The organism is uncultured Paraglaciecola sp. (assembly GCF_937123705.1).
GTDB lineage: Bacteria > Pseudomonadota > Gammaproteobacteria > Enterobacterales > Alteromonadaceae > Paraglaciecola.
The window spans coordinates 1-57,671 of the sequence record NZ_CAKZKO010000204.1 but is presented as its reverse complement, the minus strand read 5'-3'; the positions used below and the strand labels follow the sequence as shown (position 1 = coordinate 57,671).

General features: G+C 41.1%; 50 protein-coding genes, 1 tRNA gene and 2 rRNA genes (1 of these 53 running past the window's edge). 27 read left to right on the top strand and 26 right to left on the bottom strand.

The window, feature by feature from the left end; all coding sequences use genetic code 11:
• The 3 genes from Q0688_RS25195 to pckA form a co-directional block, all read left to right on the top strand.
• Positions 1-1,387 carry the 3' portion of a hypothetical protein gene (locus Q0688_RS25195; RefSeq protein ID WP_299083979.1) on the top strand. The gene continues 158 nt to the left of window position 1, outside the view, so only the last 1,387 of its 1,545 coding nucleotides appear in the window; its start codon lies beyond the left edge, outside the window; the stop codon is at positions 1,385-1,387.
• 172 nt (positions 1,388-1,559) lie between these two features.
• Entirely contained in the window at positions 1,560-1,952 is a 393-nt protein-coding gene (locus Q0688_RS25190; protein WP_299083976.1) for a phasin family protein, read from the top strand.
• A 284-nt stretch (positions 1,953-2,236) separates the two neighbouring features.
• Positions 2,237-3,886: a phosphoenolpyruvate carboxykinase (ATP) gene (gene pckA / locus Q0688_RS25185; protein WP_299083973.1), complete on the top strand. Its 1,650-nt coding sequence runs from the start codon at positions 2,237-2,239 to the stop codon at positions 3,884-3,886.
• Between the two features lie 47 nt (positions 3,887-3,933).
• Here pckA and Q0688_RS25180 read toward each other — a convergent pair whose 3' ends face one another.
• Positions 3,934-6,216, bottom strand: a complete 2,283-nt coding sequence (locus Q0688_RS25180; RefSeq protein ID WP_299083970.1) for a YgiQ family radical SAM protein — start codon at positions 6,214-6,216, stop codon at positions 3,934-3,936.
• Positions 6,217-6,560: 344 nt separating this feature from the next.
• On the opposite strand from Q0688_RS25180, the gene Q0688_RS25175 reads away from it, so the two are divergent.
• Positions 6,561-7,292 (top strand): ABC transporter substrate-binding protein, encoded by a 732-nt coding sequence (locus tag Q0688_RS25175; RefSeq protein ID WP_299083967.1) that lies wholly within the window; start codon positions 6,561-6,563, stop codon positions 7,290-7,292.
• A 96-nt stretch (positions 7,293-7,388) separates the two neighbouring features.
• Here the strand turns inward: Q0688_RS25175 and Q0688_RS25170 are convergent, their stop codons facing one another.
• Positions 7,389-7,826, bottom strand: a complete 438-nt coding sequence (locus Q0688_RS25170) for an Rrf2 family transcriptional regulator (protein WP_299083964.1) — start codon at positions 7,824-7,826, stop codon at positions 7,389-7,391.
• 129 nt (positions 7,827-7,955) lie between these two features.
• Here Q0688_RS25170 and Q0688_RS25165 point away from each other — a divergent pair, with 129 nt between their 5' ends.
• The 3 genes from Q0688_RS25165 to Q0688_RS25155 all read left to right on the top strand — a co-directional run bounded on the left by Q0688_RS25165 (position 7,956) and on the right by Q0688_RS25155 (position 12,110).
• On the top strand, positions 7,956-8,177 hold the full coding sequence (locus Q0688_RS25165; protein WP_299083961.1) for a hypothetical protein: 222 nt from the start codon (positions 7,956-7,958) through the stop codon (positions 8,175-8,177).
• A 42-nt stretch (positions 8,178-8,219) separates the two neighbouring features.
• Positions 8,220-9,419 (top strand): NnrS family protein, encoded by a 1,200-nt coding sequence (locus Q0688_RS25160; protein ID WP_299083958.1) that lies wholly within the window; start codon positions 8,220-8,222, stop codon positions 9,417-9,419.
• A gap of 222 nt (positions 9,420-9,641) precedes the next feature.
• Positions 9,642-12,110, top strand: a complete 2,469-nt coding sequence (locus Q0688_RS25155) for a penicillin acylase family protein (protein ID WP_299083955.1) — start codon at positions 9,642-9,644, stop codon at positions 12,108-12,110.
• Positions 12,111-12,323: 213 nt separating this feature from the next.
• Here the strand turns inward: Q0688_RS25155 and Q0688_RS25150 are convergent, their stop codons facing one another.
• The 4 genes from Q0688_RS25150 to Q0688_RS25135 form a co-directional block, all read right to left on the bottom strand.
• Positions 12,324-14,687, bottom strand: a complete 2,364-nt coding sequence (locus Q0688_RS25150; RefSeq protein ID WP_299083952.1) for an MFS transporter — start codon at positions 14,685-14,687, stop codon at positions 12,324-12,326.
• An 88-nt stretch (positions 14,688-14,775) separates the two neighbouring features.
• Positions 14,776-15,606, bottom strand: coding sequence for a LysR family transcriptional regulator (locus Q0688_RS25145; protein WP_299083949.1), 831 nt, complete (start codon positions 15,604-15,606; stop codon positions 14,776-14,778).
• 86 nt (positions 15,607-15,692) lie between these two features.
• The gene (locus Q0688_RS25140) at positions 15,693-15,977 is read right to left on the bottom strand and encodes a hypothetical protein (RefSeq protein WP_299083946.1); all 285 of its coding nucleotides are present in this window, start codon (positions 15,975-15,977) and stop codon (positions 15,693-15,695) included.
• Positions 15,978-16,003: 26 nt separating this feature from the next.
• A complete protein-coding gene (locus Q0688_RS25135; RefSeq protein WP_299083942.1) occupies positions 16,004-16,195 on the bottom strand; it encodes a hypothetical protein in 192 nt (63 codons plus the stop codon).
• A 178-nt stretch (positions 16,196-16,373) separates the two neighbouring features.
• Here Q0688_RS25135 and maoP (Q0688_RS25130) point away from each other — a divergent pair, with 178 nt between their 5' ends.
• From maoP (Q0688_RS25130) to Q0688_RS25105, 6 genes are all read left to right on the top strand, one after another.
• Positions 16,374-16,742 carry a DUF413 domain-containing protein gene (maoP, locus tag Q0688_RS25130; RefSeq protein WP_299083940.1) on the top strand — a complete coding sequence of 123 codons (369 nt, stop codon included), beginning with the start codon at positions 16,374-16,376 and terminating at the stop codon, positions 16,740-16,742.
• A 563-nt stretch (positions 16,743-17,305) separates the two neighbouring features.
• Positions 17,306-18,502, top strand: coding sequence for an ABC-three component system protein (locus tag Q0688_RS25125; RefSeq protein WP_299083938.1), 1,197 nt, complete (start codon positions 17,306-17,308; stop codon positions 18,500-18,502).
• A complete protein-coding gene (locus tag Q0688_RS25120; protein ID WP_299083935.1) occupies positions 18,503-18,997 on the top strand; it encodes a three component ABC system middle component in 495 nt (164 codons plus the stop codon).
• Positions 18,997-20,898, top strand: coding sequence for a DUF3732 domain-containing protein (locus tag Q0688_RS25115; protein WP_299083932.1), 1,902 nt, complete (start codon positions 18,997-18,999; stop codon positions 20,896-20,898). The genes Q0688_RS25120 and Q0688_RS25115 overlap by 1 nt, the downstream gene beginning before the upstream one ends.
• Before the next feature lie 80 nt (positions 20,899-20,978).
• Complete coding sequence (locus Q0688_RS25110) at positions 20,979-22,328, top strand: DUF4041 domain-containing protein (protein ID WP_299083928.1); 1,350 nt, start codon at positions 20,979-20,981, stop codon at positions 22,326-22,328.
• 11 nt (positions 22,329-22,339) lie between these two features.
• Positions 22,340-24,466 carry a GIY-YIG nuclease family protein gene (locus Q0688_RS25105; RefSeq protein WP_299083925.1) on the top strand — a complete coding sequence of 709 codons (2,127 nt, stop codon included), beginning with the start codon at positions 22,340-22,342 and terminating at the stop codon, positions 24,464-24,466.
• 196 nt (positions 24,467-24,662) lie between these two features.
• Here the strand turns inward: Q0688_RS25105 and gcvP are convergent, their stop codons facing one another.
• From gcvP to gcvT, 3 genes are all read right to left on the bottom strand, one after another.
• Positions 24,663-27,575 carry an aminomethyl-transferring glycine dehydrogenase gene (gene gcvP, locus Q0688_RS25100; RefSeq protein ID WP_299083922.1) on the bottom strand — a complete coding sequence of 971 codons (2,913 nt, stop codon included), beginning with the start codon at positions 27,573-27,575 and terminating at the stop codon, positions 24,663-24,665.
• A 121-nt stretch (positions 27,576-27,696) separates the two neighbouring features.
• The gene (gcvH, locus tag Q0688_RS25095; RefSeq protein ID WP_299083919.1) at positions 27,697-28,086 is read right to left on the bottom strand and encodes a glycine cleavage system protein GcvH; all 390 of its coding nucleotides are present in this window, start codon (positions 28,084-28,086) and stop codon (positions 27,697-27,699) included.
• Positions 28,087-28,114: 28 nt separating this feature from the next.
• The gene (gene gcvT / locus Q0688_RS25090; protein WP_299083916.1) at positions 28,115-29,194 is read right to left on the bottom strand and encodes a glycine cleavage system aminomethyltransferase GcvT; all 1,080 of its coding nucleotides are present in this window, start codon (positions 29,192-29,194) and stop codon (positions 28,115-28,117) included.
• A 146-nt stretch (positions 29,195-29,340) separates the two neighbouring features.
• Between gcvT and Q0688_RS25085 the strand changes: the two genes are divergently transcribed.
• Positions 29,341-30,195 carry a LysR substrate-binding domain-containing protein gene (locus Q0688_RS25085; protein WP_299083912.1) on the top strand — a complete coding sequence of 285 codons (855 nt, stop codon included), beginning with the start codon at positions 29,341-29,343 and terminating at the stop codon, positions 30,193-30,195.
• A 389-nt stretch (positions 30,196-30,584) separates the two neighbouring features.
• Here Q0688_RS25085 and Q0688_RS25080 read toward each other — a convergent pair whose 3' ends face one another.
• Positions 30,585-31,619, bottom strand: coding sequence for an XrtA/PEP-CTERM system-associated ATPase (locus Q0688_RS25080; protein ID WP_299083909.1), 1,035 nt, complete (start codon positions 31,617-31,619; stop codon positions 30,585-30,587).
• A 101-nt stretch (positions 31,620-31,720) separates the two neighbouring features.
• Entirely contained in the window at positions 31,721-32,362 is a 642-nt protein-coding gene (locus tag Q0688_RS25075) for a hemolysin III family protein (RefSeq protein WP_299083906.1), read from the bottom strand.
• 168 nt (positions 32,363-32,530) lie between these two features.
• Here Q0688_RS25075 and Q0688_RS25070 point away from each other — a divergent pair, with 168 nt between their 5' ends.
• Together Q0688_RS25070 and glnE are read left to right on the top strand one after the other, a co-directional pair.
• A complete protein-coding gene (locus Q0688_RS25070; RefSeq protein WP_299083902.1) occupies positions 32,531-32,827 on the top strand; it encodes a GIY-YIG nuclease family protein in 297 nt (98 codons plus the stop codon).
• Positions 32,817-35,759 carry a bifunctional [glutamate--ammonia ligase]-adenylyl-L-tyrosine phosphorylase/[glutamate--ammonia-ligase] adenylyltransferase gene (gene glnE, locus Q0688_RS25065; protein WP_299083899.1) on the top strand — a complete coding sequence of 981 codons (2,943 nt, stop codon included), beginning with the start codon at positions 32,817-32,819 and terminating at the stop codon, positions 35,757-35,759. The genes Q0688_RS25070 and glnE overlap by 11 nt, the downstream gene beginning before the upstream one ends.
• Here the strand turns inward: glnE and Q0688_RS25060 are convergent.
• Both Q0688_RS25060 and lpxL read right to left on the bottom strand, forming a co-directional pair.
• Positions 35,756-36,376, bottom strand: a complete 621-nt coding sequence (locus Q0688_RS25060; protein ID WP_299083896.1) for a toxin co-regulated pilus biosynthesis Q family protein — start codon at positions 36,374-36,376, stop codon at positions 35,756-35,758. The two genes, glnE and Q0688_RS25060, sit on opposite strands and share 4 nt — an antisense overlap.
• Positions 36,377-36,409: 33 nt before the next feature.
• Entirely contained in the window at positions 36,410-37,342 is a 933-nt protein-coding gene (lpxL, locus tag Q0688_RS25055) for an LpxL/LpxP family Kdo(2)-lipid IV(A) lauroyl/palmitoleoyl acyltransferase (protein ID WP_299083892.1), read from the bottom strand.
• Positions 37,343-37,665: 323 nt separating this feature from the next.
• On the opposite strand from lpxL, the gene Q0688_RS25050 reads away from it, so the two are divergent.
• Together Q0688_RS25050 and Q0688_RS25045 are read left to right on the top strand one after the other, a co-directional pair.
• The gene (locus tag Q0688_RS25050) at positions 37,666-39,720 is read left to right on the top strand and encodes a putative bifunctional diguanylate cyclase/phosphodiesterase (RefSeq protein ID WP_367179839.1); all 2,055 of its coding nucleotides are present in this window, start codon (positions 37,666-37,668) and stop codon (positions 39,718-39,720) included.
• 93 nt (positions 39,721-39,813) lie between these two features.
• Complete coding sequence (locus Q0688_RS25045) at positions 39,814-40,389, top strand: thymidine kinase (RefSeq protein ID WP_299083889.1); 576 nt, start codon at positions 39,814-39,816, stop codon at positions 40,387-40,389.
• Between the two features lie 73 nt (positions 40,390-40,462).
• On the opposite strand, the gene ilvN is transcribed toward Q0688_RS25045, so the two are convergent.
• From ilvN to orn, 6 genes are all read right to left on the bottom strand, one after another.
• Positions 40,463-40,960: an acetolactate synthase small subunit gene (ilvN, locus tag Q0688_RS25040; RefSeq protein ID WP_299083886.1), complete on the bottom strand. Its 498-nt coding sequence runs from the start codon at positions 40,958-40,960 to the stop codon at positions 40,463-40,465.
• Positions 40,960-42,678 (bottom strand): acetolactate synthase 3 large subunit, encoded by a 1,719-nt coding sequence (locus Q0688_RS25035; RefSeq protein WP_299083883.1) that lies wholly within the window; start codon positions 42,676-42,678, stop codon positions 40,960-40,962. The genes ilvN and Q0688_RS25035 overlap by 1 nt, the downstream gene beginning before the upstream one ends.
• Before the next feature lie 205 nt (positions 42,679-42,883).
• Positions 42,884-43,258, bottom strand: a complete 375-nt coding sequence (gene maoP / locus Q0688_RS25030; protein ID WP_299083880.1) for a DUF413 domain-containing protein — start codon at positions 43,256-43,258, stop codon at positions 42,884-42,886.
• A gap of 206 nt (positions 43,259-43,464) precedes the next feature.
• Positions 43,465-43,956, bottom strand: a complete 492-nt coding sequence (locus Q0688_RS25025) for a DUF4442 domain-containing protein (protein WP_299083877.1) — start codon at positions 43,954-43,956, stop codon at positions 43,465-43,467.
• 86 nt (positions 43,957-44,042) lie between these two features.
• A tRNA-Gly gene (locus tag Q0688_RS25020) sits at positions 44,043-44,117 on the bottom strand.
• A gap of 157 nt (positions 44,118-44,274) precedes the next feature.
• Positions 44,275-44,820, bottom strand: a complete 546-nt coding sequence (orn, locus tag Q0688_RS25015; RefSeq protein ID WP_299083873.1) for an oligoribonuclease — start codon at positions 44,818-44,820, stop codon at positions 44,275-44,277.
• A 115-nt stretch (positions 44,821-44,935) separates the two neighbouring features.
• On the opposite strand from orn, the gene rsgA reads away from it, so the two are divergent.
• The 4 genes from rsgA to Q0688_RS24995 all read left to right on the top strand — a co-directional run bounded on the left by rsgA (position 44,936) and on the right by Q0688_RS24995 (position 48,553).
• On the top strand, positions 44,936-45,970 hold the full coding sequence (gene rsgA / locus Q0688_RS25010; protein ID WP_299083870.1) for a small ribosomal subunit biogenesis GTPase RsgA: 1,035 nt from the start codon (positions 44,936-44,938) through the stop codon (positions 45,968-45,970).
• Positions 45,971-46,096: 126 nt separating this feature from the next.
• A complete protein-coding gene (asd, locus tag Q0688_RS25005; RefSeq protein ID WP_299083867.1) occupies positions 46,097-46,957 on the top strand; it encodes an archaetidylserine decarboxylase in 861 nt (286 codons plus the stop codon).
• Between the two features lie 3 nt (positions 46,958-46,960).
• Entirely contained in the window at positions 46,961-47,833 is an 873-nt protein-coding gene (locus tag Q0688_RS25000) for a DMT family transporter (protein ID WP_299083865.1), read from the top strand.
• 12 nt (positions 47,834-47,845) lie between these two features.
• A complete protein-coding gene (locus tag Q0688_RS24995; protein WP_299083862.1) occupies positions 47,846-48,553 on the top strand; it encodes a glycerophosphodiester phosphodiesterase family protein in 708 nt (235 codons plus the stop codon).
• Here the strand turns inward: Q0688_RS24995 and Q0688_RS24990 are convergent.
• The 5 genes from Q0688_RS24990 to gpmI all read right to left on the bottom strand — a co-directional run bounded on the left by Q0688_RS24990 (position 48,543) and on the right by gpmI (position 53,551).
• The gene (locus tag Q0688_RS24990) at positions 48,543-48,947 is read right to left on the bottom strand and encodes a MerC domain-containing protein (RefSeq protein WP_299083859.1); all 405 of its coding nucleotides are present in this window, start codon (positions 48,945-48,947) and stop codon (positions 48,543-48,545) included. The two genes, Q0688_RS24995 and Q0688_RS24990, sit on opposite strands and share 11 nt — an antisense overlap.
• A 114-nt stretch (positions 48,948-49,061) precedes the next feature.
• Complete coding sequence (locus Q0688_RS24985; protein WP_299083856.1) at positions 49,062-49,994, bottom strand: DUF808 domain-containing protein; 933 nt, start codon at positions 49,992-49,994, stop codon at positions 49,062-49,064.
• Positions 49,995-50,003: 9 nt separating this feature from the next.
• Complete coding sequence (locus Q0688_RS24980; protein ID WP_299083853.1) at positions 50,004-50,768, bottom strand: divergent polysaccharide deacetylase family protein; 765 nt, start codon at positions 50,766-50,768, stop codon at positions 50,004-50,006.
• A 91-nt stretch (positions 50,769-50,859) separates the two neighbouring features.
• Positions 50,860-51,948 carry a peptidoglycan DD-metalloendopeptidase family protein gene (locus tag Q0688_RS24975; protein ID WP_299083850.1) on the bottom strand — a complete coding sequence of 363 codons (1,089 nt, stop codon included), beginning with the start codon at positions 51,946-51,948 and terminating at the stop codon, positions 50,860-50,862.
• 70 nt (positions 51,949-52,018) lie between these two features.
• The gene (gene gpmI / locus Q0688_RS24970) at positions 52,019-53,551 is read right to left on the bottom strand and encodes a 2,3-bisphosphoglycerate-independent phosphoglycerate mutase (protein ID WP_299083847.1); all 1,533 of its coding nucleotides are present in this window, start codon (positions 53,549-53,551) and stop codon (positions 52,019-52,021) included.
• A 215-nt stretch (positions 53,552-53,766) separates the two neighbouring features.
• Between gpmI and Q0688_RS24965 the strand changes: the two genes are divergently transcribed.
• From Q0688_RS24965 to Q0688_RS24945, 5 genes are read left to right on the top strand one after another with little or no spacing between them, the layout of a single operon-like run.
• On the top strand, positions 53,767-54,192 hold the full coding sequence (locus tag Q0688_RS24965) for a rhodanese-like domain-containing protein (RefSeq protein WP_299083844.1): 426 nt from the start codon (positions 53,767-53,769) through the stop codon (positions 54,190-54,192).
• Positions 54,193-54,207: 15 nt separating this feature from the next.
• Positions 54,208-54,465: a glutaredoxin 3 gene (grxC, locus tag Q0688_RS24960; protein ID WP_299083841.1), complete on the top strand. Its 258-nt coding sequence runs from the start codon at positions 54,208-54,210 to the stop codon at positions 54,463-54,465.
• Between the two features lie 25 nt (positions 54,466-54,490).
• Complete coding sequence (gene secB / locus Q0688_RS24955) at positions 54,491-55,009, top strand: protein-export chaperone SecB (RefSeq protein WP_299083837.1); 519 nt, start codon at positions 54,491-54,493, stop codon at positions 55,007-55,009.
• A 16-nt stretch (positions 55,010-55,025) separates the two neighbouring features.
• Entirely contained in the window at positions 55,026-56,021 is a 996-nt protein-coding gene (gpsA, locus tag Q0688_RS24950) for an NAD(P)H-dependent glycerol-3-phosphate dehydrogenase (RefSeq protein ID WP_299083834.1), read from the top strand.
• Between the two features lie 56 nt (positions 56,022-56,077).
• Complete coding sequence (locus tag Q0688_RS24945; RefSeq protein WP_299083831.1) at positions 56,078-56,215, top strand: hypothetical protein; 138 nt, start codon at positions 56,078-56,080, stop codon at positions 56,213-56,215.
• Positions 56,216-56,893: 678 nt separating this feature from the next.
• Here Q0688_RS24945 and rrf read toward each other — a convergent pair.
• Together rrf and Q0688_RS24935 are read right to left on the bottom strand one after the other, a co-directional pair.
• Positions 56,894-57,009: ribosomal RNA gene (gene rrf, locus Q0688_RS24940) — 5S ribosomal RNA — on the bottom strand.
• Between the two features lie 320 nt (positions 57,010-57,329).
• Positions 57,330-57,671, bottom strand: a 23S ribosomal RNA gene (locus tag Q0688_RS24935); the annotation flags it as partial.

Genomic DNA, 57,671 nt, shown 5'->3' with positions numbered 1-57,671 from the left:
AGACCAACAAGTGGCCATCAACTCAGGCGTAGCCCTGTTACATCATATGATGTACGCCCAAGCCGAAGTGTTTTTTCAAGAATGGATAAATAAATCACCCCAGTGTGCCATGTTTTATTGGGGTTATGCCATGAGTCTTTTTCATCCGCTATGGCCTGATAAGATTACACCCGAAGCCTTAGAACGAGGTGTGAATGCCCTCAATATCGCCGCTACATTACCCCGTTCCCCCAGAGAAAAAGGCTATATCGAAGCAGCGGCAGCTTATTTTACAAACTGGCAAAATACCACAGATAAAAAGCGTGTAGCCGCATGGGCCAAAGCGCAGCGGCAACTTTATCAACGTTTCCCAAATGATATAGACGCACAGGCATTTTATGCGTTATCTGAATTATCCACCGCTTCCAAAAAAGACAACACTTTTAGTCAGCAGCAACAAGCTGGGGAGGTGTTGCAGCAGATATTTGTTAAACACCCCACTCACCCTGGAGCTGTGCATTACAGTATTCATGCCTACGACAACCCAATTTTGGCGCACCTTGCGGTGGATATTGCCAATGCCTACGGCAAAATAGCACCCGACGTTCCCCATGCCTTGCACATGCCCAGCCATGTGTTTGTGCGCTTAGGTAAATGGGATCAGGTAATAGATTGGAATATTCGTTCCGCTAACGCGGCACTTAAATACCCCACTAAAAACGCAACCTCTATGCATTATTCCCATGCTATCGATTATCTCGTTTATGGCTATTTGCAAACTGATAATGCCCCAGGGGCGCTTAAAGCCATTGCAGAGCTAAACAGCCATCACCCTATACAAGCAACGTTTCCCGCGGCCTATGCGTTATCAACTATCCCCGCTAGATTAGCCCTTGAGAGCCATAACTGGGCGCAAGCCAGCCAACTTAAAATCAGGCAGCCTAATTACTTTGCTTGGGATAAATTTCCACAAGTAGAAGCGATCACTTACTTTGCTCGTGGCTTAGGTGCAGCAAAGATGCAGGACTGGCGCGCCGCCCAAGAAAACATCCATAAATTGGATGAGTTATATAATCAAACCCTCGCCATAAGTCCTCACTATTGGGCCATTTTAGTGGACGCACAAAGACAAACTGTGGCTGCTTGGGTGACTTACGGCCGGGGCAATAAAGAAAAAGCACTAAAACAATTAAGCAAAGCAGCAGATCTTGAAGACTCATTAGATAAAAACCCAGTCACCCCAGGTGCGGTTTTGCCCTCAAGAGAGTTATTAGGCGATATGCTGATGTTGACTGCCGACTACAGCAATGCCCTACTTGCCTACCAAGCCAGTTTAAAAATCAATCCATACAGATTAAACAGCCTTTTAGGCGCTAAAAAAGCTAAACAGCATATGCATACAAACTAAGCCCTATCAGTGGAGGGCTTAGGTTTTCTTTTTTGGGTTTAATCGATATTTTTAAAATATGTTTAATTAACCCGAATTCGGGTTAATTAGTATGCGATTTCTAATTTTCCTCCGTACTATGGGTTCCATCAAAGCAATACACTTAATTTTAAACATCTACGGAGTAAATATTATGAGCAACATCGACATGATTAAAGAAAAAGCCGCTACTGCTGAAGAAATGGCACGTAAAGTATGGTTAGCCGGTCTTGGCGCATACGGTAAAGGCTACGAAGAAGTGAAAGGTCGTTTCGAATCACTTTCTACTGATTCAAACAAATTGTTTGAAGAGCTAGTGGTTAAAGGCGAAAAGCTTGAAACTGAAGGTAAAGGCAAGGTTAAAGAAGTACAAACTAAAGTAGCCGCTAAAACTGAAATCGACGCTCGCATCGAAACAGTTCGCACTAAACTTGGTTTGAACAGTACTGATGCCGACAAAAAAATCGAAGAGTTAAGCGACAAAATTGACGCACTAACTGCCGCTGTTGCAAAATTATCTGCTAAGCCTGCAGTGAAAAAAGCATAACTTCGATTACAACCTAATTGATAATTTAAAGAGAGCCTTAAGGCTCTCTTTTTTTATTGAAAATTTATATCAATCCACAAAGTCTTACCCTTTCATTTTGTAATCTTTTATTCACAGTGTTTATAGCCAAGATAATATCGATATTGAGATTTATCATGTTTTTTTGTGTATAAAACAATGCAATGTCCTCAATAGATTAACCATTTTGGTACAACTAGCGCTTAAGGTTTTGACACTATTATAAAGCCGCAAGAATACCTGAATAATGAGTATTAGATTAAAACATGACAATAACAAAACCGCAGCCACATAGTTCAAGCAATAGCAGACTCGAAAAAGTTCGCACGCATTTAACAAAAATTGGTCTCAATAATATTGCCAATATCGAACATAATCCAAGTTATGATGCTTTGTATGCCGCCGAAACCGATGAGGCATTAACGGGCTTTGAAAAAGGTACTGTGACCCAGTCAGGTGCAGTCAATGTCGACACCGGAATTTATACTGGACGCTCTCCTAAAGATAAATTTATTGTTAAAGATGACACCTCAAAAGACACTGTTTGGTGGCGAACCGCTGACAATAAAAATGACAACAAACCAATCTCATTAGAGACGTGGAATGCCCTCAAAGAAATCAGCCAAAGACAACTTTCCAATAGCGATTTGTATGTTGTTGATGCCATTTGTGGCGCTAACGAAAACACTGCCCTTAAAGTAAGGTTTGTGATGCAAGTGGCTTGGCAAGCTCACTTTGTGAAAAACATGTTTATTCGCCCAACTGAAGCACAACTCGATGATTTTGAGCCTGATTTTGTGGTTATGAATGCCTCAAAAGCCTCAGATGCAAATTTCGAAAAACACCAAACCAACTCAGAAACCTTTGTGGCTTTTAACCTGAGTGAAAAAGTGCAACTCATTGGTGGCACATGGTATGGCGGTGAAATGAAAAAGGGTATGTTCTCCATGATGAACTACTTTTTACCATTACAAGGCATAGCATCTATGCATTGTTCTGCCAATGTTGGTAAAGAGGGAGATACCGCAATATTTTTTGGTTTATCAGGTACAGGCAAAACCACCCTATCGGCCGATCCCGACAGAGCTCTTATAGGTGATGACGAACACGGATGGGATGACGAGGGCATTTTCAATTTCGAAGGTGGCTGTTATGCCAAAACCATAGATTTAGATGCCAATAAAGAGCCTGAAATTTATAAAGCAATTAGGCGTAATGCATTGCTAGAAAACGTAGTAATTAACGGAAGTGAGCCAGATTATTCCAATAATTCAAAAACCGAAAACACCCGTGTTTCTTATCCCATAGAACATATTGAAAACCGAGTGTTAGGTATTAGCAAAGCGGGCCATGCAAAAAAAGTGATATTTTTAACCGCTGATGCCTTTGGCGTGTTTCCACCCGTATCCCGCTTAACCAGCGAGCAAGCTAAGTATCACTATTTGTCTGGTTTTACTGCTAAATTAGCCGGCACCGAACGCGGTGTTACCGAGCCCACCCCCACCTTTTCTTCATGTTTCGGACAGGCTTTTTTGAGCTTACATCCCACTCAATATGCTGAAGTGCTCGAACAACGTATGGCAGATTCAGGAGCCAGTGCTTATTTAGTAAATACCGGATGGAATGGCTCAGGAAAACGAATTAGTTTGGCCGATACTCGTGCCATCATTAATGCCATTTTAAGTAGCGAAGTGGAAGAGGCAGAATGTGAATTACTGCCTTACTTTGATCTTGCTTACCCTAAAGTGCTGACAGGTGTGAATAGCGATATTTTAGATCCGCGCAAAACATATTCAGACGCTAATGAATGGGATAGCAAAGCCCAAAATCTTGCCAAATTATTTATCGAAAACTTTACTAAGTTTACCGATAACCAAGATGGCAAAGCGTTAGAAAAAGCGGGCCCGCACTTATAATTTCGAGCTTTAAGCACCAAAAGCGTAAACACTCACAAGGTTAAATTCTAATGAGGTTTGCGCTTTTTAGGTTTTGTTTGCTCTGACTTACCCGTTTTGTTGTGAGGTTGATTGTCACTAAAACGGGTTAGCCCTTTTTTGCCTCTTTCAGCACTGGCTGACTTTCCTTTAGCATAAGCTTTGTTGCCTGAACGTTTCGCAAATTCTTTTTGATCTCTCCCCTTTAGTTCATTGCGACTTTCCGCTGGCACCAAACATTTAGGGCTATTGCCAATTAAATGCGCTTTGCCCATTTCCTTGAGGGTTTTTCGCAATAATGGCCAATTAGCTGGATCGTGATAACGCAAAAATGCACGATGCAAACGTCGATGAATTTCACCTTTAGGTACTTCAACTACTTCACTTTTATGGCTGACTTTATGTATCGGGTTTTTATTGGTGTGATACATAGTGGTGGCGTTGGCCATAGGTGACGGATAAAAGTTTTGCACTTGGTCTAATTTAAAGTTGCGCTCTTTGAGCCACAAGGCCAAATTCAACATATCTTCATTTTCAGTACCGGGGTGAGCCGAGATAAAGTAAGGAATTAGATACTGATCTTTGCCCGCTTCTTTGGTGTATTTGTCGAATAACTCTTTAAATTTATCGTAAGTGCCCATGCCCGGCTTCATCATTTTGTCCAGCGGGGCTTTTTCAGTGTGCTCTGGGGCAATTTTTAAATAGCCACCCACATGATGCGTCACTAACTCTCTAACGTAATTCGGATCTTCAATGGCTAAGTCATAACGCACACCCGAGGCAATCAGAACTTTTTTGACCCCTTCTACATCTCGAGCTTTGCGATACAGCTCAACCGTTGGTGTTTGGTCGGTATCTAAATGACCACAAATTTCAGGCCACACACAAGATAAACGGCGGCAAGCTTGTTCGGCCTTGGGGCTTTTACAACGTAACTTGTACATATTGGCGGTTGGGCCACCAAGATCTGAGATAACACCGGTAAAACCGGGCACTTTGTCGCGAATTTCTTCTATCTCTCGAATAATGGAATCTTCTGAACGACTTTGGATCACCCTACCTTCATGTTCGGTAATCGAACAAAACGTACAGCCACCAAAACAGCCACGCATGATATTCACCGAGGTTTTAATCATGTCGTAGGCAGGAATTTTGGCTTTGCCATAACTAGGGTGCGGCACGCGCGCATAAGGTAAATCAAACACCGCATCCATTTCTTCGGTTTCAAGGGGATACGCAGGTGGGTTGATCCAAATAATACGATCGCCGTGGCGCTGCACTAAAGCACGAGCACAACCGGGATTGGTTTCTTTATGTAAAATACGTGACGTATGGGCGTAGTGAGTTTTCTCGGCCCGAACCACATCATAAGCAGGCAGCATCACATAGGTTTTATCCCAAGGTTTGCGCCTTTCTGTTTTTGAAGTAAACGGCTGCACGACTATAGGCTGCGCTTTTTGTTCGGCTATGGCCGCTTGTTTTTCAGCTTCGGAGGATACCGCACATTTATCTTCAATCGTTTCGTAGGGGCTGATAATTGGATCAATTTTGCCAATGCTATCGAGATGGGTGGAATCCACCCCTTGCCAACCGGGTAACGGCTCTTTACGAAGCACAGCCGTACCACGAATATCTTGCATTTGTTCGATGGTTTCACCAGCGGCAAAACGGTGCGCCATTTCAAGTAGTGGACGCTCGGCATTACCAAACATCAACATGTCGGCTTTAGAATCGAACAACACACTGCGGCGTACTTTATCTGACCAATAATCATAGTGAGCGATACGTCGTAAACTGGCTTCGATTCCGCCAATGACCACAGGTTTTTTGTACGCTTCTTTACAGCGCTGTGTGTAAACAGTTACCGCTCGATCGGGGCGTTTTCCGCCTTCGTTGTGAGGTGTGTAGGCATCATCGTGGCGCAGTTTTCGCTCGGCCGTATAGCGGTTGATCATCGAGTCCATATTGCCAGCGGTGACGCCAAAAAACAGATTGGGCTCGCCAAGTTGCATAAAGGCATCTTTGCTGTGCCAATCGGGCTGGGAAATAATGCCCACTCTAAAACCTTGTGCTTCAAGAGTACGCCCAATCACTGCCATGCCAAAACTAGGGTGATCCACATAAGCATCACCTGTGACTAAGATAATATCGCAGCTATCCCAACCTAACTTATCCATCTCTTTACGCGACATGGGCAAAAATGGCGCAGGCTCAAAACATTCCGCCCAATACTTAGGAAAAGAAAACAAACCACGCTCGGCTTTCATACGGGCAACGGGCTTGGATCGGGAGGCTGGTTGGATAGTTGGCATAATGGTCTCGGAAATCTACGTAGCTGTTCAAAAAATCGGCGGGATTATATCATGTGTAGGCTTAATTTCAGCAGCCTATTAGTAGTTATACCAATCTCAATAAATAAGTGCTCACTCAGTGAGAGTTTAAAATAGCTTAATCAAGGCCCTTGAATGAAGTAATAGATATTCTACTGCGAATTCGAGCAACGCAGAGTAAGCCCTTTTAAAACTCGCCCTTTCTGAGTGGTCACTTATTTATGGACAATGGTATTATGTTCATTTCAGCTACGATGAATCACTACCATTAGTGATTATTTTTGATATATTATCAAACAATATTCTAATTGGTTAAATAAGTTAAGATGCACAAATTATTGACGTTAGCACTATTGTTGTATTCAGGCATTGTAAAATCAAACAATGTAATAGATGTAACTTATTTTATTTCCGACAAATCTTCTGCACCCATTCAAATCCCATCTGAAAATAGCGGTATTGTCACAGACGTAATTAGAAAACTAGATATGCCAAATGTTAATCTAGTATATAAAACATTGCCCTTTAAGCGCATGGTCGTAACACTAGAAAAATCAAAAGAACCTTGGTTAACTTACGGCTCTGCTAAATGGCAAGATGCACGAGCCTTCGATTTGTCAGCCACGCCACTAATGACAGTTCGACATGTATTAATGACCACTGCAGGCACACCTTATAAATCAATAGATGATATTCTCGATAAAAGTTTAGTGCTCATTCGAGGCTTTAGTTATCCTGGCTTGATAGATTATATAAACAAGAAACCCGAAAAGGTTTTTTATGTCAATACTCACAAGGCCGCTATAGAAATGGTGCTAAAGGGGCGAGTAACCGCTTTCATAGAAATGAATTCAAGGCTTGGATATCATTTGCATAAATTGGGAATTTCAAGTGAATCAATAAACGTGCATGACTTTTCAGATATCATCCCCAACTACGATGTGAATTTGAGTTTTTCGGATCATTTCCCCAAAACACTCAGAAGTTCAATTGAAAGCCAGCTATATAATTTAAAGAGTACAGGGCAATTAGAGGCAATATTACAAAAATACCAATAACCCACCTGACGGATTAACGGCGCCTCTTAATGCCAAACAATTAACCACCGCCCTTGGCCTACACCTGAAATTTTATTGCACCACTACAAGATCGAGTTAATATGATTCAAGATTCAGAATTTGGATCAAATTATTGCTCTCACTTTCTATTAAGTCAGCCAAAGTGTAAGTCTTTAGGCAATCCAAAAATGCTTGAGTCGCTTGGCCTAATATCCCTTTAAGTTTGCAAGCTGGTAGTATTTTACATTGAGGCGATTGACACTCAACTACCTGCAATGTGTTTTCCAGTAGCAGCACAACTTCGGCGATATTAAGCATCGCCGGATCACGCTTTAAAAGAAACCCTCCACCCTTGCCCCGCTTAGTTTCAATGATCCCAGCCTTGCCCAGTTGATGCACAATTTTATTTACGTTATTTCTAGAAATGTCGTAAATACGGCTAATTTCATCAATGCTGGCGCGTTTGTCTTTAGGCAGTAATGCCAGATAGATAAGGGTGCGCAGTCCATAGTCAGTATAACGGGTCAGTTGCATAAGCGGTCTTCAGTTAGTTTAATTAACCCGAACTCGGGATAATTATTTAAATTTTTAATGTCTGTTTGACACCTTTATATAATACATCTAATATGCACCTTAACAAAAGATACTTTTTAAAGGCATGTTATGAATAACAAGTTACTCCTTAAATTGGCAAACTTTTCAATGCTGACTACATTCAGCATATTTGTTATCTGCGCTGTATTGGCATATGGCTATGAGAGCCACTTCCCGCTTCTAGGTTTAACATTGTTACATGTGGCGCAAATTGTACTGGCTGGTTTTTTTAAAGTGTCTTATGTTTTACGCTTAGTCGCTCAAAAGCAACTTGGCCAAGCTCTTAATTAAACCTATTCTCCCTAACAAATGAAGTAAAGACTGAGTAGTAAAATGTTAAATATTTCAGATCCAGTACAACAGCAAAATATCTCACCGATTTGGCGACAGGCATTTCGGCCATTTTTTCTGTTTGGATGTATCTTTTCAATTTTGTCCATCACTGCTTGGGCAGCGATATTGGCAGGAGAGCTACAGTTTATCCCTTACGGTGGGGTATTTTTTTGGCATGCACACGAAATGTTATTCGGTTTTGTAGCTGCGATTATTGTAGGCTTTTTACTAACAGCGGTACAAAGTTGGACCGGCTTGCGCGCCACTAATGGTAAACCTTTAATATTGCTTTTTGGATTGTGGTTATTGGCTCGTATTTTGATGCTGTTGGATACATCTTTGTGGTTTACCGCCCTAGTTGATATCAGCTTTTTACTGCTTGCCGCGCTATTTTTAGCCCGCTTAGTATTAAAAGTGAAACAATATCGCAACTTGGTTTTTGTCCCCCTATTAATGTTACTGGCAACGGCTAACGGCTTCAGCCATCTTTCGGTTATCACCGGCGAAGCACAGTTTTTTACGCAAGGATTATACAGCACTGTTATGCTAGTCACCCTGATAATGACAGTTATTGCTGGTCGAGTGTTCCCTATGTTTACTGCAAATGGCACACAAACTATAAAGGTTGAGAATTTAACTTGGCTTGAAAAATCGGTAATAGCCCTAACAGCCAGTTTAGTGGTAATTCATTTTGCCAATATCCAGCTTAGGCTGCCTAGTCAACTTATGGTGTTGATATTTTTTAGCGGCGCAATGGCGCACAGCTACAGAGCAATTCGCTGGCGACCCCAAGTCACCTTTAAGACCCCCTTAGTCTGGTCGTTACATCTGGCCTACTGGTTTATCCCCATCAGCTTTATGTTGTTCGCTTTACATTATGCTGGAGTCAATATATCCGCATCCAATGCACTACACGGATTAACAGCAGGTGCCATGAGCTCGTTAATACTAGCCATGATTGCGCGAATTTCGCTGGGACATTCTGGCAGGCCACTTGTTCCAAATTGGACCATGAAATATGCCTTTATTGTCATTATTATTGCCGCCAGCATTCGGCTTATCTCTGCTCACATTCAGAGTTATGTGGGTGTAAATCTTAATGTGATCTCCGCCGTAATCTGGGCATTCGCCTTTGGCATTTATGTTGTGGCTTACGCCAGAATACTCACAAGCCCAAGACCTGATGGTAGAGACGGCTAGCCTTTATTTTTAAGACACTAGGGCCAGTTGAACTTTGCGGTGTTTTGCTGAGGCATTTATACCAGCCCAGTTCCCTAACAACGTTATTTATAGAAAAACATCAATTTAAACAATATTAAAAGTATTGCTTTGCCTATGAAATTATGAAGAAACTAGCCTGTGCGCATTTTTTAAACGCAACACCCTCCTTACAATGTACAAAAACAGAAAATGAGGATCTAAATGCAAAAATTTCACTTTAAAAAACTGAGTATGGCAGTACTTGCAGGTATCACTTTAGCCGCAACATTGAGTCTATCTGGTTGCAATGATGACGATGATGATGATGCCCCTGAAGTAATAGAAAACCCAACCCCTGAGCCGCCACAGCCACCAGAATTTTCAGCAGATATTCAGCGTACTAAATTTGGTATCCCCCATATTACCGCGCAAGATTATAAAGGCTTAGGCTATGGATTAGGTTATGCCTTTGCACAAGACAATATTTGTTCATTGGCCCGTGAAATCGTTGTGTCTAGCGGTACCAGTGCGCTGCATTTAGATCCTAACCAGGGCAATATTAGTCGCGATATTTTTTACACTTGGTATAACCGAGTTGAGCGTAGAAGCGAGTTACTCGATGAAATGGAACCCGAGGTACGGGATGCCATTAAAGGTTATGCTGCTGGATATAGCCGTTTCGTTAGAGATAACGGCATAGACAACATCGATCCTGCCTGTGCAGGTCAGGCTTGGGTGACCGAAATCACTGAATTAGATTTGGCCGCGGTATACAACAAAGGTAACTTACGTGGAGGACTATCTAATTTTATCAGCCCTATAGTTTATGCCACGCCTCCTGCCCCAACAGGAATGAAGGGCCAAGTTGTTGCAGCAAAAGCAGATATTGACCTATCCAAAATCAATGTACTCACAGGGGGCAGTAATGCTTATGCCTTAGGCAGCGACGTAACCGAAAATGGTAGCGGTATGCTTTATGGTAATCCCCATGAACCTTGGCAAGGGGTACAACGATTTTATGAGTTTCATCTAACTATTCCCGGAGAAATCGACGTTATGGGCGCCGGCCAACAAGGCCAACCTTTCGTCAATATTGGTTTTAACAATGATGTAGCTTGGAGCCACACAGTATCTACCGCCAAACGCTTTACTTTATATCAATTGGCCTTGGTTGATGGCGATAGCATGAAATATCATTACCAAAACGCCGAAGGTGAAATGGAACAGCGTGATATTGAAAAACATGAAGTGAGTGTGGCCCTGCCCGATGGTTCAAGCCACCAGGGAGCTATATATACGTCACATTATGGCCCCATGTTAGCTGCGAATTTAGTTAATGGCGCGCTCCCACCATGGGGAACCTTAAATCTAGCATTTTCTATTCGTGATGCTTCTTCAGAAAATCCTCGCGGGTTAAACCAATGGTATTCGATGAATAAGGCCACCAGCACCGAAGACTTGTTAGACAGAATGAAGAGCATAATTGGTCTACCTTTTGTTAACACCATAGCAGCCGACCGCCATGGCAAAGCATTATATGCCGACTTATCAACTGTGCCTCATGTAAGCACCAGTAAGTTTTTAGGCTGTATTGCAACCAGCCCGGCGCTACAAGCTTTAGCCGCTTCCGGTATTCCGGGGCTAGATGGCAGTACCGCAGCCTGTGAATGGGGAGTAGATGACGATTCTCCTCAAGCCGGTATTTTTGGTGCATCAAACTTGCCAGTATTATTGAATACAACCTACTCCACTAACTCTAACGACAGTTACTGGATGAGTAATCCTGACACCCCCCTTGATGAAGAGTTCTCGCCTTTGCTGCGCCGCAACTTACTCGCCAGACCGGGTGTCAATGTAGACGCTGCCGCGCCGCGTTTATTACGTACCCGTATGGGCGTGATCCAAGTGCAAGATAGATTAAGTGGCGAGGATGGATTAGGGGGCAATAAATTCAGCTTACGTAAATTACAAGAGGTAGGTTACAGTAATCGTAATTACGCCGCCGAAATGGTGCTAGATGACGTACTGACCGACTGCGAAGCTAATCCACTTATGCCCATCACAGGCGGTGGTACAGTTGATGCAACAAGCGCATGTGCCATTCTGGATGATTGGGATAGAGCTAACAACGTTGGCAGTCGTGGGGCTCACATATTTAGAGAGTTTTCTCGCCGCGTAAACTACGAAGGCAATATTGATACTGCCTTTAGTGTGCCATTTGATGAAGCCGATCCTGTCAACACTCCTAGAGATTTGATCATTAATCAAACTACCCGTCAAGCGTTAGGTGATGCGATTCAATTTTTTGTTGATCGCAACGTAGCCTTAGACGAACAGTGGGGTAACCTGCAATTTGAAACCGATGCCGGTAATGATGGTGAGCACATCCCAATGCACGGAGGCCGTGGCCAAGAAGGAGTCTTTAATGTTGTGTCTACTCCTGGCGCCAATGAAAACGGAGTATATAGTCCAGTCACACACGGACCAACCTATATGCAAACGGTCACTTGGGATGCCAATGGTCCAATTGCAGAAGCACTATTAGGCTTCTCACAATCGGCCGATAAAACCAGCCCTCATCATCGCGACCAAACTCGTCGCTATTCTGAGAAGAACTGGATACCTATGGCTTTTAGCCCTGAAGAAATTGCGGCTCAAGCTATAGGCGAAAGCATTAGTATCGACGAATAACAAGCATACTATAATCAAAAATTAGCAAGCCAGTCAGTTCATCTGACTGGCTTTTTTGATTGAAGGTATTTATCTCAAACTTAGGAACTATCTAATACCATTAATCCATCCTAACAATTGATCACTCAGCGAGATTTAAACGTCGCTGGTGTTCTCTGAGTGACTAATTGTTAGGATGAATTGGTATAACTGTTCCTTCAAAGTAGCAAAAACTCATTCGAATACTTTTGGTTTATCACTCATCGCGGTCATCCACTCTTCATCAACAGACTCGTCTCCTTCACTCATAGCATCAACGACTTTTGAAGCAGACTCAGGTAGCACCTCTACAACGGCAACAGCCACATCCAATGCATTATCTGGTGAAGCATCGGCTAAACGATTCACCAACTCGACAGCTTGTTGATGTTCCATGTTGTCCTCAGTCTGAGTTTCTGTTTCATTTTGAGTAAACACTTGGATCCCACTGTTAACACTGCCAGTTTCATTAGTAGCTTCAAGGCCGCTCAGTTTAGCCGCCATTGCTGTTGCAACATCTGCTGCACTGTCGGGTAATACATTCACTACCGCCACGGCCATATCCAAAGCCTGCTTAGGCGCTACGTCGGCAATTCGAGAGACCAATTCGACAGTGCTCTCAAACTCACTTTCATCATGTACTTGCTCTGTCTCAACTATATCTGCATTTACCTTTCGGCTAGGTGTATTACTTTCTTGTACAAGATCAGAAGTAACACCAGCATTAGATGCAATATATTCTTGGGCTAGAGTTGCTGCTGATTCTGGTATTGCATCGGCCATTGCAACCGCCACCTCTATGGCTTGCTCTGCCAAGCCCTGCCAAAGCTCGGCACTAATGTTCACTGCATGTTCTTCAGTCCTATCATCATCTCGTTCTGCCGGTCGTATCGCCTCATGCTCCTCAGATAACAAATGGGCATAGTACTCTGCCATTTCTAGCGCAGATTCAGGCATTACCTCCATCACTGCTTTAGTTGTTATTACGCGCAGTTCGGGTAACGCTTGGCCAATTTCTTCGGCTACAGTTACAACATGCTCTGGATAAAATTTCCCAAGCCGCATTATCAGTTCAAATGCAAACTCTGGCCGCGCCGTGACAAGGGCTTTAGTGGACTTAGAGGCTTCATAAGGCAGGCTTTGCATCAATGTATCCATGAGTTGTATTAAGTCAATATTTCTGACTTTAGCAATGGTCGCGGCAACGTCTATGGCAAGAGAAGGTTTTACAATACTGATTGCTTTCACCATATTCACGGCTGCTACCGGGTCAACTTTTGCGATGGCCTTGGCCGTCTTTCCTTCGGCACTTATTGTTTGAACCTGCTCTGCATATTCGGAACGTGGATCAAGCTCTACTGAAGGAGGCGCAGCGGAGTTTTGCATAACAAAATGTTCTTGCTGGTCAATTGGCAAGGCCTGTCGAACTCTCATTCTATAAATAACAAACACGGCCAGTACACATTGCACCAGAGCTAAGAAATAAAATAATCCAGCTGCCCCAAAATAGGTCATAGCGATGGACGCTAAAATTGGGCCTAACACCCCTCCTACAGAGAAGGCAATGATCATAGATCCCATAGCCGCTACCATTTCACTTTGGCGCAATCTGTCGAACGCTTCGGCAATACTCAGAGGGTAAATACAGGCTACTATGCCACAGGATATTGCAGTAGCTACAAACATCGGGAATGAGAATCCCAATTGCGCGAAGATAATATTTATAAGCCCAGCGCTTGCTGAAATGACGAGTAGGACAAGCAACACTTTTCTTCGATCAAAACAATCAGATAAGTACCCTACAGGAAACTGCAACACTAAAGCGCCAAATATACCAGCGCCCAAATACCAAGACATTTGGAGGCCAACAATATTGAAATCATGGGCGAATACAGGAAGTAAATTAAAGAGTGCAGAATATACAACTCCCGCTATCAAACAGCTAAAAACTCCTAAGGGGGAAATATGGTAGAGCCTTGCTAAAGGCATTGGATCGACCAATTCTATCTTCGGGCCTTTTTTAGTGCTCAAGCCAATGGGTATAGTAGCCGCGCATAATAAAATCCCTGCAATAACGAATAAACTGGTATTGATAGGATCTGCAATATTTATTAAAAACTGTCCACCAAATAAGCCAGCAAGTACCACAGCATTATAGGTTGCAAGGATTTTTCCGCGATTATTTTTACTCGAACTATCACTCAACCAACTTTCAATGGCCGTTAACGCACAAGCATTACAGAAGCCAATCACCACGCGCATAGCCCCCCACATAATGGGATTGGAATAGAGACTACATAGCAGAATGCTAACCGCTCCAAGGGCTACACAACTGGAAAACATCCGTATATGACCAGCTCTTTTGATTAGGTTTTTGCCATAGATCGCCCCAATCAGCATACCTGCATAATATAGAGATAATACAATACCAATAGTATCAATATTAACCCCATCTAGCCCCATTCGCACCGGCAGCAGTACATTGATTAACCCATTTCCTAGGAACAGGATGAAACAACTAATAAATAATGAAGTCAGTGAAATAAGTGTTTTTTGCACAGATATTACTCAAAAATGTCAGGGGATTGTTGTGGAATGTCTAAAAAACTTAACAACTATTCATTCCTTCAGTATCGGCATCCAAGTTCTATATACTTAAACGATAGAAGTTTATGAGTTCAGACAAAGCTGTGTTTTTAATATCTTTCAAATACACTAAATATGTTGTCACTGTTAGTTTTTCTCTCGTTTCTTCTAAACCAATAATTTTGGACAAATTAAGTTCCTTGGCCAAGTTTTCGGTCAGCAGTACAGCGCCACCTTTTGCTCGAATGTAATTGCTTACAATACTCAAAGAGCTCGATTTAAACGCCGCCCGTCTGGCCATTGGAAATAGTTGATAAAATGATTCGCTAATTTTTACACCCCAATCAATATGTACATAGTTTTGTAGCGATTCCTCGTGTTGAGTACCATAGGTAGAATACAAACCAAGGGCTGCCAGATTAATGGCAACATTTTCAACATCATCGGATTTCAACGGCTCAGTACTAAAGGCAATATCTATAACCCGTTCATGCAATTGCCGAGATAATTGCTCGGTATTTAGCATTTCTGCTCGTATAGATAGGTCTGGAAAACTCACACTCATTTGAATTAGCGCATCATTTAGAAATAGCTCACAAGCATTGGGCGTTGCCCCGCAAACCAAATAGTTCACATCGACTTCGTTCAAGGCTTTCCTTGCATCTGATAAGGTTGCAGACAAAGACTCGGCATATGGGATCAGCTTTTCACCAGCCGACGTCAACCGAATACTGTTGCGATTACGTATAAAAAGTGAGGTATTAAAATACTCTTCAAGCAATCGAATACGCGCACTTATTGCAGATTGGGTAAGATATAAATTTTCGGCGGCTTTGCCAAAATGCCTGGTTTGAGCCACCTCTAAAAAGGTCGCTAGAAAACGTACGTCCATTGCCATTGCCAATGTGTTTAGATTTCTAGCTTAATACCCGTAAAGTTTTGTTTTGGCAAGTTGAATTGTATTTTCAATAGCACAAATTAATTGAGTTTTGTAATTAAGCGATAACCTTCAATTTCAAGCTCCTTATTTACACACCCCAGTAAAAAAGCATGAAGTGCCGAACCGCTAATTTCCTCGTATTCTGCTACTTCTGAACACATCTGCTTAAATACCGCAATCAATTCGAGATCTGCTTCCGGCAACTCCTCAGACATGACTTCAGGCACTTCTTCCGGTATGACTTCAGGTACTTCTTCCTGGGACCCATAAGCTATTGCGCTAAATGATATCAATACACAAAAAAGGTAACTCATATACTTCATTATAATTCTCATCTAAATCCAAACAGTTAGTTATTCTCAGTTTCATCTTGCACTAATAGGCTGCGCTTTCTCGCTCGGAACCAATGGCCCTCGCGATCTCTGTGCCTAACATCCGTTTCAATATATTTTGGTACTTTTCTTTGGGAGTCCGATAAAACGGCGTCTTCTTCGTCCGAAAAGGAAAAGTCATCTTTGTTAAAACGCAAATCTTTACTCATCAGTAGTACTTACTATTTATGTCCCGACTAGAATATTTTTAAAGGCAAAAAATAGATAACAAAATATTTTTATGGTGTAGAGAAAAAATAATTGCTTTTCATCTATCATTTTTTAATTAAAAGTCATTGCAATAACACTTTAGTCATTTAACCCCTAGCTTTATTGATGGTGCTTTTTATGAATAACACTAACATTCGACCTGGTAAGGTATTGTTTTCTGAGCTTAAACGTTTTCCATATGGATTTAAAAAATCGGGAGATTTCAGTATTGCTGAAGCAGAAGTATTGTCCATCTATGGCCAAACTTTACATCTCTTAGCAATGGACACACTAGAGCCAGAATCTACAGAAGAAGCACACTTTATCCTGGTGGCTAAAGGGCTAACACCACCAGATACAACTGTCGAACGTTCTTGGCTTAAATTTATCCAACTAACCAGCACTAAGAAGAACTTTTTCACACTACATAGCTCTAATTTCAACTTAGCGGCGACAAACGAAGATCATAACGAATTTATCAACGGTGACTTGGAGTTCGAAGCTTAATACAAAGACAATTACTATTTAAAATGAGGGGGTTTCCAGCGCAGTGGCCATTTATTAAGGTGGGTGGAAAATTTCAAGACGTTTCAATTTTACATCAGTTGCATCCGATGATTAACACTTAGAAAAAACAGGCTCGATATGGCAATGTGTAAAACAGTTTTTCAAATTAATGAGAATGATAACGTCGAACAGTTACTTTCTACCATTACTCAAGATAAGTTTGCCAATGACAGAGCTGCATATATATTAAATGACGGAAGCTATTCAATAGGCGCCGGTGAGAATAACATCCGTGCCATTTATGACGATGAAAATAGCGTTATACAATTTAAATGTCGCTACAAAAAGACCTTCCACTTTACGAGAAGAAACTCAAATCATTTGCCAACAAGCGCAGTATAAAAATTAAAACGCATGAACCTATTTAACCTTAACCAATCTGCTGAAGGTGGCAATGGGTTGTTTTTAATAACTCCAAATATGCAGGGTCTATAATGTAACAATTTGAAAGTAAGCGAATTATATGGCACTTTCTATGTAGAAAAACTACATGGAAAGTAAATATGATCATAAATAATTTTGATGCTACTAGCTCACTTCTCGGCTACATATATCAGATTAGGTATGGCTTACTTCTTTCATTGAAAAAAATGAGAGAGGTAGATGACCCCGACGATTATTTCGTCTCGATAGAGACGATCGATGATATTGCTTTTGAAAAAAGTGGTACTCCAGAAGAATTACTTCAAACCAAATATCACTCAAATCCGGGAAACATCACCGATAAAAGTCCTGATATTTGGAAAACAATTAGAGTCTGGATTGAGGCTTACAAAAACAAACACCTCGACTTTGGTAAGGCTAGTCTGTTTCTAGTAACAACAGAACAAATAGTGGCTGACACGCTTGCCGATTTTCTTTCAAATTCAAAGGATAGAGACATTGGAAAAGCTCATAAATTAATGTGTACTATTGTCGAAGATAACCCAAGTCAGAAAAACAAACACGCTTTTAAATTATTCAGTTCTTTATCCGAAACCGAGCAAAAAAATCTATGCGAAGCTATTTTTGTACTTGATAAATCGGAAACGTTGGTTGAAATTGAAAAACACTTAGAAAACAACTTGAGAGGCTACGCTAATTCTGCACAGCTTAAAACGTTTTTGAACAGATTAGAGGGAAAATGGTTTTCAATAGCGATATCAGCTTTGGAAACTGGAGATGGAAGAGTAAACCTTGGTCAAGTAGTAAATATTATCGATGATTTAAGGGAGCAGTTTTTATCAATTAACTTACCTGACGATTATTCTACAGCAGAAGTCGACGTCGCTTCACTCATCCAACAAAGTCATAATTTTATTGAACAAATGAAAATGTTTGGAGCGGGTGAAAGGTTAATAAAGAAAGCCGTCTTAGATTTTTTTAGAGCTTCTGAACAGAAATCAAGATGGGCCAGTGATGGGCTTTTAAATCCCGGTGAGTTAGTTAATTATTTAAGAAAGTTAAAGGAAGAGTGGGAATTCAACATCGGTTTAGTAGAAACTGAAATAACCATAGAAGATGAAATATCTAAGAAGAAGCTTGCTCTAGAGGTCTTTAAAAAATGCCAGAATGAGGGAACTATCCCAATTCGTCCGCACTTCTCTGAGAGCTATTTAGCGCGAGGAAGCTATCACCACTTGGCAGATGAATTGGTAATTGGTTGGCATCCAGATTTTGAACAATTATTAGCGACCAAATCAAAATCAGAGGTAGCGTAGATGGATTTTTCGACCTTAACACAAGATGAGTTCAATCTTCATAATCCTGCTTATTGTGGATTTCTCATTTACAGTATTGTGCGAGAGTACGGAACAGTCGATAAAAATGGTATAAACCCAGCTCTTCTATATTTGTGCTTGCCTTTAATCTTAACAAAGTCGTTATCATCACAACTACCCAGAACGTCAAAGACGTCACTCGTAGCATGGCTTGTTGAGAACGAAGGACATTTATTTAATTTTGCCAACAAAGTTACTAGCTTTTTTGAAATAACTCAGAATTCATTTGATTTTTTGTATGAGAATCACCTCTTAGAGCTTACCGAGAATTATGATGTAGTAGCTATTGAGAGTGGGCTAGCACAATCACCAGTTATTTTTAATAAAAGTGAGGCGATGAAAAAACAGTTAAATGCTTCAAAATTAATGGGAAGATGGTTAGCCGTTAGCCCTAACGCAGCTACAATTTATTCAGTTTTAGGGATAAGACCATAATGCAGATTAAGCAAATTTCACTTTATGGAACAAATAAGAAAAGGCGTGATGTTAAGTTCGAAACTTCTAAGTTAAATATTATTACTGGGGCGTCGAAGAAAGGTAAAACGTCACTTCTAGACATTATTGATTATAGCTTGGGATCTAAAGAATGTGACGTTGCAGCAGGTCATATACGCAATTCGGTTGGTTGGTTCTCAACTTTATTTCAGTTTGATAATTCACAAGTTTTTATAGCTAGAAAAGCACCCGCATTGGGAGCGAAGTCAAGTGTTGAATGCATGCTACTTGTTGGTGATGAAATAAAAATTCCAGAGCCAAATGAAATTAAAAGCAATACGACAATTGATTCCGCTACAAAGTTTCTATCATCTAAGCTTGGAATGCCAGATTACGACACCGAAGTTTCCGATGGTCAATCAAGAAGCTCTATATCATTATCATTTAAACACTCAAAATTCTTTTTGTTCCAAAGCCAAGATGAAATAGCTAATAAAAAAGTATTGTTTCATCGTCAGTCTGAGCAATTCATTCCGCAAACGATTAAGGATGTATTACCTTATTTTTTGGGGGCCGCTGATGATGACCGCTTCTCTAAAATGGAAAAATTGAGAGGTCTAAAGAGAGAACGCACAGTCAAGGTAAAAGAACTCAAAGAAATAGACTCATTGAAAGGGAATGGCTTGAGTAAAGGTTTTTCTCTGCTAGCAGAAGCTGCACAAATTGGGTTATATAATGGTCCGACATTCAATTTATCTGATGAGCAATTAGTTGCGCAGTTTAAAAAGTTGAGTATATGGAGGCCAGAAGATATTTGTGAACAGACTGAAAATGCTCCAGCAATTAGTAGACTTGAGTCAGAGTATAGGGTGTTAAAGGAGCAGAAAAGCATAGTAAACAATATGCTGAAAGAAGCTGAAGATTATGAAAGGGCAATTAGCGGATTTGAAAGTCAAGAGCGCGAGCAAGGATTGAGATTAGAAACTTTAAACCTTTTTCAAAAACTTGAAACGTCTGAGTCACCTGCTAAACGGGCAATTCAAGAGTCTTTGAACAAGCTAAGTGAAAGCTTATTAAAAACAACCAGAGCTAAACCTCGTTTAAATTCGAGAATCGAGGAACTTAAAGGTAAACGAAGTGAAATTGCCAAGTCTATTAAGAAAGCGCAAAACATGTTAACTGAGTACCAGAAAAAGGACGAGGAGCTAGGAAAACTTCAAACGCTGAATTTGCAAAAGGCAAAAGTTGTAGGGAAGGTCTCACTCTACTTAGATGGCATAGACTGGAATAAAGATACTACTTTATTAGAGAAGCAAATAGAGGAACTAAACGAGCGAATTAAAGACTTGGAAACGGCGTTGGACCCAGAGCTGTTGATTGAAAAGCTAGATTCTCAGCTTAATCTGATTGGAAGAGATATGAGCCGTTGGGCCAAAGAGCTGAAGTTAGAGCATAGTGATTGCCCCATAAAGCTTGATTTAAAGCGTCTTACTGTCGTTGCTGAAACCCCAGATGGCAAAGTTCCTTTATATCAAATGGGTAGTGGTGAAAACTGGGTTGGGTATCATTTGGTTACTTATATAGCGTTAGCGAAATGGTTTAACAATATGAATAGACCGGTTCCAAAATTTGTACTTTTTGATCAGCCAACTCAAGTCTACTTTCCAACAGATATTGATGTGACTGGGAATATTGAAGAAATAGAAGTAGATGAAGACAGACAGGCCGTTAAGAAAATGTTTAAGTGGTTGTACGACTTGATTGAAAAGGAATTTGAGGGCAATTTTCAAATAATAGTCACTGATCACGCGGACATAGATGAACCATGGTTCCAAGAATGTGTGAGAGACAAAAAGTGGAGAGGTGAGGAAGCTTTAATTCCGCTAAGTTGGATTGAATAAAGTATGGATCGTAGTTCGTACTAATCTATATGCAGACACAATACTATGACTCGATAGGATTAAGATAATAAGGAAAGTAAATGTTAAAAGAAATTGACTTGCACCAATCACTTTGGATTGCACTAACGGTTTTGACCGCGTTGATAGCTTTCATGATCTATTCAACTTCTCAAAAACGAAAAAATTTAGAAAAAGAGATAAAGCGCAAAAATAATGCTCTTAAAGAAAAGTGTATAGATGAAATTGTTTCAGATTTACAACAATCACTTCAACAAATTGAGCTTAAAGTTAATGACGGCAAACCAATCTATAATAGATTACAAGAAATATTAGAACAAAATACTGCCCAACTAAAATTCATAGACGTTGGTATATTTCCCCCTACTTTTAATTTCGACGACAGAGAATCTTTAAAGCACAAAATTGAAGAGTGTTTGAAAGAACAATTTCAAGTTATAAAACGTGGCCGTGCAACTACAGCGTACTCAAATTGGGAATGGTTTGGAAGTAAAAGCAAAGGTAGGCAGATGGTAAATGCATATCAAAACCTTTTACTTAAAGCTTTTAATGCAGAATTTGACTTTATACGAAAGAAAATGCGTTATTCAAGCTACCACACTGCCGTTGACAAGCTACATAACTTAGAAAGCCAACTTGATAAACTGGGCGAAACAGCGAATGTCACAATAGCTAGCGAATATTTTGACTTAAAATTGCAAGAGTTGGGTATTTGGCATAGTGAGCTTGAGTACAGAGAAAAATTAAAGCAGGAAAAGAAAAAGCAACAAGCTTTACTGCGTGAACAAGCTAAATTGACAGGCGGGGATACCGAAGAATTAGAGGATGATATTTATTATCGTAAATCGGATTTACGAAAAGCTAAAAAGGCTGCTGAGCAGTTACACGGTGCTAGTGCCAATGATATGAAGATTAAGATTGCCAGAATGCAAAAGGAAATTGAAAAGCTAGAGAATAAGTTCGCCCGAGCAATGTCACAAGCCCAGATAACAAAAGCTGGCTATATATATGTTATTTCTAATCTTGGTAGTTTCGGTGATAAAACGGTTAAGATAGGTATGACAAGACGTTTAGAGCCAATGGATCGAGTCAAAGAACTAGGCGATGCTAGTGTGCCATTTAAGTTTGATGTACATACACTTACTTTCGTGGGGGATGCACCAAAAGTTGAAAAAATGCTACATCGAAAGTTTCAAGACAAACGAGTTAATGAAGAGAACTATCGCAAAGAATTCTTTAGAGTTACTCCTCAAGAGGTGGCAGTAGCGATGGATGAATTAGGGGTTGAATGTGATTGGTTTTATGAGACAGAGGCAAAAGAATTCAGGGAGAGTCTTCTTATGCGAAAAGCGTTTAAGCAGTCCGAATCGGCAGCTCAACCTAAGTCTAATCAAATACCTGCATCAATATAAAGGAGCTAGATATGTATACAACTTTTGTCTTAGCAATACTCTTTCTAACCTCAATATACCTACTTTTGACGTCACGTCATAAACTTAAAGAACTCAAAGTCAAAAGTGACGAGATAGATAAAATATATGAACCAGCAACTCAAGAAGAGAACAAACTTTTTAAACTAAAAAACCAATATACATCCTTACAAAATCGCTACCAAGAAAAGCTTATTGAATTACGCGAAGGCGAAAAACGCTTGTCACAATACCATTTAGGTATTGGTACGACAGACTCAATATCGTATAAAGCCCTCAATAGTGGCGAAGATATTGATAGTATCGAAGCTCGCCTACAAGTTACTAAAAACTCATTGAAACACCTTATAAAAGAAAAAAAAGCCTGTGTATGTAATATGGGAAATGATGTCGTTGTAAATGGTAAAAAATCAAACGCTAAAAAACTATTTAACCGGGAGGTTAAACTTCGTCTTCGTTGTTTGGATAATGAATTTAAAGCTGCTTCAGCATTAGTCGACTGGAATAACATTAATCGCCTCATTCAGCGAACTAAGGATACCTTTAATGAAATAAACAGTTCTGGTGCGATAGTTAAAACTTATCTGAAAGACCAATATTTACATTTAAAAATAGATGAATTGCGACTGAGTTATGAACTTAATAACTTGAAACAAGAGCAAAAAGAGGCCGAACGTGAGGAGTTGCGGATTCAACGAGAGGCTGAGCGTGAAGAATTACGAATAAAAGCAGCGGCAGAGAAGGCTGAGAAAGATCGTAAAATAATGGAAAAACTCGTCGCTGAAGAACTTGCTAAATTGGAATCTAGTACTGATGAGCAAAAGGCGCTTTACGAACTTCATAAACAACAATTAGAAACACTTCGAGAAAAAGAAAAACGCGCAATATCGTTAGCGCAACTTACTCGGTCGGGATATGTTTATGTTATCTCTAATCAAATGTCCTTTGGTGAAGGTGTAGTAAAAATAGGTATGACTAGAAGAGTAGATCCTAATGATAGGGTAAAAGAATTAGGTGATGCCTCGGTTCCTGATTTGTTTGATGTTCATGCTTATATATTTTCCGAGAATGCACCGACGTTAGAAAAGTATTTACACGATTGCTTTACTCAGAAACGAGTAAATTTAGTCAATAACCGTAAAGAATTTTTCTATGTTTCCGTTGATGAAATATTTGAAAAACTTAATGCTTACCAAGAGACTTTAGAAATTGAAACTTTTGAAGTTGAAAGTAAAAAGCCCGAAGTACGCAGTTTAAAAGATCCGAAGCCTGCCTTCCCTCCAAAGGTGGAAGAGTCTAATGACCTTCCTACTGAAATTTCTAATATGTCCGTTCAACCTATAGCAAGTTTAGAAAATGAATATATAGACAAGAAAACTCAACTAAAGAAAAGAGACCTTGATATCGAGCCTGCAACTGTTACTCCCTTTGAGAATAAGCAAGAAAGTCTCGTAAACAACCAAAATGAATCAGAAGCCCAAATAAAAGAAAAGGCTAAAAAAGAATATCCTTCAGATATTGATATGCAGCAACATTATATCGAAGAGCAGTTGGATTCTAAAAATTTCATTAACGATGTGGTTGAGTTAGACGTTAAGGCTTTTGCAGAAGGGGAATATCCTGACGATTATACAATGCAACAGCATACCTATGAAGAACAAATAAAATCTAAGAAATTCATGGATAAAGTTACAAACTCAAAAGTTAAAGCTTTTGCGGTGGAAGAATACTCTGAGGACTATGCTATGCAGCAGCATATCTATGAAGAACAAGTAGAATCTAAGAAATTCATGGATAAGGTTACCAGCTCAAAAGTTAAAGCTTTTGCGGAGGAAGAATACCCTGAGGACTATGCAATGCAGCAACATATCTATGAAGAGCAATTGGAGTCTAAGAAATTCATGGATAAAGTTACCAACTTGGAAGTTAAAGCTTATGCAGAGGAAGAATACCCTGAGGACTATGCAATGCAGCAACATATCTACGAAGAGCAATTGGAGTCTAAGAAGTTCATGAATAAAGTTACCAACTTGGAAGTTAAAGCTATAGCGGAGGAGGAATACCCTGAGGATTATGCAATGCAGAAACATACCTATGAAGAGGAAATAAATGACAATTAGTTTCTGTACTAGCTTGCACCGCAGAGAACTATGTAGTCACAAACCTTAGCCTTAAAAGCAGATCGCGCAGAAAAAAGCCCTCATCGGATATTGAGGGCTTTTACTATTTTGAGCTAGCTCCCAACGGGGAACTTAGTTCTCAGCGGGGAACCTATTATTTCCATAGGGGAATTTAATTAATTACCACAACAATTGATTAATCTTCAATATAACTCTCAATACTCGGGCAACTACAAATCAAGTTTCTGTCCCCGAACACATCATCAATTCTATTAACCGATGGCCAGAATTTGTTTCTGGCTACAGATGCTACTGGATATGCCGCAAGTTGTCTGTCGTAGCTACGGTTCCAATCGCTATCACATACATCGTCTAGGGTATGTGGTGCGTTGTGCAGTGGGTTGTCGGTGGCGTTCCATTCGCCTGATTCTACTTTAGACACTTCGGCGCGAATATGTACCATGGCTTCGATAAAGCGGTCGAGTTCGGCTTTGGCTTCTGACTCTGTGGGTTCAATCATGAGGGTACCCGCCACTGGGAAGCTCATAGTGGGCGCGTGAAAACCGTAATCGTTTAGGCGTTTGGCGATGTCCACTTCGGTAACACCTGAGCTTTCTTTGATTGGGCGTAAATCAATGATGCATTCGTGTGCCACGCGATTGTTGCGGCCGCGATATAACACTGGGTAGTGAGTGGATAGTTTTTCGGCCAAATAATTGGCGTTTAACATGGCCACTTCGGTGGCTTTTTTAAGGCCAGCGCTGCCCATCATTTTGATGTACATGTAACTGATAGGCAAAATTGAAGCACTGCCCCAAGGTGCAGCTGATACTGCGCCATGTTCCCGCACTTGGGTATCACCAGCGTTTTCTACGCCAACAATTTTGTGATTAGGTAAAAATGGGGCTAAATGTGCTTTTACGCCTATTGGTCCCATACCTGGTCCACCGCCACCGTGGGGAATACAAAAGGTTTTGTGTAGGTTTAAATGAGATACGTCTGATCCAATAAAGCCAGGTGAGGTGACCCCTACTTGAGCGTTCATGTTGGCACCGTCCATATACACTTGACCGCCAAATTCGTGGACAATATCGCACATTTCTTTGATGGTTTCTTCGTACACACCGTGGGTCGATGGGTATGTGATCATCGCGCAGGCCAAGTTATCGGCTACTTCTGCAGCTTTAGTGCGTAAGTCTTCGACATCGACGTTGCCGTTTTTATCGCACTTCACTACTACCACTTTCATGCTAACCATTTGCGCTGATGCAGGGTTAGTGCCATGAGCTGAGCTTGGGATCAGGCATACATTACGGTGCCCTTCTCCCCGGCTTTCGTGGTATTTTTGAATTGTGATTAGTCCAGCATATTCGCCTTGTGCCCCTGAGTTGGGTTGCATAGAAAGTGCGTCGTAGCCTGTAATATCAATTAACCATTCGCTTAGCTCATCCAGCATTTGTTTGTAACCTTGAGCTTGCTCCATAGGCGAAAACGGGTGTAATTGCCCAAACTCTGGCCAAGTAACAGGTAACATTTCGGCTGTAGCGTTGAGTTTCATGGTGCAAGAGCCCAGTGAAATCATCGAATGATTTAAGGCTAAGTCTTTGTCTTCTAAAGATTTGATATAACGCAGCATTTCGGTTTCTGAGTGGTAACTATTAAACACTGGGTGAGTTAAATACTCAGATGTTCTTGCAAGCTGTGCTGGGATTGAATCACTGCCTTTTTCGATAATCATTTGGTCGAAAGCTTGGATATCTAGCTCAACGTTAGCACCAACAAAGGCTTGGTACACGGCTTGAAGATCTTGCCTTGAGGTGGTTTCGTCAATGCTAATCCCTAACGCGCCTTCAACATCGGTTCGCAAGTTTAAATTGTTAGCTAAAGCAGCGCTGATTATTTGCTGTTTGTTGTCTGAGACTTTAATGGTTAAAGTGTCAAACCACGTGTTATTGACCAGCTCAAATCCAGCTTTGATTAGACCCGCAGCTAAAATATCGGCAAAACGATGTACGCGTGAAGCAATGGTTTTTAAGCCATGTGGGCCATGATAAACCGCATAAAACGAGGCCATATTAGCTAGCAATACTTGAGCAGTACAAATGTTTGAGTTGGCTTTTTCGCGGCGAATATGTTGTTCGCGAGTTTGTAATGCCATTCGCAGTGCAGGTCGACCACGGGTGTCTTTAGATACACCTATGATACGCCCCGGTAAGGAGCGTTTATAACTATCCCGCGTCGCAAAAAAAGCGGCATGTGGTCCGCCGTAGCCCATTGGCACACCAAATCGTTGCGCACTGCCTAACACTACATCGGCGCCCATTTCTCCCGGAGGCTTAAGCATTACTAGGCTAAGTAAATCGGCGGCAACGGCTACTATGCCTTTGTTAGCTTGTACAGCTTTGATGATTTCTTCGATGTCGTTAACTGCACCGGTACTGCCGGGGTATTGCAATAAGGCACCAAATAAGTCGTGTTGGCTAGCGTCTTGGGCTTTGCCTACTACTACGTCAAAACCAAACATATCGGCGCGGGTTTGTACCACGTCTAACGTTTGTGGATGTACGTCATCGGCTACAAAAAAAGTGTTAGCTTTGCGGTTTTTGGAAACACGTTTCGCCAGCCCCATAGCTTCGGCGGCGGCGGTGGCTTCATCTAACAACGAAGCTGAGGCCAGTTCCATTCCTGTTAAATCGATAGTCACTTGTTGGAAATTAAGCAGCGCTTCTAAGCGACCTTGGGCGATTTCAGGTTGGTAAGGTGTGTACGCGGTGTACCAGCCTGGATTTTCTAATACATTTCGCAAAATCACATTGGGTGTGAGGGTGTCGTAGTAACCCATGCCAATAAACGAACGCATCACTTTATTTTTGCTTGCTACAGTTTTTAAATAAGCCAATGCATCGGCTTCTGATTGGGCTTCACCCACTTTTAAGGGCTGAGGTAAACGAATACCTTCAGGTACAGTTTGTAGCATTAAGTCATCTAGAGATGTTGCGCCAACAACAGCTAGCATGTCTGCCATTTCTGCTTCGCTGGGACCAATATGACGACGAACAAAATCCTGTTTTTGTTCAAGCTCTGATAATGAAAAATGAGATAATGACATGACTGACTACAAATTCCTGATGTGAACAAAGCGTGGCAACAATGAAATTTGCACCACACTTTTATTGAAATTACGTTGAAAACAGCTTGGGAGCAGGTGTGCTCCCATTTGTACCTAAGGTTTACTCGTCTTCGATATTACCTTCATAGCCTTCGGCATCGAACAAGCCTGCTACTTCGTCTGGATCTTCAGCTTTGATTTTAAATAACCAGCCATCACCATAGGGGTCAGAGTTAACCAACTCAGGCGAATCTTCTAAGTCAGAATTCACCTCTAAGATTTCACCTGTAATAGGTGCATACACATCAGATGCGGCTTTTACTGACTCAGCCACTGCAACATCGTCACCGGTACCCACCTCTGCACCTACGTCTGGCAACTCAACAAATACCATATCACCCAATAATTGCTGGGCGTGGTCGCTGATACCCACTGTAAATACACCTTCACCTTCTGGGCGTACCCATTCGTGAGTTGAAGCGAAACGTAAATCTGCTGGAATATTACTCATGTTTGTTCCTAATATTTATCTAATGTTCTTATAATACACTTTTGCCATTGCGGACAAAGCTAGGTTTGACCACATTTACTGTAACCCACTTTTTGCGTATTTCAACTTCGGCGCTATCGCCTACTGTTGCCGGCACGCGGGCCATGGCAATACTATGGCCTAGAGTAGGTGAAAAGGTGCCTGAAGTGATCACCCCTTCTCCGCCATCTACTTTCACTTTTTGGCCAGCCCTTAATACACCTTTATCTGTCATCACTAGGCCAACTAACTTTGCAGTGCCTGTGGCTTTTTGCTGCTCTAGGGCCTGACGACCCACAAAGTTTCTATCGCTCGGCTCCCAAGTCACTGTCCAAGCCATATTTGCGGCCAATGGCGAGATGGTCTCGTCCATATCTTGACCATACAAGTTCATTCCTGCCTCAAGGCGAAGAGTGTCTCTTGCGCCTAAACCACAAGGAACTACGCCCACATCTAATAACTTCTGCCAGTAATCAGAGGCCTCGGTTGCAGGTACCATAATTTCGTAACCCGCTTCACCCGTATAACCAGTAGTGGCAATAAATAAATCTTCTGCCTGCACCCCAAAAAAGGGTTTCATACCTGCTACGGCTTCTTTTTGAGCAGCTGAAAATAACTGCGCTGCTTTGCTTTTAGCATTAGGGCCTTGTACCGCTATCATGGCGAATTCAGAGCGTTCAGTTATAGTGACATCGAATGCCTTGGCTTGTTGTAACAACCAATTCATGTCTTTTTCTCGGGTGGCAGAATTCACCACTAAGCGATAATTAGTAGCCGTAAAATAGTAAACAATAAGATCGTCTACTACGCCACCCGTTTCATTCAACATACCACTGTATAGCGCCTTACCCGTGTCTTGTAATTTGACCACATCGTTAGCCAATAAAAAACGCAAGTAGCCTTGGGCTTCGGTGCCTATGACATCCACTATTGTCATATGAGAAACATCAAACATACCGGCATCGGTACGTACTGCATGGTGTTCTTCAATTTGAGAGCCATAATTGATAGGCATTTCCCAACCATGAAAATCAACCATTTTAGCCCCTGCTTCGAGGTGTTTAGCATGTAATACTGTTTTATTTACCATGAAATACTGTGTCCGCTGAAAAACAATGGCGAAAGTATAGGTACAGCGACGCCCTACAACAAATTGAAATAATTAATGTTTACATTTACTTTTCTTATGAATAACCGAATAATCATTTAAAACTCTTATTTAATCTGGTTAGGTTAGTGAAACAACTCTCTTTGGATAACTTGCGCACTTTTGTCACTGTGGTTGACTTGGGTGGCTTTGCAAAAGCGGGCGAAAAATTAGGGCGCTCGCAACCAGCCGTGAGCTTACAAATAAAACGCCTCGAACAACAATTGTCGAAACGTCTTTTCTACAAGCAGGGACAACGACAACTGGTCAATCAAGACGGTTTAAACTTGTATAAAACAGCGCAAGCTATGCTGACGTTAAACGATGATATTTTTCGGCAATTTCAACCCACTTCGTTAAAGGGAAGAGTGCGCCTTGGTATTCCCAGTGAGTTTGCGACTACTTTACTGCCTAGTATTATTGGAGAATTTGGCAATTTGTATCCCGAAGTATCGCTAGAAGTCACTTCGGCTTTAAGTAAAACATTACTTGACGATAAACAACTTAATAATTTTGACCTTGTGATGGCGTTGGTCGATCCTGATATTCAGGTTGAGGGGCAAGTTTTACTGATAGATAAATTAGTGTGGGTGGGAGATCGAAATTTAGCTAAGGGGCAAACAAATTTGTCTTTAGTGTTAGCGCCAGATGGCTGTGTTTACCGTAGCCGAGTTATCAATAAATTAAAACAGCAAACTCTGCGATGGCGCATAAGTTACACAAACGCCGACCTTAGCGGCATTACCGCTGCTATTAAACAAGGCTTAGGAATAAGTGCATTAGCGAAAAGCAGTGTGCCAAAACAATTGGATATTATTCAGCACAATCATTTACCTGATTTAGGCACCATAAAGATATGTTTATTTTCGGGAAAGTCTCAGCATCCGCAGGCCAGCGGCAAATTAGCAGAATTTATTAAATCCAGACTAGTACATTCTAATTAAAGCCCATACTTGATCTAGTGTTAAAACTTATCATGCTATCTATTAGCTATATGCCTTGTCTTACCATAAAAACAGCAATACAACTAATCAATATCAAAAGAGGTAATACTCTGTTGTTATATTTTCCATGATAGTAAGCTTTACGTCGTTCCTTGAATATAGGTCCATCGGGATGCACACCCGTCGACTTTCTTCTTTCATTAATTAAACGTCTCATAGAGCCCCCAAAACAATACAATCATTGAAGATAATGACCTGTATGTTTTTTATACACTCTCACCTTCGAGTAAGATAGTACCTTATAGTTCATTTAATTCATCGAACTTTCTCACCAAAACATAATTAATTTAAATAAATCATATATTTACGATAGCTTTATGGTGATAAATCTAGTCATCTGACTTCAATCGTACATAGGTTTTGTATTTTTTTTGCAATAAACGGTCTATATAACGTGTCAGTTTGATTTTTTGACTGATAGCGCTGTCGAGGGCATCCACTAGTTCTGTAAGCATGGTTTTATAGTATTCAACATCTTTTACTTGCCCATCTTCAGTTGTCACATCAAGAATACCTGTTGGTTGAGTCGTAGCTTGCGTTTGTTTTTCTGGATTGAACATTTCTTCAGATATTTCTTTAATAACATTTTCAACCGCTTCTTCATCTAAGGTTTCTAGTTCTTCTAAGAAGCCAAACAGTAATATTCTGTCCATAAGTGTATTAATTTTGCGAGGAATGCCATGAGTAAACTGAAAAATTCGGTCGTAGGCTCCTGCCGAGAACAACGCTCTATTGTCCCAACCCGCATGTTGCATACGATATTCAATGTACGCTTGGCACTCGATGTCTGTTAACGGTGCTAAGTGGCATGACGCCACTATACGTTGCCTAAATTGTTCCATATTGGGTGCCCTTAAAATAGGCTGAAGCTCTTCTTGCCCAAGTAAAAAGCTTTGCAACAGTGGCTTTCCTGCGGCTTGAAAGTTAGACAACATCCGTAGTTCTTCAATAGTCTCTAAAGGTAAATTTTGTGCTTCATCTACCAATAGCAAGGCCCGTTTACCTTGTTTATGCAAGTCCATTAAAAATATTTCGAGATCATTCAGGATGTCAGACTTAGTACTACCTTTAACAGGCACATTAAACTTGCTGGCAACCATTTTAACCAATTCATCAGGTGACAACTTTGGCGAGACTATTTGCGCTGCAACAATATCCTCTTGCATATCGTCTAACAAACTATTCGCAATAGTGGTTTTGCCTGTACCAATGTCGCCAGTGATTACAATAAACCCTTCTGCTTGAGATAGCCCATACTGCAAATAGGACATGGCACGTTTATGCCATTTACTGCCAAAAAAGAAGCTAGGATCTGGCGTCAACTGGAATGGTTTAGAAGTCAGTCCATAATAATTTTCATACATAATAAAGAACCACTTGATCGGGAAAAGAAAACGAAGCGCATTGCATTAGCTTAAGCTATCAGCCTAGTCCATAGCAATCAAATACTTATCTAAGGTTGGAGTCAAACCACATAATAGTAGATGCAACAAAAATGGCATGCACACCCAGCAGCAACAAAAACATGCCAAACGGCATGAGTAAACTGGACTTTCTTAGCCACATAAAACAACACACCGACTGTGTAACAAAGTCCCCCCGCCACCAACCACCATAAACCTTGAGCAGCGAGTACATTGTATAAAGGATAGATAAAAAAAATGGCCAACCAGCCCATTAACAAGTAGGTAATAACGGACAGCTTTGGAAAACGCTGATTACCAAAAATTTTAAAACCTATGCCAATCAATGCAATGGTCCACACTATTAGCATGCCAGTAAATCCTGTCCATCCACCAATGGCTAACACCATAAGTGGTGTGTAGGTACCTGCTATTAGTAGATATATTGCACTATGATCCACAACCTTAAGGAAAGCTTTGCTGGAAGGTTTTATGGTTAAATGGTAAAGCGTAGAGGACAAAAACATCAAAATCATCGACACTCCGTACACTAAAACACTCAACTGAGCAGCAACACTGCCGGCCTGCAAAATCAATAAGACCAAGCCAACAACAGCGGCAATTGCCCCTACGCCATGAATAATGCCATTTAGTTTCTCTTCAAGTGGCGAATAGCTAGGTAAAACGTGGGGTGAATGAGTCATATGTAGGGTCATAGTGAAAACAAGGTTTAATCATATATTTTGAATCCTCAATTGCACACCACTATTTATTCAAATTGCCTGCCATTACCGAGTAATGCCATTATTGGTATAAACTGTGGCACTTATCATCAATAGTTGTGGATTGATTACCAAGTGAAGCAGTGGTTTGTGTATATTATCGAAAATAAACTTAAACAATATTACACAGGGATTTGTACAGATATAGAAAGGCGCTTCGATGAGCATCAGAGTAACGGCCCAAAATGTGCAAAAGCATTAAAAGGCAAAGGTCCTTTAGTGTTGAAGCTGTGGTGTAAGGTGGCAGATCATTCCCATGCTCTAAAAGTCGAACTCTGGATAAAGAAACTAAATAAACCCGATAAAATAAAATTGGTTAATAACACTCTGCCTGATGCACCTGTATCAAACATGTTATTGGAAGAGGATTGCAATCATGAAAAATAGCTCTGTCAAAGAACTTCCTTCTGAATTAAATGAACTTGGAAACGTACGTTGGCTCGAACTACAGTCTCATCCAGAATATTCCGCAAATTTTCAAAAGTATAAACCACAGATAATAGCCGCTTTTGCACTGAGTGAATTTATTTATGAACACTGCCTAAAGCATCCCAATTGGTTGTCTGAATTGTTGGTAAACGAGCTGCTATTTGTAAAGCACATAAATTTTCAAAGTGAACTTGCGAATCGACTAATTGGTCTTGCTAACGAAACGGATCTACATAGGGTACTCAGACAGTTTAGAAATTTTCAGATGTTAAGAATTGCATGGCGTGACTTACTGAACATGCAATCAATTGAAAGTTCCTTAGGTCAAGTTTCTGAGCTGGCGAGGCAACTCATTTCACAAACTAATAACTGGTTACATCAGTACTTACAGCCTCAATTCGGAACACCACAAGGAGTATTTGGTCCACAACCTATGTTGATTTTAGGTATGGGTAAATTAGGTGGAAATGAGCTTAACTTTTCATCCGACATCGATTTGATTTTTACTTACCCTGCTGTAGGCGTAACCTCTGGCGGCAAAAGGTCTGTGGAAAATCAACAGTTTTTCACTAAGTTAGCCCAAAAAATCATTGCCGCTTTAGACCAAATCACAGCCGATGGGCAAGTATATCGGGTTGATATGCGTTTAAGACCATTCGGCGACAGTGGCCCGCTGGTTATGCATTTTGATGCAATGGAAGATTATTACCAAGAACAAGGTCGGGACTGGGAACGCTACGCTATGCTTAAAGCATCGCTTTTAAATCCACCCAGCCCTTATACGCAACAATTATCTGATATCTTGCAGCCTTTTATTTATCGCCGTTACTTAGACTTTAGTGCCATTGAGTCTTTACGAAGTATGAAATCAATGATCGAACAAGAAGTACGCAGGCGTGGTCTCACTAACAACATTAAATTAGGAGAAGGTGGGATCCGAGAAGCAGAGTTTGTGGTGCAAAGCTTACAATTGATAAACGGAGGACGAGAACCAAGCTTGCAGACTCAGAGTCTACAGCAAGCCTTGTCGGAATTAGTTAATCTACAAATCATTCCTTCTCAAGGCGCCAAAGGATTGCACCACAGCTACCTATGGCTTCGTAAAGTAGAACATTGCCTACAACAATTTGCCGACAAACAAACCCAAGTATTGCCCAGTGATCTCGTCGACCAAAAACGACTGCTACATGTACTATGTATCAACAACGATCAAGATTTTTCGCAGCAATTGACTTTACACTGCAACACAATCCACCAGCAGTTTTCATTGCTGGTTAAGGAAGACCCCGCTTTACAGCAAGATGTAGCCGACGAACAGCAGCAAGGAGCGAAGGATTTATGGCAACTACAACTCGAACCAGACGAGATACAAACTATATTAGAATGCTGGCATGATTCAGATGTTCAAACTGATACTAAGTTTGCTATTGCTACCGCCGTTTCACAACAAATCAATGCATTTAGACAAAACTTGACCAAGCAACGAATTGGTCATCGAGGCCTGACTACCTTAAATAATTTGATGCCTGTAACTATCCACAACATCCTGAGTTCGTCGGCAATTGAACATGCAGAATTATTCAAACGGGTGTTCACTGTTTTAAAGGCAATCTTGGGCAGAACAGCCTATTTGCAGTTACTTTTTGAAAATCAAGGAGCGCTATTTCAACTGGTTAAGTTATGTGCTGCTAGCCCTTGGGTAACTGAACAAATAACACGTTTCCCGCTGTTATTAGACGAATTACTTAATCCCAACTCTTTATACCAACCTGTGGCTTTTAACCAATATTCTGATGAACTACGCCAAGCATTATTGCGTGTAGAGCCTGAAGATTTAGAACTACAAATAGAAACCTTACGCCAGTTTAAACTCAGTCAACAATTGACAATCGCCGCCTCTGATATTTCCAACGTACTCCCTACCATGCAAATCAGCGATCACCTAACCCATTTGGCCGAAGCGATAATTGCTCAAGTGGTTGACTTAGCGTGGCAACAGCTAGTTGCAAAACACGGTGTACCTATATGTGATACTCAAGGCCCTAAAGATATTCAAAACAAAGGATTTGCGGTATTAGGATTTGGAAAATTAGGTGGCTGGGAGCTAGGCTATGGTTCCGACTTGGATTTAGTATTTTTGCATAACTGCAATGGACAACATCTTACCAATGGTCAAAAAGCTATTGGTTCGGGTGCGTTTTACATCAAATTAGCGCAACGTATTTTGCATATATTTACCATTAAAACAGGCTTAGGCCTGCTGTACGACGTAGATATGCGATTACGACCCTCAGGTAATGCTGGGTTATTGGTGTGCCATATAAATGGGTTTTCCGCTTATCAAACTGAAGATGCTTGGACATGGGAGCATCAGGCACTTGGAAGAGCTAGGTTTATAAATGGTAGCTATGAATTACAAAAGCAGTTTAGCGCAATACGGTTGCAGGTATTATCAAAACCAAGAGAGATATCACAACTTGCCGAAGACGTAGTATTGATGCGAGAAAAAATGCGCGCTCATTTAGCAAAAGGAAATACCGATAATATCGATTTAAAGCAAGATACTGGAGGCATAGCCGACATAGAGTTTATCGTACAATTTATGCTGTTAGCCCATACCAATGCTTATCCTAGCTTAGCCAAGTGGCCCGACAATGTAAGAATATTAAGTGACCTTGCAAACTTGTCGCTTATAACCCAAGTCGAAGCTGACACCCTGACTCACGCCTATTTGGAGTACCGCCATTATGCTCATCGACTTGCTTTGCAAAACAAAACCTTAGTTAAGGTCACCCCATCACTTGTTGATCTACAACTTGCTGTCAAAGCAATATGGCATAAGTATTTAGGTGCGCAAGCAAAGGTTTTACAAAACGACATTAATAGCTAATTACGCGCCTCGGCACATTGTTTTGTTAAATAATCGGAAGCAGTAGATGTGATGACTAAAGAGCGCTGGCGAGGACACATATAGGCTTTAACCTCGCCTTCAAAATTGGCATCAATGGCATTAGCAATAATTTTCAAACTGCCTAACATAGAATCATCAAGCTGGAATGGATGTTTAACAATAAAGTCTTGATCAAGCTCCCAAATTACCTGCATACCTTCTGATTGTGCATAACTGGTAATGGCACTTCGAAGTGTACTTCCTGCTTTAAATGTACGGTGTTTGTGATCGCCAACCCACCTACCTGATATAGGATTTTGCAGACTCTCCATTTTTTTTAAGCGTTCACTCAAGGGCTTATCAGACGTTTTCACGCCCATCACAAAGTCTCCTAAATCCTGTTCGATAGGCCCCCGCGATGAAGAACGATAGTCGGCATAAAAATTACTCATATTGGAAGCAATACTCTTTTTACCCGCATCTCCTTCTGGGAGCACAGCAGACTCGTTACGCTGCTGCATAACCAAGACGATAACGGCAATAACAATAACGAGTACTGCCAGAAATACATGTTTCAACCAAAATAACGAACCAGTTGCGGGTTTAGCTTTCTTCATAAATTACACTTATTATTGAGATCATTGTTACCTTCAATTATATAACGAGGGATCCTCAGGATTTGGGCGGGTTTTAAACCGCTTATGCATCCAAAGATACTGTTCTGGCGCGATTGAAATCATTTTTTCAATCATTTGATTAATGCGCATTACATCATGTTTATCGTCACCTGAGGGGAAATTCTCAAGCCCTGGCAAGGCGATTATCTTGTAACCACTTTGCGTTCTTACGGGCACTAGAAATATTGTTTCGCAGTTTGCTTCTTTAGCAAATAACAGTGAACCCTTTGTGGTTGCTACATCTGGCACCGCAAAAAGAGGGGCAAATTCACATCTAGTGCGACCATAATCTTGGTCTGGAAAGTAAATACACAATTCGCCATCATCTAAAGCGCTAATCAAGCCTTTAACGTCTCGCTTGTGAACTAAGTACTTGTTTGACCGACTACGACCATAATACTGCATATATTCCATTAGTGGATTATTATGCTTGCGATAAAATACTACCGAGGGATATTGCCGTCCCAATATTCTACAGGCAATTTCAAGATTCATATTGTGGATCCCAAATGCTAAGACCCCTTTTCCTTTAGCTAAAATGGCTTCTATATGCTCGTATCCTTCAAATTCAGCTTTACGATCCACTCGCCATGTTGGCCACCACCATCCCATACTTGTCTCAAGTATGGCCATGCCTGCATTGTCCAAGTTGGCTTTTAGCAAAGCGGCACGTTTTGGTTCACTCAAATCGGGAAAACACAATTCGATATTACGCTGTGCAATTCGAAATCGCTTTTTCGCTACAACCTTAAGTAAGCGGCCAAGCAACTTACCTAAACCTTGCTGTAGTCTGTAAGGTAGCCATGAAATACTATATAAAATGAAAACGCCCACCCATGTAAGCCAGTATTTGGGTAATAAAAATGCTAATTCAAACTTAGGGGCTAGGACTTTTTGAGTTGCCAAGTTTTTCTCCAATCAATTTACTGGGGCATTCTAATACTAAAGACAATTTGCAACATCAAAATAGTTCGAAAAAAATCACAATTTTACTCGCACGCTATATATAAAATCTTAAAAAACAAAGTTTACTATTATTTTTCAACAACTTTAGTGTTATCCCCTTTGTTTATATTGCCTTTAAAAAGCCTTACTTGCTGGTATTGCTTATACAAATTTCTGGGTTATTTGTCCTAGTTAAAAATTAAACTAGATAAATTTTCGAATAATATTACACTGTCTCCACTGAGGCTAATGACATTGAATTTTAATAACTTACGATCTTCTTGTTGAAGTCGCGATTCAATTTCCAAAGGGTGTATTATATCAAAACCAACATAGCTCTCCAAAATGCCTCAAACTTAGACGCAGCTAAACTACTTTATGAAAATGGTTTATTTGGGCTGTTGATAAGTGCGATTGCTAGCACTATGGTGATCTTCGGGCTTAGTGATACTGAAGCTAGTTCTCCCCAAGTGGTGTGGTGGATTGGCCTAAATACCATGCTATTTGTTCGCCTTATCGACATGATATTGTGGAAAGTAAAAAGCAGTTTGTTGGAAAGTTCCGGTCTATTTGGTATTCAACGCTATGCAACGGGATGTATTGCTACTGCAATGTTTTGGTCTGTTTATGTGGTTGTTTTTTATCCACAATTTAACACTATCGAACTAATTTCAGTCATAATCATTATTACCACTTTGGCAAGTAGTTCTCCTTCTCTTTTGGCTGCTAACCGCTTCACTGCCATTAGCTTTTCAATTGTATTGTTAGTGCCGATGTCAGTCATGGGTGTTATTGCTGAGCAAGCACATAGACAACTTTTAGGGACACTTGGCTTAGCCTTCACTGTGGTAGTGGTATTTTCTTGTATCAGATCTTCTCGCTTTACTTTAGATGCTATTTATCAAAGAAACCGTAATCAAATGTTCGTTTCTGAGATGGAAGCTGAAAAAAATCATGTTGCACAAGCAAACCAAGAATTAGAAGTTGCCACCAAAGAGTTAAGCGAACTCAATATAGATTTGGAAGAGGTGGTAAAAAAGCGTACCTATGAGATCTACCAATTAAGCAATCTCGATCCACTAACACAATTTGATAATCGTAAGGCTTTCACCACTAACCTTGAAGTATTAATAGAACAGTCAAAGGCTAAAGAGAGCCCTTTAGCCTTGCTATTTATCGACCTTAACGGTTTCAAAAAAATTAACGATACAATGGGCCACAATGTAGGTGACAGTGTATTGATTCAAGTAACGGAAAGGATTTCTGCATTTACTGAAAATAACCGTGCCGGTCGCTGGAATGGTGATGAGTTTTTAGTGGCTTTACCTCACAGCGATCAAGATACTGCTATGTCAATTGCCCAGGCTATTGCTACAAGCATTGCACAGCCAATACACGTACATGGAAGCGAATTACATCTGTCAGCTTCTATAGGCATTGCCATAGCGCCGGCTCATAGTTCCTCGGCTGCAGAACTTATTCAACTTGCCGATCTGACCATGTGTGAGCAGAAAAAGTCTGGCAATAAACAACCTCGTTTGTTTTCCAGCGATCTAAAAGAAAAAATTACCGCTTCTCAAAGAATATTGGAAGGCTTACAACATGCCATTGAAAGTAAGCAATTTTATTTATGCTATCAGCCAATATTGACCGCTAAAGACAAGGTTCCTTTTGCATTTGAAGCCCTATTAAGGTGGAATTTCAATGGCAAATTTATTGGCCCTGATGTGTTTATTCCCTTGGCTGAAAAGTCCGGTTTTATAAGAGAAATAGGCGCATGGGTACTCAATCGAGCCTGCATGGATGCAAGTCACTGGCAATTTAATCAACAAGCAGCGGTGTCGGTTAATGTATCTGTAATTCAATTAATGGACGACGGGTTTATTAGATTGTTGGATAACTGTTTGCGCAGCAGCGGTTTGGCCCCCGAAAGGTTGCATCTAGAAGTAACTGAATCAACATTTGTTGAAAACAAAGTAAAGATCCGTCAGCAACTTGAACAAATACAAGCGCGAAATATTGATGTTTCAATAGATGACTTTGGCACAGGTTATTCGTCGTTGTCACAACTGCAATCTTTGCCGGTAAACTATGTCAAAATTGACAAATCTTTTGTGGATAATATCCAAGGTAAAGGCGAAGCAATTATTCGAGCCACGTTATTTATTGCCGGCGAACTCAATTGCAAAACAATTGCAGAAGGAGTAGAAACCAAAGAGCAATCCATTGCTTTATCCGCCATGGGTGTTGACTATTTACAAGGGTATTACTTTGCCAAACCTATGAAGAATGAAGATTTAATTGCTTGGCAGAATCCTATTTCAAATACAATATTTTAATCTAATATAATCCCAATAAATAACTGCTTTTGATGATATTAATTTTGTCTTAATCAAGGCAAAATAGCTGTTTTTGTAATGAGATAGCTTTACATGGCGCAACTTTACTTCTATTACTCGGCGATGAACGCTGGTAAGTCCACTTCTTTACTGCAATCCGCTTATAACTATGCCGAAAGAGGCATGAAAGCAGAGATTTTTACCGCTGCATTAGACGATAGATTTGGTGTTGGCAAAGTCGCTTCAAGAATAGGTATTGAAGCTGAAGCGCGACTATTTACGCCAGACACTAACATGCGCACCTCCGTAGAAACACTATTAGAAGATGGAAAATTAGATTGTTTGTTCATTGATGAAGCCCAGTTTTTAACCAAACAGCAAGTGCAACAACTCATTTATGTTGTGGATAAACTCAATGTACCGGTATTGGCCTATGGTCTGCGAACTGATTTTTTGGCAGAAACCTTTGAAGGCAGTCGTTATCTGTTGGCTTGGGCCGACAAACTCATCGAGCTAAAAACTATTTGTCATTGTGGTCGTAAAGCAACCTTTGTTGTCAGAATCGACGAACATGGTCAGGCCGTTAAAGAGGGCGAACAGGTAGAAGTAGGAGGTAACGATAGATACGAGTCTATGTGCCGCCAGCACTTCTCTGAGCTTGTTTGGTGACTAGCTGATACCAAACAAGCCCTAATACCATTAATCCGTATAAGGGCTTTATTACATTTAATTGAATTACATTTTATGGACGAAGCGCTTTTTCACCTCTGGCTAAGCCACAAACTCCTGTTCTTGATGCCTCAATGATTTCAGTGCTTTGACTTAATGTATGAGCGAACGCATCGAGTTTATCGCTGGTACCCGTTACTTGAATGGTGTAGTTATTGGCATCTACATCCACAATTTGTGCCCTAAATATGTCCACATTACGTTTGACCTCTGCACGTATCAGTTCACTTCGAGTAGCAACTTTTACTAACATCAACTCGCGTTCAACATGATGGCCATCCGTTAAATCAGTGACTTTTAATACATCTATCAGCTTGTTAACCTGTTTAGTGATCTGCTCAATCACTTTATCATCACCATGAGTGACTATAGTCAAGCGTGACAGACTCTTATCGTCAGTGGGTGCCACGCACAAGGAATCGACATTGTAACCCCGTTGTGAAAACACTCCTACTATGCGTGATAATGAACCCGGTGCATTTTCCATTAAAACAGAAATAATTCTTCTCATTAGGTACGCTCCGTTTTACTTAAACGCATATCATCCATAGCACCAAACTTAATTTGCATAGGGTAAACGTGTTCATTTTGATCTATTTCAATGTCCATAAATACCAATCTATCTTTAGCCGCAAAACACTTTGCCATAGCTTCGTCCAGCTCTTCAGGTTTAGTCACTCTAATACCAATATGTCCATAAGCCTCGGCCAATTTAACAAAATCAGGCATAGAATCCATATAGGAGTGAGAATGACGGCCTTTGTAAATCATATCTTGCCATTGGCGCACCATACCTAGTGCACGGTTATTCAATGAGATAATTTTGATAGGCAAATTGTATTGCATACATGTTGCTAGCTCTTGGATATTCATTTGAATACTGCCATCCCCTGTTACCACAGTAGACACAGCTTCAGGGTGGGCCATTTGCACGCCCATTGCGGCGGGTAATCCAAAGCCCATGGTGCCTAATCCACCTGAATTGATCCAACGCCTTGGTTTTGCAAAAGGATAATATAGAGCGGCAAACATTTGATGCTGCCCTACATCAGAGCTAACGTACGCATCACCTTGGGTATGCTTATACAGAGACTCAATGACTTCTTGAGGTTTGATCAAGTTTTTATCTTTTTTATAGTCTAAGCAATTGCGAGCGCGCCATTGCTCGATTTGCTTCCACCAATCCGCTATTTTTTCTTTTTGAGCCTTAGCGTCGATTCTGCCCATCTCTCTCAGTAACTGCTTGGCCACCTCGTCAACACTGCCAACAACAGGTACGTGGGCGCCAACAATTTTTGAAATAGACGCAGGGTCAATATCCACATGTACTATGCTTGCATGTGGACAAAATTTATCTACATCGTTGGTCACCCTATCGTCAAAACGTGCGCCTAAGGCCAAAATACAATCGGCGTTATGCATGGCTTTGTTTGCTTCTAACCTGCCATGCATACCTAGCATACCCACAAATTGCTCGTGTACCGACGAAAATGCGCCTAACCCCATTAAAGTAGAGGTAACCGGAGCATTGAGTTTTCCCGCTATCTCAGTGACCAACTCACTCGCTTCAGCCGAAATCGCACCGCCACCAACGTAAAGAATGGGGCGCTTGGCTTCTAATAGGGTTTTAACCGCTTTTTTAATCTGCTTGTTATGACCTTTAAGGGTAGGGTTATAAGAACGCATTGAGATATCTTTTGGAAACTCATAAGGATGCTCTTCCAACACGTTCACTATGTCTTTAGGTAAATCCACTACTACTGGGCCTGGACGGCCAGTGTTGGCAATATAATAGGCCTTAGCAATGGCCTCTGGAATATCAACCGCACGTTTAACCAAAAAACTATGCTTAACAATAGGCCGAGAACATCCCACCATGTCGGTTTCTTGAAAGGCATCTTCACCAATATGTTTAGAGGGTACTTGACCCGATAACACTACCATAGGGATTGAGTCCATAAAGGCAGTTGCGATCCCCGTAATGGTGTTGGTTGCACCCGGACCTGAAGTGACTAAAACAGTACCCGTTGTACCAGTAGATCTGGCATAACCATCGGCCATATGAGCTGCAGCTTGTTCGTGACGGACGAGCACATGTTCGACATCTTGTTGCGCATATAACGCATCATAAATATCAAGGACGGCTCCACCTGGATAACCGAATACATGTTTTACCCCTATATCTTTTAGCGTACGCACAACCATTGCGGCGCCTGACATCATCTCCATCAGAATCACTCCAGAACTATATTAAATTAAAAGGAAAATGCACTATACGACAGCAAGGAGGAAATTTAAACATGAACACAGACAAAAAAGAAATATTTATCCCTATATAAATAAATATTAGGATTTAGATCCTACCAAGGCGATTGTAAAACACAATATTAGGATGATTTACATTTATTTAACAATAAACTGGACGTGATGATGACTAATCTTCGTCAATTTCAACTTCAATATCACCTTGCTCAATCTCATTGCTCTCGCCTTCATCGCTAACACCTGAATTATAATTACCGCATATACTCATTAACTTAGGTCGATTGATACGCTTTTGATATTTCATCCAAGCTTTTTCAGCAACAGTTTCTGGTGGCTCAGTACCATAAACAACAGCTAGCAAATGGCGATCGTCTCCCGTTTGCTCATCAATCTCCCCATCAACTAAGGCAGCGATAAGGCAGCCATACTGAGATAAAGCCTTACTTTCATTTATTGAAAAATCTCCAGATCGAGAAAAACCATAAGGGTAGTTCTTGGGATCACTGAAAATTCGATTAGTTAAAGACTCTCTGGTAAGTTTCATAGTAACCACACCTCGAAAAATAAAATCATAAAATTCAAAGACATAGATTTTAAGGAAAATTGAACTGGTATTAGAGAAGCAAGACACTCAATTGATCCTTGTCTTGCTTTATAATTTAAAACTGGATTCTGTCAACTTTTTGAGATGATTTTTTTATTGCAGTAATTGGATATGACTGTCGATCTAAAAACTTGGCTTATGAATTATCACTTATTTTTGGGTACCCATGCCCAAATCATTTCGCACTCTAAGGGTTCAATACCTGTGACATCTGTTACTTGTACCTTAACACTCACTTCACCTTTATCAGTGGTTTGCATCAAGGTAATTTGCTCGTCAGTTAAGCTGGCAACGGCTGTCATATCACCTGTGGCCCGTTTAACGTAGTTTAAGTTCATGCGTTTTATCAAAGGTAACTTATCGCCCGGCAAATTGATCCCCACTATAAAACCGGTACATGACTCAGCTAACAATGCCATGGCCGCCGCATGTACACTGCCAATATGGTTTTGAGCTTTTTTACGATTTTTTTGCCTGTAGGTCGCTGATTTTCCGTCTGTATGCAGCACTTCTATACCTGTGGTACCTGCGAGCTTAACTTTGTACCTAAACGCCCATGTCATAAGCCTAGAACTTAGCCATAAGGGATAGTGATTAACGTTGTCAACAAAAGTTCTGAGGGGATTTACTACAGTCATAATTATTACCTCTGGTTAGACCAGTGAATGATTATGAATTTGTGCTAAGTCAATAGCAATGATTTTGTTGAAGAAGTGTTAAACATTGGAGCGGGAAACGAGATTCGAACTCGCGACCCCAACCTTGGCAAGGTTGTGCTCTACCACTGAGCTATTCCCGCATAATGTTGTACTGACGTTTTAAGATGTGGTTCCTCAAAACGGAGGCGCATTTTACAAAAATAAGAGGCCTATGCAAGTCTTAAAAGCAATTTTTGTGATTTTTTTTGAAAATTTCGTGAGATTGCCGAAATTGTATACATAAACCGCCTGATTTCACTAAATCGTAAAGACATGCTGGCGATAATACACCATTTCAGCAATGGACTCTCGAATGTCATCTAATGCTAAATGCACGCCTTTTTTGTGGAAACCATCAAGCAATTCGGGTTTCCAGCGACGTACTAACTCTTTGATAGTGCTGACGTCCACACTTCGATAATGAAAATACTGTTCAAGCTCAGACATATACTTCACTAAGAAACGCCTATCTTGACCAATAGTGTTACCACATAACGGAGAGACACCTTTAGGCACAAAATCCTGTAAAAAAGCGATAGTTTGTTCCACTGCTTGTTGTTCATTCACCTGACTATCGCGACAACGTTGGGTTAACCCCGTTTTGCCATGGGTATCGATACACCATTGATCCATACCATCGAGCACGTCATCTGGTTGATAAATGGCAAGTACTGGCCCTTCAGCCAGAATATTTAAGTCCTTATCAGTCACTATGGTAGCTATTTCTAGGACAACATCAGTTTCAGGTTCGAGCCCTGTCATCTCCATATCGATCCATACTAAATTTTCATTGTTTACAGACATGCTGGCTCCTGGATAAAAGTAATCGAACGGACGACAGATACATTAATGATTGGTATCCGGCGCTTCAAACGGTAACATGATACTCGAAATAGTATTAATTACAGCAAAGATAAACGTGGCTAAAAAACCAAAGTTAACAAATCGCCAGAAACGACAGGTTTCGGTAAATCGTTCTAAGCGTCTTTCACAATCTAGTAGTCCAAAGGAAATTGAAGATGCTCAGTTTGCTGAGCAGCAAAGTGGGCGAGTAATTGGTCGCTTTGGAAAACATGCAGATGTTGAAGACAGTGCAGGAGTGGTACATAGATGCCATATGCGCCGCACCATAAAAAGCGTGGTGTGTGGGGATGAGGTATTATTTAGACCGGGAAAAGATCAGTCATTATCCATTAGTGGCGTAATTGAAATAGTTCAAGACAGAAAATCCGTTCTCACCCGCCCCGATTTTTACGATGGCGTAAAACCTGTGGCGGCCAACATCGATCAAATAATTATTGTCAGTTCTATTTTACCCACTTTGTCTTTGAACATTATAGATAGATACCTAGTTGCCGCTGAAGACGTTGAGATCACCCCAGTCATTCTGGTCAATAAAGTAGAGCTACTGGATCAGCAGCAACGGGAGGAAGTCGAGAAGCAACTTAACATTTACCGAGAAGTTGGCTATCAGATTGTTTACACCAGTTGTAAAACATTAACTGGGCTTGATGAATTGGCCGCCTGTTTAAAAGACAAAGTCAGTGTGTTTGTAGGTCAGTCAGGTGTGGGTAAATCAAGTTTAATCAATGAATTATTACCCGATGCTGATGAAGTGATTGGCGACATTTCTGACAACTCTGGTTTAGGTCAACACACCACAACCACAGCAAAACTGCTGCATTTTCCCGCGGGTGGCGATTTAATTGATTCACCAGGTGTTCGTGAGTTCGCCCTATGGCATTTACCTGTTGAAAGGCTAACCAATGGCTTCAAAGAGTTTAGAGATTACCTAGGCGGCTGCAAATTTCGAGACTGTAAGCATGGCGACGATCCTGGTTGCCTGATTAAAGCAGCCGTTGCAGAAGGCAAGATTAGCGCGCAACGTTATCAAAGCTATCATAAAATTTTGCTCAATATGGACGAGTTGCGCCCAGCGCATACCAAAGTGTAGTGCTGCGCTTTGCCACCACAGCAAAACCGACTAGCATATAGCCTATTGAACTTAGTTTTGAGCAATCTTTTGAGAATATTGGGGTATAATTCACGGTGGTAAAATTAGCTCATTAGGAAAACTACTTTGTTAGATTCGTTAAAAATTGCTTTGCAGTATGCCACCCCTAAACATCTTTTATCCCGTTTAGTTGGTACCTTAGCTGCTGCTGAAGCAGGCGTGGTTACCACAGCCATTATTAAACTTTTTATTAAGCAATATAAAGTGGATATGTCTGAAGCACTGGATGCAAATCCAGAATCTTATGCTTCATTTAACGCATTTTTTACGCGAGAATTAAAAACCGGCGTACGCACCATTTGTGACGACAATAAACAACTCGCCTTGCCTGTAGATGGAGCCGTTAGCCAATTAGGTGATATTAGGCACGACGCCATATTCCAGGCCAAAGGCCATGACTACAGTTTAACCACGCTATTAGGCGGCAAACCTGAAGTCGCCCAACCTTTTTTAGATGGTAAATTTGCCACAATATACCTGTCTCCCAAAGATTATCATCGCATTCATATGCCAATTGATGGGCAATTAACCGACATGATTTATGTGCCCGGTGAATTATTTTCGGTTAGTCCTCTAACTGCCGAGCGCGTACCAGGCTTGTTTGCCAGAAACGAGCGGGTAGTGGCCATTTTCGACACGCAAATAGGCAAAATGGCGATGGTGTTAGTGGGCGCGACTATCGTGGCCAGCATCGAAACCAAGTGGGCAGGCACAGTATCGCCACCCGCAGGTAAAAACGTTCAACATTGGCAGTACCCGAGCGCAGGCGACAATGCAGTTTTCATCGAAAAAGGCGAAGAAATGGGGCTATTTAAACTTGGCTCAACCATAGTGGCGTGTTTCGAATCCGATACGATTGAATTCGCATCACTTAGTGCAGGAGACGTTACGCGCCTCGGCGACGTTTTCGCAACTATTACTAAGTAACCAGTGGATCCCGTTAAAAAAAGTTTGTGGTCTCTGCATGTCACTATGGCATTGCTGGGTGCCACAGCATTATTTTCGAAGTTACTGCCTCTCAATGCCATTGATATCACCTTTGGCCGAGCAATTGTCGCCAGCGTGATGTTGTTTGCCATAGTCAAATTGTTAAAAGGCTCGATTCGATTAAACAGCGCGAAAGACTATTGCGTGGCGGTGTTTTTAGGTCTGCTGATGGCGGCGCACTGGGTCAGCTATTTTGCGGCTATGCAATACTCTTCGGTCTCTGTAGGTATGATTGCGCTATTCACTTTCCCTGTAATGACTGTTCTTTTAGAACCTTTTTTCGAAGGTATACGTTTAGTCTGGCAAGATATCGTTAGCGCCTTTGTGGTACTTTTTGGTGTTTATCTTCTGGTGCCAGAAATCTCCTTAGAAAACGAAGTCACTTTAGGTGTATTAATTGGTATTGCGTCTGCCATTTTGTATTCTGTTAGAAACTTGGTACATCGTAAGCATTTTTCCCACTATTCTGGCGCCCATGCCATGGCCTACCAGACCTTAGTAATTTTTATCTCACTCAGTTTTTTTTCAACTGATGAAATATTTAATGCCAGTCAAGAAACCTATATAGGGTTAGTAGTACTGGGAATATTTTTAACCGCCGTACCCCATGCATTAATTGCCGCTAGTCTGAAACATTTACGAGCCAAAACCTTTTCGTTGATTGCCTGTATGCAACCTTTATACGGTGTGAGTCTTGCAATAATAGTGTTAGATGAGCAACCAAGATGGCAAACTATAGTCGGAGGATTATTAGTGATATCTGCCGCAATATATGAAACTATCAACGCGCAAAAACTTCACAAACCTTCTACCTAGAGTCCTAACGTCATGCTGATAATTGCCCATAGAGGCGCCAGTGCCGATGCGCCCGAAAACACCTTGGTAGCTATTGAGCAAGCTTTAGCGCAACAAGCGGATGGTATTGAAATAGATGTCTACCAATTAGATAGCGACTTAGTTGTGATCCACGATAAATGGGTAAATCGCACAACTAACGGTGAAGGTTCGTTATCTGACTATACCCTTGCAACATTACAAAAGTTAGATGCCGGACAGGGGCAAAGTGTCCCCACACTTTGGCAAGTATTAAATTGCATTCAAGGCCAATGTATAGTCAACATTGAACTTAAAGGCGTGGATGACGTATCGCTTGTTTATACTTGTATTAGCGATGCAGTTAGTCGGCTCAATTTTAAACTAGAACAGTTTATTGTTTCATCTTTTAATCACCATCTGCTGTTAGCCTTCAAAGAGATTGCCCCGAGTATAAAAATAGGCGCGCTAACTGGCAGTAACCCCATTGATCGGGCTCGATTCGCTGAACAATTAGGTGCCTTCTCAGTAAACGTAGATGGCAGTTTTATTGATCAGGCGTTTGTAGAAGATGCGCACTGTCGTGGTTTAAAAATATTCGCTTATACCGTTGATGAGGCGGAAGATTTAATTAAGTTACAAACTTGGGGAGTAGATGGGGTATTTAGCAATGGACCAGCTAAGGCAAAGGCGGTACTTACTAATAAAGATACTAAGAGCTAGCGCACTCAGACTCGCAATCTTGACAGCTCTGACACAGCTTTAAATTCACTATATGGGCGCCAACAATCAAAAAAGCCCCCACTGCAATAGTAAAAGGTTCGTAAGACTCGCCAAAAATATCTTTATTCCAATAAATTACCCCGCCCAAAACTAGGCTGTATAAAGGATAAAGCTGTCTGTGATAACGATAAAAACCAGAAAACAGCGCCCAAAATCCCATGATCATCGAAAGGGACAAAATACCTTTTTCAAACCAATCTTGAGCAAAAAATAACGCACCAACAAGAGGAACAAGAGGAATTAAAATAGGTAGTAACAAGCAATGCAACGCACACAAACTGGAGGCCCAAATGCCTAGTCTGTCTAATAACGTTTTATCTTTGCTTATCTGCATTGTACAAATACCTTCACTCTATGAGACGTTATAATATAACATTTCAAAAAATTTACAAGTATCAGGAGATAAATTTTGTGAAAGGACGGCTACTTAATACCGCTTAATCACATATTAGCGCTTCTTGAAATATTTAAGCCCTAAGGTGACCACCGATAACACTACAACACCGGCCACTACACCTATTAAACCGTCGAGTAAAATAGGCACAACGGAAGCCGCAATCCTAATGGACTCTATACTTTGTAGCGCTGGCTCCAACAAATGATGAATAAACGGGATGCTATGTACTAAAATCCCTCCGCCAACCAAAAACATGGCAGCGGTACCAACAATAGATAAGGTTTTCATCAACAAGGGGGCAACCATCAATAACCCTCTACCTAGCGCACGTTGCATACTGTTAAAATTTCCAGATAGGGATTTTCTTAACAAATACAATCCCGCATCATCTAACTTAACAATACCCGCTACTAAACCATAAACACCTATGGTGATAGCTATGGCTAACAAGGACACTACTGTTACTTGGGTCGCAAAGGGCTCCGCTTGCACTGTACCTAACACTATTACGATAATTTCAGCTGATAAGATAAAATCGGTCCTGATTGCCCCTTTTATCTTGGATTTTTCTAAAGCAACCAAATCAACCTTAGGATTGGCCACTGCAGCTAACTTTTGTGCGTGTTGTAGATCTATCTCATCTCGCGAGTGAAGGAACTTATGAGCCAGTTTTTCAACACCTTCAAAACAAAGATACAAACCACCAAGCACTAATAAAACCACTATTAACCAAGGCAAAAATGCACTTATGAGTAAAGCTGATGGCACTAAGATCAATTTATTAAGAAACGACCCTTTTGCGACTGCCCACACCACAGGTAGCTCGCGTTCGGCTTTAACACCTGAGACTTGCTCCGCATTTAAAGCCAAATCATCTCCCAAAACTCCAGCGGTCTTCTTAGCCGCAACCTTAGACAAGATAGCCACATCATCCAAAATCGTAGCGATATCATCTATAAGGGCAAGTAAGTTTGCTGCCGGCATATTATTTCCTTATAAGGCTGAAGAATTGGACACTGGCTCTGTTTTCGGATGATACGCAAAAGCTGTATCTGCAGACATTAAATCACTCAATTTTACCAATTCAATATTGTAATCTTGAAGTCTTCCGAGCTGTGCGTTGAGATATTTAAGGGTCTGGGGATAGGGGTGGCCAATTCCAACTGCGTAACCATACTTTTTAGACAATCGAAGTAAACGATGAAATTGTCTGTCGATTTGCTCATGATTGGCGGTGTGATCTAGAAAAACATTGCGTTTAGCACTCAAGACACCACTTTTTTTGGCAATTATTTCGGCTTTGCTGTATCTGGTTGTGCGGCTATCCACAAAAAACAAACCTTGTTTAGACAAAAAACTCATGGTGACCGACATTGGACCTGTGAGTTGCGTTAGCCTGCTGCCCATATGGTTATTTACACCAACAGCATGTGGCACTGTAGATAATGCAAGCTCTAGGGTATGTACGATTTGTTGCGGGGGCATAGTTGAAAGCAGGACATTTTTTTCTTGGTTATTGCCTCCAAGAGATTCCATTGGCATATGTAGCATCACTTCACGTTGCTGCGCGGCTGCTCGCTTGGAGAAGGGCTTAGAAAGAGGTTTATGAGGTAATATTGCAAATGTCACATTTTCGGGCAATGTAAAAGCGACGGCATCCCGTTTGTTATTTCCCATATCATCAATGATCAAGGCAATTTGAGACGCTCTAACAGAGCAACCCAAACACAGCAAACAACTCATTAAAAATAAACGCATGTTTTATTATTGTATTCTCAAGTGCATTTTTTCTGATTATAAGCAGGTGCTACATTTTTACTAGGGGTGTATCGCGTAAAAGTATAAGCAATTATAACTTTAACCAACTAACAGGATTAATAGGTTTACCTTTATGGCGAATTTCAAAATACAAATTAGGTCGACTTTGGCCACCACTTTGACCTAATAAAGCAATGGCCTCCCCCGCTTGTACTACCTCACCAGCTTGTTTTAATAACGCTTGATTATGACCATATAGGCTCATAAATCCATCACCATGATCCAGGACGGTGACTAAACCAAAACCTCTTAACCAATCAGAATAGAGCACTTTAGCATGATGAATTGCGACCACTGAATCGCCTGCAGAGCCATAAATAACCACACCTTTCCATTTAATTTGCCCCTGTCTAAACCGGCCAAACATCTTTCTTAGTTTTCCGTCAGCAGGCATCAGCAACTTGCCTTTACGTGACTTAAGCCCACTTAAACTTAGATCTTGTTTCTCGACTCTTTGTTGCGCTCGTTTTAAGGCTTCAAGCAGATTTCTTTCGTTAATTTGCAGTTGAGCGACTCTTGCTTCTTCAGTGGCTATAGCACTCTGCATTGCTAATAATGCACCTTCTCTTTGTGTTTGATTAGTTTTCAAATCTTGTTGTTGTTTTAGTTGCTTACTTTTGAGTTGTTGTAACTCATTTTGGTTGTCTTGCAACTTGCCGTTCACTAACTGCAAGTCCGCAACCAATACATTGAAATTGTCGATTTGTAATTTTCTAGCCTTATTTAAATATTGATAGTAGCTAATAGTGCGTTCAAACTTAGCTGCGTCTTCTTGGTTAAGCAGCATTTTCGCAAAATCATAGTTACCGGTGATGTAGGCGCTGCGGATTTGCTTGGCTAGTACTTTCTTCTGCTGATTCAAAGAAACTAGATAATCCGCTTTTTGTTTATTTAAAACACTAAGTTGTTGTTGATTATTGACTAAAGATTGTTGTGTTTTCTTGAGGGATTTTGCAGAGTCCGCAATCAGGATTTCAATGTTTCTTAGTTTACGTTGTATTTTGCTCGCTTCTTCGAGTTGAAGATTAATTTGCGCTTGCTTACTTTTTATTTGCTGTTGAATACTTTCGAGATCTGATTGCTCTTGAGCATGACATACCAAAAAGGTGCTAGATATCATAGCCCAAAACAAAAGCCACCACGCATAGTGGGGCTTTTGGACTAGAGGCTGCTTAACTAATATCAATGAATTAATCCAGCTTCACAATAGAAGTACCCGTCATTTCTTTTGGCTGTGGCATCCCCATTAAATGCAGCATAGTAGGAGCCACGTCGCTTAATGTGCCTCCTGCTCTTACAGTTGATCTTTTTCCTACATGGATAAATGGCACGAGTTCACTGGTGTGGGCGGTATGAGCTTGCCCGGTATGTTCGTCTTGCATCTTCTCTGCATTGCCATGATCGGCCGTAATAAGGCAATCTCCCCCATTGCGTTTTATCGCTTCAACAACTCTACCAATGCAGGCATCTACTGCTTCACATGCTTTGACAGCAGCATTAAAGTTACCAGTATGTCCTACCATATCTCCATTAGGGTAGTTGCAAACTATGGCGTCAAATTTACCAGAATCTATCGCTGCAACAAGCTTATCGGTCAACTCAGTTGAATTCATCTCAGGCTGCAGATCATAAGTGGCAACTTTAGGTGAAGGGATCAAAATACGTTCTTCTCCTTCATACAAATCTTCACGGCCACCACTATAAAAAAAAGTAACATGGGCATATTTCTCTGTTTCGGAAATGCGTAACTGGGTCTTATTATGCTGCGCTAACCAATCACCCATCACATTTTTTAAGGGTACCGGGGGATATGCAGCCGGCGCTTTTATACTTTCGGCATACTGCGTCAAAGTAACAAAAGACGCTAACTTTAGATGTTCACCTTTATCAAACTCAGTAAAATCTGGCTCAACAAAAGGGCGACTTAGTTCACGGGCTCTATCGGCTCTAAAATTCATAAAAAATACTGCGTCACCTGCCTCTAAAGGTACCGCTTCGCCAATCACTGTTGCTTGCATAAACTCGTCATTTTCATTACGTTGATAGGATGCCTCCAACGCCTCGGTAGCTGACGATACCGTTTTGTTTCCTTTCCCGTGAGCAATCAAGTTGTAAGCGGCTTCTACTCTATCCCATCGAGCATCTCTATCCATTGCGTAGTATCGACCAATAACACTCGCAGTTTTGCCAATACCCAATTCTTTAAATACTGCATCGGCAGATTGTAAAGGGGCCTTTGCACTTTGAGGTGGCGTATCTCGTCCATCTAAAAAAGCATGCAAATACAATTTCTTCGCTCCACGCTTAGCCGCCATTCTTAACAAAGCAAAAATATGATCTTGGTGACTATGTACACCTCCTGCTGATAATAACCCCATAACATGAATGGCTTTATTAGCTTTAATAACCTTATCTAGGTTTTCACTCAGCACAGCATTGTCGTAAAATTTCCCCTCTTCGATGGCTTTGGTTACTCGGGTAAAATCTTGATACACCACCCTACCCGCCCCTAAATTAACATGCCCTACCTCCGAATTTCCCATCTGCCCTGGTGGTAACCCTACATCTAATCCTGAGCCAGATATTAAGGTGTTACTATAAGTTTTACATAAACCATCGAGCACAGGTGTATTAGCATGGCCTATAGCATTGCTGTCCTGCTCTTCTCTATGGCCCCAACCATCTAGAATGATCAGTGCAGTGGTCTTTTTGGCTTGACTCATAGTGGGATCCTTTTCTTTAAAACTAAAGTAATAAGGTAATATTATCCTTACTCGTTAGGCAGGTCACGGCTAAATCTAACGAAAAAACCAAATGGATAACAATAAGTTATTCTAAGTCGTTAGGTTGAATACACGCTAGGGCTAGTTTCTGCACACAAAATCTATATACTTTGGCCTCATTTTTTTAAGATACTCTGATGTAAGGGCCACCGACTATGGATCAATTGCTAGAATTTATTACCAATCACCTTATTTTATCTGGCCTGTTCGCAGGTCTCTTGGTGGCGCTAATATATACCACTGTAGCTAACCAGCTTTCCTCATTAAAGGAACTAAGTACTCACGAAACCACTTTGCTAATGAATAAACAAGATGCAATTATTTTCGATATCCGTCCGGTTGCGGAGTTCAAAAAAGGGCATATTTTAGGCTCCAAACAAATCAAAACAGAGTTAGTGTCTAAAGGCGACTTTACCCCCCTTGAAAAATCGAAAGATAAACCCATTATTGTTGTCTGTGCCATGGGCATGACATCAAAGCGCACTGCTTCTCAAATGCTCAAAGCAGGATTTGAAAATGTAATGACTTTAAAAGGTGGCATAGGTGCTTGGCAAGGCGCCAATCTGCCTGTTACCAAATAATATTCTGGAAAAAATGTGAATAAAGTTGATATTTATACTAAAGGTCATTGCCCTTATTGCCACCGAGCAAAGGCATTATTGACGAAGAAAGAAGTAAGCTTTAATGAAATTGAAATCGATATTATGCCGGAATTACGTAGCACAATGATCGAACGAGCAAATGGTAGTTCAACTGTTCCTCAAATTTTCATCAAAGATCATCATGTAGGCGGTTGTGATGACTTGTTTGCATTAGAAGCACAAAACCAACTAGACAGCTTATTAGCTGACTAAGCTAACTATAATTAAAGGAAAACCCATGGCTGACGAGAACCAACCAAACGAAGCTGCAGCACAACCAGAAGCAGCACAAGCCCCACAATTTTCAATCCAAAGAATTTACACTAAAGATATTTCTTTTGAAACGCCCAACTCACCTGCAATGTTTCAAAAAGAATGGAAACCTGAAATTCATTTAGATCTAGACACAAAGAGCAATATCCTTGGCGAAAACCTATACGAAGTGATTTTATCTGTCACAGTGACGGCCAAAATAGGTGAAGAAACAGCATTCCTTTGTGAAGTGCAACAAGCCGGTATATTCACCATTGGCGAAATGTCAGGTCAAAATAAAGCACAAATGATTGGAGCCTTTTGCCCTAATACGTTATTTCCTTATGCTAGAGAAACCATTTCTAACTTGGTAAACCGAGGTACCTTCCCTCCTTTAAATTTAGCACCTGTTGATTTCAATAGCGTATTTGCTGCTTACATGCAGAAACGTGCTCAAGAAGCCCAAAATGCTAAAGAAGAAACACCTCAGAAGCTAGACGCATAAGTCGGCAGACGAGTCAGTGAATTCAGTTTGTGTGTTAGGGGCAGGCTCATATGGTACTGCCCTTGCTTTCTGCCTTTCTCGAAATGGTGTAAAAACTGTATTGTGGGGGCGGGATAAGCAACAGATTGCAGAGATGGCCAAAAACAGATGCAATCAAAAATATCTTCCAAATGCCAAATTTCCAAACGACTTATTAATAGAATCCAATTTAATTAAAGCTATAAAAAGCAGCCAAGATATTCTGGTTGTTGTACCTAGCCACGCCTTTCACCACACATTAACAAAGCTAAAACCACACCTTAGCCCTAAACATCGAATTATATGGGCAACTAAAGGCTTAGAACCTGAAACAGGAAAGCTTCTACAAGAGGTAGCAATTGACGTATTAGGAGATCAAACGCCAATAGCGGTATTGTCTGGCCCTACATTCGCAAAAGAAATGGTAGCTGGGCTGCCCACAGCCATATCACTAAGCTCTACTGACGAAGATCTTGCGATAGAATTTGCGAACAAACTACATTGCTCCAAGTCCTTTCGAGTTTACAGAAATAATGATTTTATTGGAATCCAACTAGGCGGAGCAGTCAAAAATGTGATTGCAATAGGTGCCGGTCTTTCCGATGGGTTAGGTTTTGGCTCTAATGCTAGGACAGCCCTAATCACTAGAGGTTTAACTGAACTAACTAGGCTTGGCGTTAAAATGGGAGCTAAACCAGCCACTTTTATGGGTATGTCGGGACTAGGAGATCTAGTGCTCACGTGTACCGATAATCAATCTAGAAACAGGCGCTTTGGTTTAGCGCTAGGCAAGGGCTCTGAAATTCAAGAAGCAATCAATCAAATTGGTCAGGTGGTGGAGGGCTACAGAAACACTAAAGAAATCCACATACTTTCAAAACGCATGGGAGTTGAAATGCCTATCTGCGAACAAGTCTATGAAGTTTTATATAACAGCAAACCAGCTAAAGAAGCCGCGTTAACACTTCTAGGAAGAAACCAAACGTCAGAATAATTTGCCGCAGAACCTACCTATTTTCAAATATTACAAATACAAAGAGGGCTATCCAAATGGATAGCCCTCTTTTTGAATGGGAGTCTGGTAATGCACTACTCTTGCAGGAGGGTGGAAGTGGGGCTTTCAAGAGCATTGCTCTTGCCGCTGGAACAGTACGAGCTCTGCAAGTGCCTGGACAATCCACTTTGTGAAGAGTTGACTGCGGGGTAGCATGTCACACTTATTCTGAATAAAGGTCACCTGCTTTATAGTCAATGAAGACTGCAAACTCAATTAATTTTGGATAAAAAAAGGCCACCTTATGCAGGTGGCCTTTCTTCTGAATGGGAGTCTGGCAATGTGCTACTCTCGCATGGGGGTGAAAGCGGTGTCTTTTAGAAACACTGTTTCTACCGCTGGAACGAGTCAAGCTCTGCTTGAGTCCGGGAATCCACTTCGTGAAGGGAAAATGCCTTCTTGAGACGAGCACTGCTCGGCTAGGCATTTTCAACGAGTCAGCGACCACCAAGGATGGCGGAAGGTAGAGCAATGCAGGAGCAATTTGCCGAGATGACGAGTTTGGGTGCATATCATCATGGATGGGTATTTGACTAATCCAAGTGATACAACTCTATCAATTCCCATAAACGCAAAAAGCCACCCGATAAAGGTGGCTTTGTACTTAATTGGGAGTCTGGCAATGTGCTACTCTCGCAGGAGGGTGGAAGTGGGGCTTTCAAGAGCACTGCTCTTGCCACTGGAACGAGTCAAGCTATGCTTGAGTCCGGATAATCCACTTCGTGAAGAGTTGACCGCGGGGTAGTATTGCGCGCTAGCGCTTATACGAAAAAAGCCCAGTCGTTAGACTGAGCTTTTTCGTGTAATTGGGAGTCTGGCAATGTGCTACTCTCGCATGGGGAAACCCCAAACTACCATCGCCGCTAATGTGTTTCACTTCTGAGTTCGGAATGGGATCAGGTGGGGCCACATCGCTATTGTCGCCAGACATAAACTGTATATAACGTCATAAATTGACATTACATTTCAATATGTAAAAGCTGAGGTCTTATTGACCAAGTATCGAAGCTAAAGTTGTTCTAGTCTTACTCTATTTCTTATGATGTTGTCTTGTCACTCATCAAACACTTACATGTCTTATTCTCAATCTGTCGATTATCTCTATTAACACACACGGAGGTGTGTCTTTAGCGAGTGTAAACCTGTCAGCAAAACCACGTTTTTGCGGTTAAGCAGGTTTACGCGACAATTGTTTTGTACAAGGATGTACACAACAATTTATAAAGAACAAAGCCACTTGGGCGTTGTATGGTTAAGCCTCACGGGCAATTAGTACAGGTTAGCTCAACGCATTGCTACGCTTCCACACCCTGCCTATCAACGTCGTAGTCTTCAACAACCCTTTAGGTACGTTAAACGTACAGGGATGACTCATCTTAGGGCTCGCTTCCCGCTTAGATGCTTTCAGCGGTTATCGATTCCGAACGTAGCTACCGGGCAATGCCTTTGGCAAAACAACCCGAACACCAGCGGTTCGTCCACTCCGGTCCTCTCGTACTAGGAGCAGCTCCCTTCAATCATCCAACGCCCACACCAGATAGGGACCGAACTGTCTCACGACGTTCTAAACCCAGCTCGCGTACCACTTTA

What these genes read in the sequence shown, in the direction of transcription:
- Q0688_RS24945 (WP_299083831.1), top strand. Translation starts at nt 56,078, where the DNA reads ATGGATAGCCCTCTTTTTGAATGGGAGTCTGGTAATGCACTACTCTTG.
- maoP (WP_299083940.1), top strand. Translation starts at nt 16,374, where the DNA reads ATGAATAACACTAACATTCGACCTGGTAAGGTATTGTTTTCTGAGCTT.
- Q0688_RS25115 (WP_299083932.1), top strand. Translation starts at nt 18,997, where the DNA reads ATGCAGATTAAGCAAATTTCACTTTATGGAACAAATAAGAAAAGGCGT.
- Q0688_RS25170 (WP_299083964.1), bottom strand. Translation starts at nt 7,826, where the DNA reads ATGCAACTGACCCGTTATACTGACTATGGACTGCGCACCCTTATCTAT.
- Q0688_RS25145 (WP_299083949.1), bottom strand. Translation starts at nt 15,606, where the DNA reads ATGGACGTACGTTTTCTAGCGACCTTTTTAGAGGTGGCTCAAACCAGG.
- gpmI (WP_299083847.1), bottom strand. Translation starts at nt 53,551, where the DNA reads ATGAGTCAAGCCAAAAAGACCACTGCACTGATCATTCTAGATGGTTGG.
- Q0688_RS24985 (WP_299083856.1), bottom strand. Translation starts at nt 49,994, where the DNA reads ATGCCGGCAGCAAACTTACTTGCCCTTATAGATGATATCGCTACGATT.
- Q0688_RS24990 (WP_299083859.1), bottom strand. Translation starts at nt 48,947, where the DNA reads ATGCAGATAAGCAAAGATAAAACGTTATTAGACAGACTAGGCATTTGG.
- glnE (WP_299083899.1), top strand. Translation starts at nt 32,817, where the DNA reads ATGAAAAATAGCTCTGTCAAAGAACTTCCTTCTGAATTAAATGAACTT.
- pckA (WP_299083973.1), top strand. Translation starts at nt 2,237, where the DNA reads ATGACAATAACAAAACCGCAGCCACATAGTTCAAGCAATAGCAGACTC.
- Q0688_RS25155 (WP_299083955.1), top strand. Translation starts at nt 9,642, where the DNA reads ATGCAAAAATTTCACTTTAAAAAACTGAGTATGGCAGTACTTGCAGGT.
- gcvP (WP_299083922.1), bottom strand. Translation starts at nt 27,575, where the DNA reads ATGTCATTATCTCATTTTTCATTATCAGAGCTTGAACAAAAACAGGAT.
- Q0688_RS24975 (WP_299083850.1), bottom strand. Translation starts at nt 51,948, where the DNA reads ATGATATCTAGCACCTTTTTGGTATGTCATGCTCAAGAGCAATCAGAT.
- Q0688_RS25140 (WP_299083946.1), bottom strand. Translation starts at nt 15,977, where the DNA reads ATGAAGTATATGAGTTACCTTTTTTGTGTATTGATATCATTTAGCGCA.
- ilvN (WP_299083886.1), bottom strand. Translation starts at nt 40,960, where the DNA reads ATGAGAAGAATTATTTCTGTTTTAATGGAAAATGCACCGGGTTCATTA.
- Q0688_RS25125 (WP_299083938.1), top strand. Translation starts at nt 17,306, where the DNA reads ATGATCATAAATAATTTTGATGCTACTAGCTCACTTCTCGGCTACATA.
- maoP (WP_299083880.1), bottom strand. Translation starts at nt 43,258, where the DNA reads ATGAAACTTACCAGAGAGTCTTTAACTAATCGAATTTTCAGTGATCCC.
- Q0688_RS25110 (WP_299083928.1), top strand. Translation starts at nt 20,979, where the DNA reads ATGTTAAAAGAAATTGACTTGCACCAATCACTTTGGATTGCACTAACG.
- Q0688_RS25175 (WP_299083967.1), top strand. Translation starts at nt 6,561, where the DNA reads ATGCACAAATTATTGACGTTAGCACTATTGTTGTATTCAGGCATTGTA.
- Q0688_RS25165 (WP_299083961.1), top strand. Translation starts at nt 7,956, where the DNA reads ATGAATAACAAGTTACTCCTTAAATTGGCAAACTTTTCAATGCTGACT.
- Q0688_RS25190 (WP_299083976.1), top strand. Translation starts at nt 1,560, where the DNA reads ATGAGCAACATCGACATGATTAAAGAAAAAGCCGCTACTGCTGAAGAA.
- secB (WP_299083837.1), top strand. Translation starts at nt 54,491, where the DNA reads ATGGCTGACGAGAACCAACCAAACGAAGCTGCAGCACAACCAGAAGCA.
- Q0688_RS25060 (WP_299083896.1), bottom strand. Translation starts at nt 36,376, where the DNA reads ATGAAGAAAGCTAAACCCGCAACTGGTTCGTTATTTTGGTTGAAACAT.
- Q0688_RS25180 (WP_299083970.1), bottom strand. Translation starts at nt 6,216, where the DNA reads ATGCCAACTATCCAACCAGCCTCCCGATCCAAGCCCGTTGCCCGTATG.
- gcvT (WP_299083916.1), bottom strand. Translation starts at nt 29,194, where the DNA reads ATGGTAAATAAAACAGTATTACATGCTAAACACCTCGAAGCAGGGGCT.
- Q0688_RS25035 (WP_299083883.1), bottom strand. Translation starts at nt 42,678, where the DNA reads ATGGAGATGATGTCAGGCGCCGCAATGGTTGTGCGTACGCTAAAAGAT.
- gcvH (WP_299083919.1), bottom strand. Translation starts at nt 28,086, where the DNA reads ATGAGTAATATTCCAGCAGATTTACGTTTCGCTTCAACTCACGAATGG.
- Q0688_RS25080 (WP_299083909.1), bottom strand. Translation starts at nt 31,619, where the DNA reads ATGTATGAAAATTATTATGGACTGACTTCTAAACCATTCCAGTTGACG.
- Q0688_RS24980 (WP_299083853.1), bottom strand. Translation starts at nt 50,768, where the DNA reads ATGCGTTTATTTTTAATGAGTTGTTTGCTGTGTTTGGGTTGCTCTGTT.
- Q0688_RS25045 (WP_299083889.1), top strand. Translation starts at nt 39,814, where the DNA reads ATGGCGCAACTTTACTTCTATTACTCGGCGATGAACGCTGGTAAGTCC.
- Q0688_RS25075 (WP_299083906.1), bottom strand. Translation starts at nt 32,362, where the DNA reads ATGACTCATTCACCCCACGTTTTACCTAGCTATTCGCCACTTGAAGAG.
- Q0688_RS25160 (WP_299083958.1), top strand. Translation starts at nt 8,220, where the DNA reads ATGTTAAATATTTCAGATCCAGTACAACAGCAAAATATCTCACCGATT.
- Q0688_RS24965 (WP_299083844.1), top strand. Translation starts at nt 53,767, where the DNA reads ATGGATCAATTGCTAGAATTTATTACCAATCACCTTATTTTATCTGGC.
- Q0688_RS25120 (WP_299083935.1), top strand. Translation starts at nt 18,503, where the DNA reads ATGGATTTTTCGACCTTAACACAAGATGAGTTCAATCTTCATAATCCT.
- Q0688_RS24995 (WP_299083862.1), top strand. Translation starts at nt 47,846, where the DNA reads ATGCTGATAATTGCCCATAGAGGCGCCAGTGCCGATGCGCCCGAAAAC.
- Q0688_RS25105 (WP_299083925.1), top strand. Translation starts at nt 22,340, where the DNA reads ATGTATACAACTTTTGTCTTAGCAATACTCTTTCTAACCTCAATATAC.
- Q0688_RS25025 (WP_299083877.1), bottom strand. Translation starts at nt 43,956, where the DNA reads ATGACTGTAGTAAATCCCCTCAGAACTTTTGTTGACAACGTTAATCAC.
- orn (WP_299083873.1), bottom strand. Translation starts at nt 44,820, where the DNA reads ATGTCTGTAAACAATGAAAATTTAGTATGGATCGATATGGAGATGACA.
- Q0688_RS25135 (WP_299083942.1), bottom strand. Translation starts at nt 16,195, where the DNA reads ATGAGTAAAGATTTGCGTTTTAACAAAGATGACTTTTCCTTTTCGGAC.